This window comes from Micromonospora sp. NPDC048986, assembly GCF_040649335.1.
Lineage (GTDB): Bacteria > Actinomycetota > Actinomycetes > Mycobacteriales > Micromonosporaceae > Micromonospora > Micromonospora alfalfae.
This window is the reverse complement of sequence record NZ_JBEZFJ010000017.1, coordinates 1-55760: the sequence shown is the minus strand read 5'-3', so window position 1 is coordinate 55760 and position 55760 is coordinate 1. Positions and strand designations below refer to the sequence as shown.

General features: G+C 71.9%; 55 protein-coding genes (1 of these 55 running past the window's edge). 27 read left to right on the top strand and 28 right to left on the bottom strand.

Annotated features, from left to right (window positions below):
* Window positions 1–1117, bottom strand: partial view of an MFS transporter gene (locus AB0B94_RS28605; protein WP_357287331.1) — the 5' portion only. 191 nt of this gene lie to the left of the window's left edge; 1117 of the gene's 1308 nt are visible here — the first part of the coding sequence; the start codon lies at window positions 1115–1117; the stop codon falls past the left edge of the window.
* Between the two features lie 158 nt (window positions 1118–1275).
* Between AB0B94_RS28605 and AB0B94_RS28600 the strand changes: the two genes are divergently transcribed.
* Entirely contained in the window at window positions 1276–1485 is a 210-nt protein-coding gene (locus tag AB0B94_RS28600) for a hypothetical protein (protein WP_238669921.1), read from the top strand.
* Here AB0B94_RS28600 and AB0B94_RS28595 read toward each other — a convergent pair.
* Window positions 1482–1931 (bottom strand): hypothetical protein, encoded by a 450-nt coding sequence (locus AB0B94_RS28595; RefSeq protein WP_357287326.1) that lies wholly within the window; start codon window positions 1929–1931, stop codon window positions 1482–1484. The two genes, AB0B94_RS28600 and AB0B94_RS28595, sit on opposite strands and share 4 nt — an antisense overlap.
* 162 nt (window positions 1932–2093) lie before the next feature.
* Here AB0B94_RS28595 and AB0B94_RS28590 point away from each other — a divergent pair, with 162 nt between their 5' ends.
* Window positions 2094–2447 carry a DUF6401 family natural product biosynthesis protein gene (locus AB0B94_RS28590; RefSeq protein ID WP_238669919.1) on the top strand — a complete coding sequence of 118 codons (354 nt, stop codon included), beginning with the start codon at window positions 2094–2096 and terminating at the stop codon, window positions 2445–2447.
* A gap of 70 nt (window positions 2448–2517) precedes the next feature.
* Here the strand turns inward: AB0B94_RS28590 and AB0B94_RS28585 are convergent, their stop codons facing one another.
* Window positions 2518–3327: a hypothetical protein gene (locus AB0B94_RS28585; RefSeq protein ID WP_051708712.1), complete on the bottom strand. Its 810-nt coding sequence runs from the start codon at window positions 3325–3327 to the stop codon at window positions 2518–2520.
* A 198-nt stretch (window positions 3328–3525) separates the two neighbouring features.
* Here AB0B94_RS28585 and AB0B94_RS28580 point away from each other — a divergent pair, with 198 nt between their 5' ends.
* From AB0B94_RS28580 to AB0B94_RS28570, 3 genes are all read left to right on the top strand, one after another.
* Window positions 3526–5664, top strand: a complete 2139-nt coding sequence (locus tag AB0B94_RS28580; protein WP_357287321.1) for a SpoIIE family protein phosphatase — start codon at window positions 3526–3528, stop codon at window positions 5662–5664.
* A gap of 25 nt (window positions 5665–5689) precedes the next feature.
* Window positions 5690–6367 carry an HAD family hydrolase gene (locus tag AB0B94_RS28575; RefSeq protein WP_357287318.1) on the top strand — a complete coding sequence of 226 codons (678 nt, stop codon included), beginning with the start codon at window positions 5690–5692 and terminating at the stop codon, window positions 6365–6367.
* Window positions 6368–6474: 107 nt separating this feature from the next.
* Window positions 6475–7770, top strand: coding sequence for a cation:proton antiporter (locus AB0B94_RS28570; protein ID WP_357287315.1), 1296 nt, complete (start codon window positions 6475–6477; stop codon window positions 7768–7770).
* A gap of 9 nt (window positions 7771–7779) precedes the next feature.
* Here AB0B94_RS28570 and AB0B94_RS28565 read toward each other — a convergent pair whose 3' ends face one another.
* Window positions 7780–8739, bottom strand: coding sequence for an FAD-dependent oxidoreductase (locus tag AB0B94_RS28565; protein ID WP_357287312.1), 960 nt, complete (start codon window positions 8737–8739; stop codon window positions 7780–7782).
* A gap of 83 nt (window positions 8740–8822) precedes the next feature.
* Here AB0B94_RS28565 and AB0B94_RS28560 point away from each other — a divergent pair, with 83 nt between their 5' ends.
* The gene (locus AB0B94_RS28560; RefSeq protein ID WP_091402204.1) at window positions 8823–9041 is read left to right on the top strand and encodes a DUF3072 domain-containing protein; all 219 of its coding nucleotides are present in this window, start codon (window positions 8823–8825) and stop codon (window positions 9039–9041) included.
* Between the two features lie 108 nt (window positions 9042–9149).
* Here the strand turns inward: AB0B94_RS28560 and AB0B94_RS28555 are convergent, their stop codons facing one another.
* The 3 genes from AB0B94_RS28555 to AB0B94_RS28545 form a co-directional block, all read right to left on the bottom strand.
* Window positions 9150–9650, bottom strand: a complete 501-nt coding sequence (locus tag AB0B94_RS28555; protein WP_357287309.1) for a metallophosphoesterase — start codon at window positions 9648–9650, stop codon at window positions 9150–9152.
* A gap of 131 nt (window positions 9651–9781) precedes the next feature.
* The gene (locus AB0B94_RS28550; protein ID WP_357287305.1) at window positions 9782–12658 is read right to left on the bottom strand and encodes a ricin-type beta-trefoil lectin domain protein; all 2877 of its coding nucleotides are present in this window, start codon (window positions 12656–12658) and stop codon (window positions 9782–9784) included.
* Between the two features lie 152 nt (window positions 12659–12810).
* A complete protein-coding gene (locus tag AB0B94_RS28545; RefSeq protein ID WP_357287301.1) occupies window positions 12811–14640 on the bottom strand; it encodes a glycoside hydrolase family 15 protein in 1830 nt (609 codons plus the stop codon).
* A 111-nt stretch (window positions 14641–14751) separates the two neighbouring features.
* On the opposite strand from AB0B94_RS28545, the gene AB0B94_RS28540 reads away from it, so the two are divergent.
* On the top strand, window positions 14752–15339 hold the full coding sequence (locus tag AB0B94_RS28540; protein WP_357287298.1) for a general stress protein: 588 nt from the start codon (window positions 14752–14754) through the stop codon (window positions 15337–15339).
* A gap of 47 nt (window positions 15340–15386) precedes the next feature.
* Here the strand turns inward: AB0B94_RS28540 and AB0B94_RS28535 are convergent, their stop codons facing one another.
* Together AB0B94_RS28535 and AB0B94_RS28530 are read right to left on the bottom strand one after the other, a co-directional pair.
* Window positions 15387–15974 carry a DUF1684 domain-containing protein gene (locus tag AB0B94_RS28535; protein WP_357287295.1) on the bottom strand — a complete coding sequence of 196 codons (588 nt, stop codon included), beginning with the start codon at window positions 15972–15974 and terminating at the stop codon, window positions 15387–15389.
* A gap of 33 nt (window positions 15975–16007) precedes the next feature.
* Entirely contained in the window at window positions 16008–16577 is a 570-nt protein-coding gene (locus AB0B94_RS28530) for a WHG domain-containing protein (RefSeq protein ID WP_357287292.1), read from the bottom strand.
* Window positions 16578–16637: 60 nt separating this feature from the next.
* Between AB0B94_RS28530 and AB0B94_RS28525 the strand changes: the two genes are divergently transcribed.
* Window positions 16638–17126, top strand: coding sequence for an FBP domain-containing protein (locus tag AB0B94_RS28525; RefSeq protein WP_357287289.1), 489 nt, complete (start codon window positions 16638–16640; stop codon window positions 17124–17126).
* Between the two features lie 61 nt (window positions 17127–17187).
* Here AB0B94_RS28525 and AB0B94_RS28520 read toward each other — a convergent pair whose 3' ends face one another.
* Complete coding sequence (locus AB0B94_RS28520; RefSeq protein WP_357287286.1) at window positions 17188–17721, bottom strand: GNAT family protein; 534 nt, start codon at window positions 17719–17721, stop codon at window positions 17188–17190.
* 158 nt (window positions 17722–17879) lie between these two features.
* Here AB0B94_RS28520 and AB0B94_RS28515 point away from each other — a divergent pair, with 158 nt between their 5' ends.
* Complete coding sequence (locus AB0B94_RS28515; protein WP_238669905.1) at window positions 17880–18362, top strand: MarR family transcriptional regulator; 483 nt, start codon at window positions 17880–17882, stop codon at window positions 18360–18362.
* 10 nt (window positions 18363–18372) lie between these two features.
* Window positions 18373–19359 (top strand): pirin family protein, encoded by a 987-nt coding sequence (locus AB0B94_RS28510; protein ID WP_357287281.1) that lies wholly within the window; start codon window positions 18373–18375, stop codon window positions 19357–19359.
* A 65-nt stretch (window positions 19360–19424) separates the two neighbouring features.
* Here the strand turns inward: AB0B94_RS28510 and AB0B94_RS28505 are convergent, their stop codons facing one another.
* Window positions 19425–19553 carry a hypothetical protein gene (locus tag AB0B94_RS28505; RefSeq protein WP_256441970.1) on the bottom strand — a complete coding sequence of 43 codons (129 nt, stop codon included), beginning with the start codon at window positions 19551–19553 and terminating at the stop codon, window positions 19425–19427.
* A gap of 134 nt (window positions 19554–19687) precedes the next feature.
* Between AB0B94_RS28505 and AB0B94_RS28500 the strand changes: the two genes are divergently transcribed.
* Window positions 19688–21277, top strand: coding sequence for a phospholipase D-like domain-containing protein (locus tag AB0B94_RS28500; RefSeq protein WP_357287278.1), 1590 nt, complete (start codon window positions 19688–19690; stop codon window positions 21275–21277).
* On the opposite strand, the gene AB0B94_RS28495 is transcribed toward AB0B94_RS28500, so the two are convergent.
* Window positions 21226–21975, bottom strand: a complete 750-nt coding sequence (locus AB0B94_RS28495; protein ID WP_357287275.1) for a hypothetical protein — start codon at window positions 21973–21975, stop codon at window positions 21226–21228. The genes AB0B94_RS28500 and AB0B94_RS28495 overlap by 52 nt on opposite strands.
* A 379-nt stretch (window positions 21976–22354) precedes the next feature.
* Between AB0B94_RS28495 and AB0B94_RS28490 the strand changes: the two genes are divergently transcribed.
* Complete coding sequence (locus AB0B94_RS28490) at window positions 22355–23179, top strand: SigB/SigF/SigG family RNA polymerase sigma factor (RefSeq protein ID WP_357287272.1); 825 nt, start codon at window positions 22355–22357, stop codon at window positions 23177–23179.
* 107 nt (window positions 23180–23286) lie between these two features.
* On the opposite strand, the gene AB0B94_RS28485 is transcribed toward AB0B94_RS28490, so the two are convergent.
* The 3 genes from AB0B94_RS28485 to AB0B94_RS28475 are packed head-to-tail and all read right to left on the bottom strand — an operon-like array spanning window position 23287 to window position 26060.
* Window positions 23287–23877, bottom strand: coding sequence for a GNAT family N-acetyltransferase (locus tag AB0B94_RS28485; protein ID WP_357287269.1), 591 nt, complete (start codon window positions 23875–23877; stop codon window positions 23287–23289).
* Window positions 23874–25385, bottom strand: coding sequence for an APC family permease (locus AB0B94_RS28480; protein ID WP_238669899.1), 1512 nt, complete (start codon window positions 25383–25385; stop codon window positions 23874–23876). The genes AB0B94_RS28485 and AB0B94_RS28480 overlap by 4 nt, the downstream gene beginning before the upstream one ends.
* A gap of 48 nt (window positions 25386–25433) precedes the next feature.
* Window positions 25434–26060 carry a GPP34 family phosphoprotein gene (locus AB0B94_RS28475; protein ID WP_357287265.1) on the bottom strand — a complete coding sequence of 209 codons (627 nt, stop codon included), beginning with the start codon at window positions 26058–26060 and terminating at the stop codon, window positions 25434–25436.
* Window positions 26061–26201: 141 nt separating this feature from the next.
* On the opposite strand from AB0B94_RS28475, the gene AB0B94_RS28470 reads away from it, so the two are divergent.
* Genes AB0B94_RS28470 through hrpB form a run of 3 tightly spaced genes read left to right on the top strand, consistent with a single transcriptional unit; the run spans window position 26202 to window position 29861 of the window.
* Complete coding sequence (locus tag AB0B94_RS28470) at window positions 26202–27068, top strand: helix-turn-helix transcriptional regulator (protein ID WP_357287262.1); 867 nt, start codon at window positions 26202–26204, stop codon at window positions 27066–27068.
* Window positions 27069–27109: 41 nt separating this feature from the next.
* Window positions 27110–27310, top strand: a complete 201-nt coding sequence (locus tag AB0B94_RS28465) for a DUF397 domain-containing protein (RefSeq protein ID WP_357287259.1) — start codon at window positions 27110–27112, stop codon at window positions 27308–27310.
* A gap of 28 nt (window positions 27311–27338) precedes the next feature.
* Window positions 27339–29861 carry an ATP-dependent helicase HrpB gene (hrpB, locus tag AB0B94_RS28460; protein WP_357287256.1) on the top strand — a complete coding sequence of 841 codons (2523 nt, stop codon included), beginning with the start codon at window positions 27339–27341 and terminating at the stop codon, window positions 29859–29861.
* 8 nt (window positions 29862–29869) lie between these two features.
* Here hrpB and AB0B94_RS28455 read toward each other — a convergent pair whose 3' ends face one another.
* Window positions 29870–30595, bottom strand: a complete 726-nt coding sequence (locus AB0B94_RS28455; protein WP_112583436.1) for a protein phosphatase 2C domain-containing protein — start codon at window positions 30593–30595, stop codon at window positions 29870–29872.
* A gap of 274 nt (window positions 30596–30869) precedes the next feature.
* Between AB0B94_RS28455 and AB0B94_RS28450 the strand changes: the two genes are divergently transcribed.
* Window positions 30870–33479 carry a glycoside hydrolase family 9 protein gene (locus tag AB0B94_RS28450; RefSeq protein WP_357287251.1) on the top strand — a complete coding sequence of 870 codons (2610 nt, stop codon included), beginning with the start codon at window positions 30870–30872 and terminating at the stop codon, window positions 33477–33479.
* A gap of 66 nt (window positions 33480–33545) precedes the next feature.
* On the opposite strand, the gene AB0B94_RS28445 is transcribed toward AB0B94_RS28450, so the two are convergent.
* Complete coding sequence (locus AB0B94_RS28445; RefSeq protein ID WP_357287248.1) at window positions 33546–34202, bottom strand: HAD family hydrolase; 657 nt, start codon at window positions 34200–34202, stop codon at window positions 33546–33548.
* A 250-nt stretch (window positions 34203–34452) separates the two neighbouring features.
* On the opposite strand from AB0B94_RS28445, the gene AB0B94_RS28440 reads away from it, so the two are divergent.
* Window positions 34453–35082 carry a hypothetical protein gene (locus tag AB0B94_RS28440; RefSeq protein ID WP_357287245.1) on the top strand — a complete coding sequence of 210 codons (630 nt, stop codon included), beginning with the start codon at window positions 34453–34455 and terminating at the stop codon, window positions 35080–35082.
* Between the two features lie 207 nt (window positions 35083–35289).
* Complete coding sequence (locus tag AB0B94_RS28435; protein WP_357287242.1) at window positions 35290–36543, top strand: MFS transporter; 1254 nt, start codon at window positions 35290–35292, stop codon at window positions 36541–36543.
* Window positions 36544–36546: 3 nt separating this feature from the next.
* Here AB0B94_RS28435 and AB0B94_RS28430 read toward each other — a convergent pair whose 3' ends face one another.
* Genes AB0B94_RS28430 through AB0B94_RS28410 form a run of 5 tightly spaced genes read right to left on the bottom strand, consistent with a single transcriptional unit; the run spans window position 36547 to window position 41119 of the window.
* Window positions 36547–36804: a UBP-type zinc finger domain-containing protein gene (locus AB0B94_RS28430; protein ID WP_357287239.1), complete on the bottom strand. Its 258-nt coding sequence runs from the start codon at window positions 36802–36804 to the stop codon at window positions 36547–36549.
* Window positions 36801–38372: a Na+/H+ antiporter gene (locus AB0B94_RS28425; protein ID WP_357287235.1), complete on the bottom strand. Its 1572-nt coding sequence runs from the start codon at window positions 38370–38372 to the stop codon at window positions 36801–36803. The genes AB0B94_RS28430 and AB0B94_RS28425 overlap by 4 nt, the downstream gene beginning before the upstream one ends.
* A 37-nt stretch (window positions 38373–38409) precedes the next feature.
* Complete coding sequence (locus AB0B94_RS28420) at window positions 38410–39375, bottom strand: TIGR03885 family FMN-dependent LLM class oxidoreductase (RefSeq protein ID WP_357287232.1); 966 nt, start codon at window positions 39373–39375, stop codon at window positions 38410–38412.
* Between the two features lie 52 nt (window positions 39376–39427).
* A complete protein-coding gene (locus tag AB0B94_RS28415; RefSeq protein ID WP_357287229.1) occupies window positions 39428–40843 on the bottom strand; it encodes an NADP-dependent succinic semialdehyde dehydrogenase in 1416 nt (471 codons plus the stop codon).
* 12 nt (window positions 40844–40855) lie between these two features.
* Window positions 40856–41119, bottom strand: a complete 264-nt coding sequence (locus AB0B94_RS28410; RefSeq protein WP_130400182.1) for a DUF6343 family protein — start codon at window positions 41117–41119, stop codon at window positions 40856–40858.
* Between the two features lie 122 nt (window positions 41120–41241).
* Here AB0B94_RS28410 and AB0B94_RS28405 point away from each other — a divergent pair, with 122 nt between their 5' ends.
* Window positions 41242–41835 carry an antibiotic biosynthesis monooxygenase gene (locus AB0B94_RS28405; RefSeq protein ID WP_357287224.1) on the top strand — a complete coding sequence of 198 codons (594 nt, stop codon included), beginning with the start codon at window positions 41242–41244 and terminating at the stop codon, window positions 41833–41835.
* Between the two features lie 120 nt (window positions 41836–41955).
* Window positions 41956–42807 (top strand): GDSL-type esterase/lipase family protein, encoded by an 852-nt coding sequence (locus tag AB0B94_RS28400; RefSeq protein WP_357287221.1) that lies wholly within the window; start codon window positions 41956–41958, stop codon window positions 42805–42807.
* Between the two features lie 19 nt (window positions 42808–42826).
* Here the strand turns inward: AB0B94_RS28400 and AB0B94_RS28395 are convergent, their stop codons facing one another.
* The 3 genes from AB0B94_RS28395 to AB0B94_RS28385 form a co-directional block, all read right to left on the bottom strand.
* Window positions 42827–43582 (bottom strand): EcsC family protein, encoded by a 756-nt coding sequence (locus tag AB0B94_RS28395; RefSeq protein ID WP_357287218.1) that lies wholly within the window; start codon window positions 43580–43582, stop codon window positions 42827–42829.
* Between the two features lie 49 nt (window positions 43583–43631).
* A complete protein-coding gene (locus AB0B94_RS28390; protein ID WP_167457721.1) occupies window positions 43632–43778 on the bottom strand; it encodes a hypothetical protein in 147 nt (48 codons plus the stop codon).
* A gap of 106 nt (window positions 43779–43884) precedes the next feature.
* On the bottom strand, window positions 43885–44742 hold the full coding sequence (locus AB0B94_RS28385; protein ID WP_357287212.1) for a peptidase M23: 858 nt from the start codon (window positions 44740–44742) through the stop codon (window positions 43885–43887).
* Between the two features lie 420 nt (window positions 44743–45162).
* Here AB0B94_RS28385 and AB0B94_RS28380 point away from each other — a divergent pair, with 420 nt between their 5' ends.
* The 4 genes from AB0B94_RS28380 to AB0B94_RS28365 all read left to right on the top strand — a co-directional run bounded on the left by AB0B94_RS28380 (window position 45163) and on the right by AB0B94_RS28365 (window position 48390).
* Window positions 45163–46083 (top strand): PAC2 family protein, encoded by a 921-nt coding sequence (locus AB0B94_RS28380; RefSeq protein WP_091401570.1) that lies wholly within the window; start codon window positions 45163–45165, stop codon window positions 46081–46083.
* A 37-nt stretch (window positions 46084–46120) separates the two neighbouring features.
* Window positions 46121–46918: an exodeoxyribonuclease III gene (locus AB0B94_RS28375; RefSeq protein ID WP_357287207.1), complete on the top strand. Its 798-nt coding sequence runs from the start codon at window positions 46121–46123 to the stop codon at window positions 46916–46918.
* A gap of 17 nt (window positions 46919–46935) precedes the next feature.
* Complete coding sequence (locus AB0B94_RS28370; protein ID WP_145784112.1) at window positions 46936–47253, top strand: antibiotic biosynthesis monooxygenase; 318 nt, start codon at window positions 46936–46938, stop codon at window positions 47251–47253.
* 261 nt (window positions 47254–47514) lie between these two features.
* Window positions 47515–48390: an alpha/beta hydrolase gene (locus AB0B94_RS28365; protein ID WP_357287202.1), complete on the top strand. Its 876-nt coding sequence runs from the start codon at window positions 47515–47517 to the stop codon at window positions 48388–48390.
* A gap of 60 nt (window positions 48391–48450) precedes the next feature.
* Here AB0B94_RS28365 and AB0B94_RS28360 read toward each other — a convergent pair whose 3' ends face one another.
* Together AB0B94_RS28360 and AB0B94_RS28355 are read right to left on the bottom strand one after the other, a co-directional pair.
* Complete coding sequence (locus AB0B94_RS28360) at window positions 48451–49116, bottom strand: class F sortase (protein ID WP_357287199.1); 666 nt, start codon at window positions 49114–49116, stop codon at window positions 48451–48453.
* 250 nt (window positions 49117–49366) lie between these two features.
* Window positions 49367–50011, bottom strand: coding sequence for a hypothetical protein (locus AB0B94_RS28355; RefSeq protein WP_357287585.1), 645 nt, complete (start codon window positions 50009–50011; stop codon window positions 49367–49369).
* Between the two features lie 208 nt (window positions 50012–50219).
* On the opposite strand from AB0B94_RS28355, the gene trmB reads away from it, so the two are divergent.
* Window positions 50220–50849 carry a tRNA (guanosine(46)-N7)-methyltransferase TrmB gene (gene trmB / locus AB0B94_RS28350; protein WP_357287582.1) on the top strand — a complete coding sequence of 210 codons (630 nt, stop codon included), beginning with the start codon at window positions 50220–50222 and terminating at the stop codon, window positions 50847–50849.
* Window positions 50850–50961: 112 nt separating this feature from the next.
* Window positions 50962–53475, top strand: coding sequence for a DUF3516 domain-containing protein (locus AB0B94_RS28345; protein WP_357287196.1), 2514 nt, complete (start codon window positions 50962–50964; stop codon window positions 53473–53475).
* Here AB0B94_RS28345 and AB0B94_RS28340 read toward each other — a convergent pair.
* A complete protein-coding gene (locus AB0B94_RS28340; protein WP_357287192.1) occupies window positions 53453–54541 on the bottom strand; it encodes an acyltransferase family protein in 1089 nt (362 codons plus the stop codon). The two genes, AB0B94_RS28345 and AB0B94_RS28340, sit on opposite strands and share 23 nt — an antisense overlap.
* 390 nt (window positions 54542–54931) lie before the next feature.
* On the opposite strand from AB0B94_RS28340, the gene AB0B94_RS28335 reads away from it, so the two are divergent.
* The gene (locus AB0B94_RS28335; RefSeq protein ID WP_357287189.1) at window positions 54932–55576 is read left to right on the top strand and encodes a hypothetical protein; all 645 of its coding nucleotides are present in this window, start codon (window positions 54932–54934) and stop codon (window positions 55574–55576) included.
* Window positions 55577–55760 lie beyond the last annotated feature (184 nt).

Sequence of the window (55760 nt, the reverse complement as noted above, 5' to 3'; positions counted from 1 at the left end):
CGCCCAGCCCGGCCGGGACGAGCGCCGCGCCGATGCCAGCGGCGCCGATCTGGAGGCCGATGGCCCGGTCCGCGTGCGCCGCGCCGACCCGTTCGGCGGTGGTGAGGGTGAGCAGCGGAAACACCGGCGCGGCGGCGAAACCGACAACGACCAGGCCGAGGACCGCCAGGACGGCCGGCCCGGGAACGGCGATCAGCGCCGCGCCGGCGGCCATTCCGGCCAGGCTGACCCGCAACACCAACCCCGACCCCAGGCGCTCGGCCACCAGACCCTGCACGACCCGACCGACGAAGAGGCTTCCCCAGTACGCGGAGACGCAGCCACCGGCCAGCGCCGCGCTGAGCCCGCGCCCCTCGGTCAGCAGCAGGAACGCCCACAGCCCAGCGGACACCTCGATCGCCACGTACAGCACGAAGGCGAGCGTCCCCGACCAGACCGCTGGCAGCCGCAGCGTGTCCCGGACCGGAACCTGGACTGTCGACGCCGGCCCGGCACCCGTGGCGGCGGGCTCACCCTGGACGGCCGCGCCCGCCTCGGTTCCGGCTGGGGCGCCGCGCTGCCAGGCCCGCACGGTGAGCGCGAACGCGGCGGCGAGGACGAGTTGGGCGGCGGCCACGATGCCGTACCCCCAGCGCCAGGCGAGCCCGGCGCTCAGCACCGCGGTCATGATCAATGGACCGATGGCCACGCCGAGGCCGAAGAAGGCGTGCAACCAGTTCATGTGGCGGGGCCCGAAGGCCCCGGCGGCGTACGCGTTGAGCCCGGAGTCGACGGCGCCGGAGCCGAGCCCGAGCAGCAGCGCACAACCCACCAGCACCGCCAGCGCGGGGCTGACCGAGTAACCGGTCAGCGCCAGGCTGGCCAGCAGGGTGCTGCCGGCGAGCAGGGCGCCCACGCCGACCCTTGCCAGCGTGAAGCCGGCCAGCACGCTGGAGGTGAGATAACCGACGGTGCCGGCGGTGAGCACCCATCCGACCGCCTCGGTCGGTACGTCGAAGTCGCCCCGGATCGAGGGCCAGCTGACGCCGAGCAGGCCGTCGGGCAGGCCGAGGCTGACGAACGCGAGGTAGGACAGCAGGAGCAGTGCGGCGCGTGGACGCGCGGGCGGGGTGGACACGAGGCACCATCCTGCCGCAGGGGCACCCTAGCGCTGTCGACGCCCAATCGCCTTCGGCGCAAAGAAGTCGTGTCCGTACGGTCGAGAAAACGGACAGCTCATCCAGAATCGGCCGATCGGAGGACGGCAAGCCGGCCGGTTCGCGTAAGAATTTCGGGATGCATCAAGGCTCCGGAATCCTCTCCACGCGTCAGCGCCGGCTCGCCTGGCTCGGCTTCATGCTCGCCGCGCTCCAGGCGCCCGTGTCCGCCTGGCTCGTCGACGACGAGTCGTGGCTGTTCAGCCTCTGCGTCGCGCTGATGGTGGCCACCGTGATCATCGCTGACGACGCGGCACGGCGTCGCCCGGCCGACGCGACAAGCGACTAGCCTCCGCCGCCGGGCCGGGCCTCGTGGCCCGGCCGGCCCGGGCTACGGCGGCGTTCCTTCATCTCCGCCTCGTAGAGGTGGCGCCGCCCACCCACCAACTCGTCGCGAGCCTGCTGGTCCAACTCACGAAACAGCGCGTGGTAACCGCCGTCGAAGTCCTCGACGATCTGAAACGTCCACCGTCCGGCGATGACGTTGCGGCCACGCAGCTCCGTGGCGATCCGCTCGGCGAGGTGCGGATGCCCGGCGGCGCGGAACTGCTCCACCGCGTCGTCGAGCATCAGGTCGGCATGGCCGATCAGCTGGTGCATCGAGTAGAGGTGCCCGCGGGCCCGCTCCACACACTCCAGCGCCTCGCTGAGCTTGCCGAGCGCGGCGACAGTCGCGTCGCTGACGCCGTCCGGCCGCCGGTGCCGCTCGTCGGGTCCGTGCGCCTGCTGTGCCATCCGTGCCTCCGTGCCGGGTGCCGTCATCAGTGGGTGTTCTCCTGCTGCCCCGTCTGTGCCGGATCAATCCCCCAGGTCAGCGGCGACCGCCCCAGTGGCGCAGCCGACATCCACCGGGCGGACGAGGTCGACACGGTCACTGGTCGGTTAGCCTCGGTCACCATGCGTGTGCCGTTCAACCGGGTCGCCTCCCGTACCGCCGTCGACTCGGCGCGGTCCACCCTGGCCGCCCTCACCGTCTCCGTGGGCACTGTCGGGCTCGCCGCCGCCGCCGCGCGACCGGGGCTGCTGGCCCTCGTCGACCAGCATGCGGCGGCCGTCCGGGACAGCCTCGACGGCGACCGCACGCCGCTGACCTCCGCGGCGCTCGCCGGCTACGCCGAGGGGGTGCGCGCCGCCGCCCTTGAGCACGGGTGGACGCCACCCAGCGGGTCGGTGGACTGGAGTCAGCCGGAGTGGCTGCTCACCCGCCTGGTCGCGGTCTGCGCGCTGGCTCGCGCGCTCGAGCGGCACTGACACGCGAGGGGAGGGCGCCCCGCGTGGTACGCGGAACACCCTCCCGACCCGTGCTGCCGTCCGCGTCCCGCTACGAGCGGTACTGCTGGGCTTCGTCCACCCGAGGCATGGCCTGGGTGCGGTCACCCCCGCGGTCGGCCATCTGCCGCTCCACGTCGCTACGCCCGGCCGACGCGGCCTGACGTTGCTGCTGCACCGCCCGAGCCTCCTGGGCCGCCCGGTGCAGCCAGCCGTCCCAGCGGTTCTGCATCGGCTTCACCAGACCACCGCCGACGCCGACGATCAGGATGCCGGCCACCGTGGCGAGCACCGCGATCAGCACCGGAGTGGTCACCGTGGTGGCGATACCCACCTGGTTCAGGGCGGCGATCACACCGAGCGCGATGATGAAGATCGCCGTCAGGTCGGCCAGGACCTTGCCGTACGAGAGCCCTCCCAGCGCCCCGGTGACCAGATCCCGGACAGCGTTGGCGATCGCGGCCGCCACCACCACGATGACGATCGCGATGAACGCGCGCGGCAGCCAGGCCACCACGCCGCTGATCAGGTCACTGATCGCGTTGGGCCCCCAGACTCCGAAGGCGAACTGCAGCGTGAACAGCAGTACGGCGTAGTACGCCAGTCTGGCCAGAATGTCGCTGGCGTCGTACTTCGTTCTCTCCAGGGCCCGTTTGATGCCACCGCGTTCGACCGCCTGGTCGAAACGCACCCGTTCCAGCACCGTATCCACGATCTTGAGGACGGCTCTGGCGATGAGCCAGCCGACCACGAGGATGACGATGAAGGCCACTGCCTTCGGGATGAAGAGCAGCACCGACCTCCAGGTGTCGGCGATGGCATCGCCGATGTCGGCCTGCCGGACCGCGAGGGTTTTCAGCATGATGTCCCTCCTGTCGCATGGACTGCGCCGGGCGCATACCCGGCAACCGGTCCGGCACTCCGCGCAGCGCGCGGCGTTTTTCCCGACAGACCTCCGGACAGGGGGCTTGAACTGCCCGAACGGCCACCGCGACGGACTCGGCGACGGCCCGCCGCCGCGGTCGGATGCCTTTTCCGGTCGGCCGACTAGGCTGCGAACATGCCAGGAACGGTCGGGCGGGTCCCCACGCCAGCAACTCCGGGCCCGGGCGCACCCATCGGGTCCGGCCCGGCCGTCGGCGTGCTCGCCCACGACTGGGCCAACACCCCGCTGGGCCCAGCCGACGACTGGGACGTTGCAGTGCGCGCCGTGGTGGAGCTGGTCCTCGCCTCGCCGATGCCGATGGCCCTGGCCTACGGCGACGATCTCGTCCTGCTCTACAACGCCGGCTACGCCGAACTGCTGGGCACCAAGCATCCCAGCGCCCTCGGTCGTCCGGCCGCCGAGGTCTTCGCGGAGATCTGGGCGCTGCCCGGCGTCGGCGCGGTGATCGAGCGCTGCTACCGGCAGGGCGAGCCCTTCCTGGAGAAGGAGTCCACCCTGCCGCTGGTCCGTGGGCACTCGGCGACGGTGGAGCAGGCGGTCTTCACCAGGGGCTACTCGCCGGTGCGCGACAGCGCCGGGCAGATCGTCGGCGTGTTGACGGTCGCGGCCGAGACCACCCACGTCACCGAGCAGTTGCAGAGCCTCAGCGAGGTGGCCGCGGCGCTCGCCGGCACCCTCACCCTCGACGACGTGGCCCGGGTGGCGCTGCGGTACGCGATCACCACGTTCGACCCCGACCAGGCCTCGTTCGCTGTCGACGAGGGCGGCGGCGGTTGGCGCATGGTGCGTCGGGTCCGTGGCGAGTTGTTGGACGAGGCCGACGAGCGGCTTCCCCCGCTCTGGCGGCGCGCGCCGACGGACTGGTCGGCCCCGGTGGTGCAGGCGGCCCGCTCCGGCGCCCCGTCCTTCACCCGCGACGGGCAGCCGCTGCGGGAAACCGCCGTGGACCGCCACGACCAGAAGGTCCGCGCGATGGCGGCCCTGCCGCTGGGCACCTCGGTGGTTCGCGGTGGGCTGGCGGTCGGCTACCAGGTTCCGCACACCTGGTCCCCCGCCGAGCGGGCGCTGCTGGCCGCCTCGGCCGAGCTGATCGGCCAGGCCGCCGAACGGGCCCGCCGGTTCGAGACCCAACACGGCACCGCCCAACTGTTGCAGCGCAGCATGTTGCCGGAGCACCTGCCGGACCTGCCCCGGTTGCGGATCGCGGCCCGCTATGACCCGGGCGTGGACGGCAACGCGGCCGGCGGTGACTTCTACGACGCGTTCCTGCTGCCCAACGGCTCGCTCGGCGTGGTGCTCGGCGACGTCGCCGGGCACGACGTGCAGGCCGCCGCGCGGATGGGACAGGTCCGGGCCGCGCTGCGCGCCCTGGCCCTGGCCGACCCGATGCCCGACGCGGTCCTGGCCGGTCTCGACCGACTGGTGACCAGCCTCGGCGCGGAGGCCGGCACCCACGAGCTGTTCGTCACTGTGGCGTTCGGGGTGATCGACGCCGAGCGGCGGGAGCTGACCCTGTCCAGCGCCGGTCACCCCGCGCCGTTGATCCGCCGCGGCGACCCGGATGGTCGGTTCCACGCCGAGTACGTCGACGTCCCGGCCGGGCCGCCGCTGGGGTTGGGCGGCCGTCCGGGCACCACCACCGTCCCGTTCCGCCCCGGTGACACGGTGCTGCTGTTCAGCGACGGGGTGGTGGAGCGTCGCCGGCAGAGCCTCAGCGCCGGGCTGGCCACCCTGAGCGACGCCATCGCCAAGGCCGGCAGCGGCGACCCCCGCGCGCTCTGCGCGGTGGCCACCGCGGCGGTCCCCGGCGGTACGGAGGACGACGTGGCAGTGCTGGCGGTCGAGCACGCGCTCAAACCGAGTCGATCGGCGAGCATGGAGGTGCCCGCCGAGCCGACCGCGCCCAGCCGGGTCCGGCACTGGCTGACCGGCCAGCTCACCGACTGGCAGGTGCCCGAGTCGGTGATCGGGGCGGCGGTGCTGTGCACCAGCGAGCTGACCACCAACGCGTTGCTGCACGCCGGCACGGCCGCCCGGGTGGAGATCGACCTCAGCGCCGAACGGCTGCTCGTCTCGGTGGCGGATTCCGGCACCCGGGGCACCGTGACCCGGGCCCGTACCGACACGTTGAGCAGTCGCGGGCGCGGCCTCGGGCTGATCGAGGAGCTCAGCGACGCCTGGGGCACCGACCCGTCGGTCCGGGGCTCCACGGTCTGGTTCGAGATCCTCACGCCGCCGGCCGCGCATCAGTGAGCCGCCCGAGGGTAGGAGGACGCCAATGGCTACCGACCGGCCCGCCGGGGTCCTCTTCGATGTCGACGGCACCCTGGTCGACACCACCTACCTGCACACGGTGAGCTGGTGGGAGGCGTTGCGCCAGACCGACCAGCCGGTGCCGATGGCGGTGGTGCACCGTTCGATCGGGATGGGGTCGGACAAACTCCTGGACCATCTCCTCGGCCCGGAGCGGGACCGCGACGCCGACTCGAAGCTGCGCGACGCGCACGACACCCTCTACGCCGAGTACTGGGAACGGCTCACGCCGCTACCCCGGGCCGCCGACCTGCTGCGGGCCTGCGCCGAGCGGGGGTTGCGGGTCGTGCTGGCCACCTCCGCCTCGGAACCCGAGGTGGGCGCGCTGCGCCGGGCGCTCGCCGCCGATGACGTGATCGACACTGTCACCTCCTCCGCGGACGCCCAGCAGAGCAAGCCGGCCCCGGACATCCTGGTCGCCGCGTTGGAGCAGTCCGGGTTGGCCGCCGAGCGGGTGGTCTTCGTCGGCGACTCGGTGTGGGACGTCGTCGCAGCCGGGAAACTGAGCATTCCGTGTGTGGGCCTGACCTGTGGTGGCACCAGCCGCGGCGAGCTCGCCGGCGCGGGTGCCGTCGCGGTGTACGACGACCCGGCCGCGCTGTTGCACGAGTTGGCGGACTCGCCGCTCACCCGGCCGCGCTGAGGATCACTCGGGTCCACCGGCGCGGACGCGCATAGCCGGAGCCCTTGCGGGGCACTGACTGTCACCACCTGCCCGCGCCTCGCGGGTGCGGGCGGAAGGGTGGTGCCGTGGAGCCGGTTGATGTGGCGTTCGCGCTGGTGGGCCTGGGCGCTCTGCTCGCGGGCATCCTGCCGCGGGTGCTGGAGCGACGCCCGCTGTCCATGCCCATCGCCTTCCTCGCCCTCGGCATGTTGGTGTTCCTGCTGCCGGTCGGCTTGCCGTCACCGGACCCCCTGGCCCACCCGGAGCTGACCACCCACCTCACCGAGATCGGGGTGATCGTCGCGCTGATGGGGGCCGGGCTGAAGATCGACCGGCCGTTGAGTTGGCGGCGGTGGTCGTCCACCTGGCGACTGCTGGCGATCGCGATGCCCCTGTGCATCGCGGCGGTGGCGGTGCTCGGCTGGTGGTGGGCGGGGCTGGTGCCGGCCGCCGCGCTGTTGTTGGGCGCCGCGCTGGCGCCCACCGACCCGGTGCTCGCCGCCGACGTGCAGGTCGGCGAGCCGACCGACGTGGAGGATTCCGAGGACGAGGTCCGCTTCGCGTTGACCTCCGAGGCCGGCCTGAACGACGGGCTGGCGTTCCCGTTCGTCTACGCGGCCGTCGCCATCGCCTCGACCAGCCTCGCCCCGAGCGACTGGTTGGCCGAGTGGTTCACGGTGGACGTGCTCTGGAAGATCAGCGTCGGCGTCGGCGGTGGCCTGCTCATCGGCTGGCTGCTCGGCAAGCTGTTCTTCCGCGCTCCCAGTGAGCTGCGGTTGGCCCGGCACGCCGAGGGCTTCCTGGCGCTGGCCGCCACGTTCCTGGCATACGGGTTGGTGGAGGTGGCCGGCGGGTACGGCTTCCTGGCGGTGTTCGTGGCCGCCCGCGCCATTCGGGCCGCCGAGCGGACCCACGAGTTCCACTCGGTGCTGCACGACTTCGCCGAGCAGGTCGAACGGCTGCTCACCCTGGTGCTGTTGCTGCTGCTCGGCGGCGCGATAGTGGGTGGTCTGCTGGGTCCGCTGACCTGGCCGGCGGCCGCCGTCGGGCTGGCGCTGGTGTTCCTGGTGCGACCGCTGATCGGCTGGTTGTCGTTGCGCGGCGCTCCCGGACGACCGGCCGAGCACTGGGTCATCTCGTTGTTCGGCATCCGCGGCGTCGGCTCGTTCTACTACCTCGCGTACGCCACCACCAAGGCCGACTTCCCGCAGGCCGAGCTGCTCTGGGCGACCGTCGGGCTGGTGGTGCTCGTCTCCGTCGTGGTGCACGGCATCACGGCGACCCCGGTCATGCAACTGCTGGACCGGGAGGGAGAGCGGACCTCCGACCCGGCCGAGCGGGACGCCGACGCTCGACCCGTCGCGGCAGCCGGGCACGCCTGAGCGGGTGGCTCAGGCCAGGCGGGCGGCCAGGGCACGGCCGAGGTCGCGGCCGGAGCGCCAGGCGCTCTGCACCCGGGGTTTGCCGAACGCGTCGCCGGCCAGGCCGATTCCGTCGGCGTCGAGGTGGTGGGTGGCACCGCCGGCGTCGCTGGTCGGCTTCGCGTACGTCCAGCGGTGCACGTGCACGTCGACGGCCTGCTCGGGCAGTCCGAGCAGGTCCCGGACGGCCTGCTCGATCGCCGGGCCGGCCCCGGTGGGTTGGGCGAGGTGCCCGGCCGCGAACTCCGGCACCGTGTGCGCGACCAGCACCGGCGCGCCGTCACCGCGCCGGTCACCGTCGTCGCAGACGAGGTTGAGGACCGGATGCTCATTGACGAATGCGCCCCGGAAGTCCGGCCAGCGCCGGGTCGGGAAGCGCAGCACCGCGGCCAGCGACGGCGACCAGCGTTGCGCCTGTACGACCCGGGTGGCGTCGGCGAGGGCCGGGTCGAGCAGGAGAGCGGCCTGCGGGCCGGGCATGGCCAGTGCGACCGCCGCACACGGCTGCCCGTCGACGACCGGGCCGGGTTCCACTGTGAGCACCAGCCGGTCGACTGTCACCGGTACCGCGTCGGCCAGGTGCTCGACCAGCGAGCGCAGCCCACGGGGGGCGGCGTAACGCATCGGCCCCGACACCTCGTGGTTTCCACTCCGGTCGTACGCCTGGAAGGTGTCGGTCCACTCGCGGACCAGCCCGGCGGCGCGCCACTGTTCGACCAGTGCGGCGAAGTCCGGGTCGGTGGCGGTGAAGTAGGCGGCGCCGATGTCCGCGGGCCGGCCCTGGAAGCGTTTGCTGGCCATCCGGCCACCGCGGACGTGCCCCCGCTCCCGGACGTGCACCGGCACCCCGGCCCGGGCCAACTCGACAGCACAGGCCACTCCGGCGATGCCCGCCCCGACCACCATCACGCTCGACAGGTCCTCGGTCATCAGATGATCGTAGGTCGCGGCGTTGGGGCATGAACCCCCGACGATCGGGGTACTGGCACACCTGTTCGAAGGAAAGGGTGATGATGATGACGGACCGCCGCACCGAGCAGGCCGACCAGAATGCCGCGATCAAGGACCCGGACGAGTGGGTCACCGGGGACGAGCCGCCGACCGCCGCGCAGGAGTCCTACCTGAGCACGCTGGCCCGGGAGGCCCATGCCGACCTCCCGGACGACCTGACCAAGGCCGAGGCGTCCAAGCGCATCGACGAGCTGCAAGCCGAAACGGGCCGAGGCCAGTAACCCCCCGCCCCCGCCACGCGATCTTGCGCTTGCTGTCGCGACAAAGGCCACGCAGGGCGCAAATCGTCGACAGCAAGTGCGAGATCGCGGGTGAGAGGCGGGGCGGGGTCAGGGGCGGGGCAGGCGGTGCAGGTGGACCTCGGTGAGGGCGCCGGCGTGCACCTCAACGGTGAGGTAGGTGGCGTGGGGTTGGGAGCGGCGGTCGGTGGGTGAGCCGGGGTTGAGCAGCCGCAGCCCACCGGGTGCCGCGGTGTCCCAGGGGATGTGCGAATGCCCGAACACCAGCAGGTCGACGTCGGGAAAGCGGGCCGCGCACCGCTTCTCCCGGCCGGTCCGGGGCCCGGTCTCGTGCACCACGGCGACCCGCAGGCCGTCCAGTTCGACCCGGGCCACCTCGGGCAGTCGGGCGCGCAGCGCCGGGCCGTCGTTGTTGCCGTACACACCGACCAGTCGGCGCGATCGCGCGGTCATGGCGTCGAGCAGGTCCTCGTTCACCCAGTCGCCGGCGTGCACCACCACGTCGGCCGCCTCGATGGCCGCCCAGAGGGGCCCGGGTAGGTCCCGGGCCCGCTTCGGTACGTGGGTGTCCGCCGTGAGCACCAGCCGCATACCCGGCATTGTCCCCCGAGACCCGGCCGCCCACCCGGGGGACGTGGGTGGACGGCCGGGCTCCGCCTCCGCCGCCCGGCCCCGTGCGTCATCGACGCTCGGGTACGGGTGCCGAGCCGGTCAGGGGGCGGTCAGGGCAGCGACCAGCGTTGCGCCCCGGTGCCGTTGCAGGTCCAGATACGCAGTTGCCGACCGTCGGTGAGGTCCGAGTTGGGGATGTCCAGGCAACGCCCGGACTGGGGGTTGCGCAGGCTTCCGTCCGACTGGGCGGCCCACTGCTGGGCCCCGCTGCCGTTGCAGTCGTAGAGCTGCACGAGGGTGCCGTCGGTGGTGCCGCTCGCCTTCACGTCCAGGCACTTGGCGAGCCCTCGCACCGTACCGTCGCCGGGCAGGGTCCAGCGCTGGGCGGCGGTGCCGTTGCAGGTCCAGGTCTGCACCCTGGTGCCGTTCGCGGTCTGGCTGGAGGCGATGTCCGCGCACTTGCCGAGGGCCTTGACCTCACCGGTGCGCGCCCCGCCGGTGCCGACACCCGGGCCGGTGAAGGTGTAGCTGTCCACGTCCAGCAACGCCCCGCTGCCGCCGGTGACGACCAGGTACAGGTCGTGGGTGCCGTCGTCGGGCTTGGTCACGGTGGCGCTCAGCTCGGTGTAGTTGTCCCAGCCGCCGGTGTTCGGCACCGCGATCCGGGCGACCTCGGTGCCGGTCGGTGAGTCGTACCGGAAGGAGAGGGTGCCGCCGGGGCCGCCGGAGGAGACCCGGGCCCGCACGCCGGTGATTCCCTTGAGGCTCACCGCATGGTGCCGGACGCTCTCGCCGCTCTGGACGTCACCCAGCCGCTTGCCACCCTCGGCCGCCGCCTGGTCGATCACCTTGGGGCCGTTGAGCTGGACGAAGTGCTCGGCCTGCCACTGTTTCGGGTAGAGGCTGAACTCCTGCTCACCGGTGAGCGCGGCCGAGCCGGTCGCGCCGCGATCGGTGTAGCTGCCCCGCAGGACGAAGAACAGCACCGAGTCGGGGCCGGCGTGCACCGGGCCGGTGTTGAAGGTCGCGCCGCAGCCGGTCCCCTCCCCCTCCTCGTGGGCGTGCTCCTGGTGGCCCAGCGCGGCCCGGACGACCACCGTCGAGCAGGCCGGCGTGCCATCCTGCGGGTCACTGGCGGTGGCGCCGACCGTCAGGTCCTGCCCCCAGTCGAAGAGCCCGCCGGCGGGCAGGCCGGTCAACGTGACCGTCGGCCGGTTGTTGCCGACCACCACCGCCACCACCGTGGTGGCGCTGCGGCCGGTGCCGTCGTTGACGGTGAGCCGGGCGCTGTAGCTGCCGTTGGCGGAGTACGTGAAGGACGGGTTCGCGGCTGTCGAGTCGGTGCTGCCGTTGTTGGTGAAGTCCCACGCGTACGTCAACGGGTCGCCGTCCGGGTCCGAGCTGCCGGCGCTGGAGAAGCTCACCGAGAGCGGGGCCAGGCCGTTGTCCCGGTTGATGGTGGCCTTGGCTTCCGGCGACCGGCCACCCTGGACATAGTTGATTTTGTAGAGTCCGGCGTCGACCGCGCCGGAGAAGTATCCGCTGCCGTACTCCAGCAGGTAGAGCGAACCGTCCGGGCCGAACTGCCAGTCGATCGGGTGGACGAGTTTCATGCCGGCGAGCACCGGCTCGATGACTGTAGGCGTGCCGGTGGACGGGTTGCCGTTGTCGAACTGGACCTCCTTGATCCAGTTGCGGCAGTACTCGGAGATCAACCACTTGTTGTCGTAGTACGCCGGCCACTTCACGTCCGAGACGAGGTTCGGGTCGTAGTGGTAGACCTCGACGTGGTTGGGCGACCCGCACCCACCCGGGTTGTCCAGCGCCGGCCAGTCCGCACTGCCGCCGTGCTGCTCCCAGACCAGTGCCGGTTTCGTCGGCGGAAGCTGCTGGACGCCGGTGTTGCGGGGTGAGTTGTTGACCGGGCCGGTCGAGCCGCCGCAGGGGAACCAGCCACGCGGTGTGGCGGTGGCGAAGTCCCAGTCGTTGTAGGCGACGTTGGGGCCACCGCAGTACGGCCATCCGTAGTTGCCGGGCCCGTTGGCCCGGTTGAACTCGTCGTAGGCCGCCGGGCCACGGTTGGCGAGGTCGGTGCCGGCATCCGGGCCGACCTCGCCCCAGTAGAGGGTGTTGTTGGCCTTGCGGTCCACCCAGATCCGGTACGGGTTGCGCACGCCCATCACGTAGATCTCCGGGCGCGTTCCGGCGGTGCCGGCGGCGAAGAGGTTGCCCGCGGGGACGGTGTAGCTGCCGTCGTTCTCCGGGTGGATCCGGTTGATCTTTCCGCGCAGGTCGTTGGTGTTGCCGGAGGTGCGCTGGGCGTCGTACTGGGCGTTGCGGTTCGTCCGCTCGTCGATCGGGGCCATCCCGGCGGAGTCGCCGCCGGAGTTGGTGTTGTCGCCGACGGCGAAGTACAGGTTGCCGGCGGTGTCCCAGCTCATCGAGCCGGCCGAGTGGCAGCAGAGGTCACGTTCGGTGGGCCACTCGATCAGCACGTCCTCGCTGCCCGGGTCGAGCTGCAGCGTGGACGGGTTGAAGGTGAACCGACTGATCCGGTTGACCAGCGGGGTGACCTTCGGCGAGTAGAAGAGGTAGACCCAGCGGTTGCTCGCGAAGCTCGGGTGCAGTGTGATGCCGATCAGGCCGTCCTCGAAGCGGGCGTCCAGCGCCAGGGTCAGGGCCACAGTGGTGGACCTGGTCGCCGGGTTGTAGAGGCGCACCTGACCACCGGCGCTGCTGGTGCCCCGGTTGATGTAGAAGACCCTGCCGTCGGGCGCGACGGCCAGTTCGATCGGTTCGCCCATGGAGAGGCCACCGTCGAGGGCGACCTTCTCGAAGCCGCTGGTGGCGGGCGGGGCGAGGGCAACGGCCTGGGCCGGGGACGCGGCGGCCGGGCGAACGCTCGCCTGGGGGACGAAACTGAGGGCGATCAGGACGGTGAGCAGTGTGGTGGCGCTGACGAGACGTCGGCGCGGTGTGCGGGACACGAGACCTCCAGCGGTCCGGGGGATCTCGGTGCCGCTCCCGCCGACTGGAGGAGCACCGCAGGGTGCCCCGGACATTAACGTCTTTCACTGGAAAGCGATAGAACTTCGCGTCACCAGATAGAAAGTTGTCACGATCTCCACGAAAGTCTGGCTCACTGGCGCACCGGAGAGAAGTACGCCGGGGGCATTCCGCACTGACGCAGCGTCGGGTCCCGCTCGACGTCGGTCAGCACACCGGCGGCGTTGATCAGGCCGATGTGGGAGAACGCCTGGGGGAAATTGCCCAGCTGCTCCCCGGTCAGCGGGTCGATCTGCTCGGCGAACAGGCCGAGGTCGTTGACCCGCTGCGCCAACCCCCGGAACAACTCGTGCGCCCGGTCCCGCTCACCGGCCAGCGCCAGGCAGCACACCAACCAGAACGAGCAGATGAGAAACCCCGCCGGGTCGCCGTCCCAACGCCGCAGCAGGCCGTCGTGGGAGAGCCGCTGCTCCACCGCCCGGATCGTCGAGCGCATCCGCGGGTCGTCGGCCCGCAGGAAGCCGACCAGCGGCATCACCAACACCGAGGCGTCCAGGTCGTCGGATTCGAAACTCCCGGTGTACGACCGGAGCCGCTCGTTCCAGCCCCGCCGCAGCACCTCCGCGCGCACCGCGTCACGGGCGGCCGCCCAGCGGGCCACGTCCGGCGGCTCGCCGAGCTTGTCGCCGAAGCGCACCGCCCGATCCAGGGCGACCCAGCACTGCACCTTCGAGGAGACGTGGTGGTGCTGGGTGCCGCGTTCCTCCCACATGCCCGCGTCCGGCAACGCCCAGTCCCGCTCGGCCTGGTCGGCGAGCACCCGGAGCACGTGCTGCACCTCAGGGCCCAGCGGCTCCAGCTTGTCGCGCATCAACCAGGCGGCGTCCATCGCCTCGCCGAAGATGTCGGTCTGCCGCTGCTGCCACGCGTCGTTGCCGATCACCACTGGCGGGCTGTCGCGGTAGCCGCCGAGCTGTTCCAGGCGGTGTTCGGTGAGGTCCCGCTCCCCCAGCACCCCGTACATGATGGGCACCGGGCGGTCGTCGACACGGCCCATCGCCCGACCCAACCAGGCGAACTGGCGCTGCACCTCGTCCAGGCACGCCGTCCGCCACAGCGCCCGCAGGGTCAGGCTGAAGTCGCGCACCCAGACGTAGCGGTAGTCGTAGTTGCGGTCCCCGCCGAGTTCCTCCGGCAGCGAGGTGGTCACCGAGGCCACCACCGCTCCACTCGGTCGGTACGTCATGCCCTGCACCACCAGCCGGCTGCGCCGCACCTCGTCGGCGTAGAGCCCGTCGTACGGGTGCTCGGCCGTCCAGGAACGCCAGCCGGCGACGGTGTCGGCGATGGTCTGGTCGGCGTCCGGCACCTCGGGCAGCGGGGCGTCGTAGGTCGGGGCGTACCCGAGGGTGAAGTTGTGTTTCGTGCCGGCGCGGGCGGTGAACGTCCCGGTGGCCTCGCCGTCCCCGGCGGTCAACCGCTCGCTGCCACGCAGGGTGAGTCGGGCGGCTCCCGCGATGGCCTCCAGCATGTCCTCCCGCTCGATCAGGTACGCGATGGTGCGGCCGTACTCGAAGCGCGGCCGGTAGTGCACCCGCATCGACACCGATCCGGACAGCCCCTCCACCGAACGGACCAGCACCTGCGGGGAGTGCAGGCCGATGTCGTGTCCGCGCGAGCCGGGCTCGAAGGCGAGCGCGTCGGTCAGCGCGACAGCTCCCTGGGCGGTGCGGAAGACCGTCCGCAGCACCAGGGTGTCCTCGACGTAGCAGCGTTCGACGCGGAAGTCGCCCTCGGGCCGGATCGACCAGTGCCCGGCGCCGTCGTCGAGCAGCCGCCCGAAAACCGACGGGGCGTCGAACCGGCCAGGGCACCACCAGTTCACCGAGCCGGTGGCGTCCACCAGGGCCGCGCTGCGGCCGTCGGCGAGGAAACCGTAGTCGCTGATCTGTCCGCTCTCCACCTGAGTACCTACCCGGGCAGTCCGCGCCCATTCCCCTCCCGCCCGACGGTCCGGACCGCGTTACCGGTCGGCCTGGACGGGAACCCGGCGAGCTGACGAGGGAGGATGCTCATGACGTCAGCTTCGGGGCCGACCGCCGCCTGGCGGTCCGGCACACAGGGTGGCGACCTGCTTCCATCCGGTCCGGCCGGTCGCCTGTCCACACCGGCCGGGGACGGCCACGGGCCGGAGGCCGGCCCGCCGACAGTGACGATCGGCTCGTACCCGGACTATCCGACCGCGCAGCGGGTCGTCGACTACCTGGCCGACAACCGCTTCCCGGTGGAGCACAGCGCCATCGTCGGCACCAACCTCACCCTGGTGGAGACGGTGCTCGGGCGAATGACCACCGGTCGAGCCGGCCTGCTCGGCGCCGGCACCGGCGCCTGGTTCGGGCTCTTCATCGGCCTGTTGTTCGGCATCTTCACCGTCGGCAACTGGCTGGCGGTGATCCTGGTCGGGCTGGTCATCGGTGCGATCTGGGGTGCCGTGTTCGGCGCTGTCGCGCACGCCATGACGGGCGGGCAGCGCGACTTCACCTCGGCCAGCTCGTTGCGTGCCGGCCAGTACGCGGTGACCGTCGACGCGCAACTCGCCGACCAGGCGCGACAGCTGCTCGGTCGGATGCAGATGCCCAGCTCGGCGGCGAACGCCCGCTGAGCCACGACCGGCCGCCCGTCCCGGCAGCACCCGGGGCGGGCGGCCGTTCAGTGGTGGTAGGCCAGCTCGCCGGCCCGCAGCGGCACGTCGACCCGGTTCTCCGGTGGTGCCAATGGGCAGGCCCAGCGGTCATCGTAGGCACAGCTCGGGTTGTAGAGGTAGTTGGCGTCCAGCCGGACCCGGTCGCCGGGCAGCAGCTCGACGCCCCGGCCGAAGGTGCCCTTCACCGTGTCGGTGAGGTACCGACCTCCGCCGTAGCTCTCCGGCCCGCAGGTGCCGTCGCGCAGCGGAACGAACAGGCCGCCGCCGTACGCCTCGATCCACCAGAGGGTCAGCGGCCCCCACGGCGTCTCGGCCACCGCGACCCGCCGGTACGCGACCACCCCGTCCGGGCCACCGGTGTCGATGCGCAGCTCACCGCTCGCCGAGCGCAGGGGCGCCTCGATCACGGCCTCGGGATTGGGCGGGAAGTAGCGCAGCCCGGCGAAGTGGGGCCGCTCCGCCACCGGGATCGGGCTCTGCGGGTGGGTGGCGAAGAGTTCGTCGCGGCCGGCGCGGAAGCCGGCCAGGTCGACGTCGGACAGGTACAGCCGGGCCACCCGCTCTCGCCAGTCGGCCAAGTCCAGATCATCCACGCCACCGAGCCTATGCCGTGGCGCTGCGGCAGCTCAGCGCGACGGCCAGTTGGTGAGGACGGCGTCGAGGGCGTCCAGGGTGCGCGACCAGGAGTCGTCGGTGGGGCGGGGGGTGTGCCGGAAGCCGCCGGTCTTCTCCAGGCTCACGAACCCGTGGAAGGTGCTGTGCATCATCCGCACCGCGTCGGTCTGGTCGGGCTCGGAGAGCCGGTAGCCGCGCAGAATCGCCCGGGTCATCTCGGCGTGCCGGACGCCCGCGCTCGCGGCGGCGGTCTGCGGGTCGAGGTCGATCTGCATTGCCGCGTAGCGGCCCGGGTGCTCTCGGGCGTAGTCGCGGTACGCGTTGGCGAAGGCCACCAGGGCGTCCTTGCCGGCCCGACCGGCTAGCGCGGCGGCGACCCGGTCGGCCAGCTCCGCCAGCGCCAGCAGGGCGATCCTGACCCGCAGTTCGTGTGCGTTCTTCAGGTGGAAGTACAGGCTGGCGTCCTTCACCCCGAACTGGCGGGCGAGCGCGGCAACAGTGACGTTCTGCACGCCCACCTCGTCGGCCAGCTCGGCCGCGGCCAGCGTCAGGCGCTCGACGGTCACCCCTGCGCGTGCCATCCACCACACTCCAAACCTATCTTTGTTAATGGTTTGCCTAGGGTGGCTAGGCTACTACCTATGTTGGCCCTGACCGAATCCGTCATCCGCGCCTCCTTCGTCAATTGCAGCCGAGGCGAGGCGAAACGGCTGACCGTTCCAAACGATCTTGAAATGCGCCAGTGGGACGACCTCGACTTTCTCGGCTGGCGGGATCCCTCCGCGCCGCAGCGGGCCTACCTGGTCGCCGAGACCGACGGCAAGCCGGCCGCAGTGGTGCTGCGGGCGGCGACCCACCAGACGGGGCGCGTGCGGCACAGCATGTGCTCGTTCTGCCTGACCACCCACCTCGGCGGTGGCGTCACGTTGATGACCGCCCCGAAGGCCGGACCGAGCGGACGCCAGGGCGACTCCGTGGGCACGTACCTGTGCTCCGACCTGGCCTGCTCGCTGTACCTGCGGGGAAAGAAGCACGCGGGGCCCCCCGCGCCCGAGCCGCTGCCCCTGCCGGAGCGGATCGACCGCGTCAGGACCGCCCTCGCGACGTTCCTCCGCAAGGTCACCGAGTGACGGTTCGCGACGACCCGCGCGGCCGGGGCCCGAGCGTGTGCGGGCCCCGGTCCGCCTCCGGCTAGCGGTCGGTGGCCAGGCGGGCGTGCAGGTGCTCGTCGTAGCGGCGGCCGTCGCCGTACCGGTAGGACTCGCGCAGCGTGCCCTCGGCCGGGTAGCCAGCGCGGTCGGCGACCCGGCAGGACGCCGGGTTGGCCACCGCGTGACACAACTCCACCCGGTGCAGTCCGAGATCCGCGAACGCCCACTCGGTGAGCCGGACGACGGCGCGGACCGCCACCTGACGCCCCCGCGCCGCGGGAACCGTCCAGTAGCCGATGGACGCGTCGCCGTCGTGGATGCGGTGCAGCGACACCGAGCCGAGCAGTTCGCCGTCGGCCGCCGCGGTGACCGCCATCGAGGCATGACCGCCCGTGGACCAGTCGGCCCGGCGACGCACCCAGAGCAGCGCGACCTCGTCGTCGATCGGGTCGCCACCCTGCGGGTTCCACTGGGCGATCGCCGGGTCCCGGAGGGCGTCGCGCACCGCCGGGGCGTCCTCATCCCGCCAGGGGCGCAGCAGCAGGTCGGCGGCGGAGAGTTCCACGTGTTCCACGAGGCCGGAGTCTGACACAACCTGCGGCCTGCGCGCCGCCGGATTGATGCCGGCTTCCTTCAAAGCTGCACGATCTCATTGGCGAGGGCGTGACAAAGTGACCCAGGCAACGCTCAACGACGTTACTTAAATTTTGAAGAAGCGCTACCGTCTTGGGCATGACCGAAAGCCTGGACAGCACCCGAGAGGCCGCCTGGCGCGCCTACATCGAGGCCAGCCAGCGTCTCTACACCCAGTTGGAGGAGGATCTGCGGGTCGACAGCGACCTCAGCTTCCCCGACTACCACGTGCTGGTCCTGCTCTCCGAGGCACCCGGGCAGCGGCTACGGATGGGCGAGCTGGCCAGTCGGTTGATCTTCTCGCCCAGCCGCCTCACCTACCAGGTCTCCTCCATGCAACGTCGTGGCCTGGTCAGCAAGGAGCCCTGCCCGGACGACCGGCGCGGCAGCGAGGCGGTGCTCACCGCCGCCGGGCTGCTCGCCCTGCGGGAAGCCGCACCCCACCATCTGGCGTCGGTGCGTACCCATCTCATGGACGACCTCGACGATGCCGAGGTCGCCTGCCTCACCCGGGTCTTCGACCGGCTCGGCGAGCGCCTGCGGGCATCGCGGGCCAGCTCGACCACCCCCGCCTCACGCTAGGAGCCTCGACATGCCCGCGATCACCGTCGACAACGTTCTCGTCCTGCCCCGCCTGCCCCAGCTCGACGAGGCCACCACGATCCGCCCGGTCCGCACGGTGACCACGGCGCCCAGCGGCTTCGAGGGTGAGGGCTTCCCGGTCCGTCGCGCCTTCGCCGGGGTGTCGACCACCGACCTGGACCCGTTCATCCACCTCGACCAGATGGGCGAGGTCGACTACGCGCCGGGCGAGCCGAAGGGAACTCCCTGGCACCCGCACCGCGGCTTCGAGACCGTCACGTACATCATCGACGGCGTCTTCGACCACCAGGACTCCAACGGCGGGGGCGGCACCATCACCGACGGTGACACCCAGTGGATGACGGCGGGCAGCGGCCTGCTGCACATCGAGGCGCCGCCGGAGCACCTGGTGATGAGCGGCGGGCTCTTCCACGGCACCCAGTTGTGGGTCAACCTGCCCCGCTCGGCCAAGATGAACCCGCCCCGCTACCAGGACATCCGGGGTCGGGAGTCGGCGCTGCTCACCACGCCCGACGGCGGCGCGCTGATCCGGGTCATCGCCGGCGAGGTCGCCGGGCACCGCGGCCCGGGTTCGACCTTCACCCCGATCACCATCACGCACGTCACTGTGCAACCGGGCGCGCAGGTCGACCTGCCCTGGCGGCCCGACTTCAACGCCCTGGTGTACGTGCTGGGCGGTCGCGGCACGGTCGGCGCCGACCGGCGGCCGGTGCGTACCGGCCAGCTCGCGGTGCACGGCCCGGGTGACGCGCTGCGGTTCAGCGCCGACACCGCGCAGGACAGCAACACCCCGGCACTGGACCTCTACATCATGGGTGGTCAGCCGATCAGGGAGCCGGTGGCACAGTACGGCCCGTTCGTGATGAACACCCGGGACGAGCTGCTCAAGGCGTTCGAGGACTTCCAGGCCGGCCGGCTCGGTGTGATCCCCACCGAGCGGCTCCCGCACACCGGCGGCCAGGGCGCCCGGCCCTGACCACCGTCGGCAGCTGAGTTCGGCGCCGACGCCTCCGGTTCACCCCCGGTGACGTCGGCGCCGCCTCAGGAGACCGCAAAAATCCCGGCGACGCCCAGAATCACCATCACCAACACCGCTACCAGCGCACCCCGTTCGCTCTCCACCGCCGGCTCGCGGTTCTCGGTCACGGGATTCGTCGTGTCGCGGGGCATGGTGTGGCCTCCTCGGCTGTTGTCGCGTCGCTTCCGTCTGCGTTGACCAGGTCACCGGTCCGGGGGCCTGGCGTGCGGACCCGCGTCGGGGGTCCTACCGTGAGGACGTTGCCGACCTCCAGGGGGGCTGGACGGTGCCGTTGCAGGACTGGTTTCTCACCGCTGAGGAACGCGCCAACCCGGTCTCTGGCATACCCGTATGGACCACGGGAAACCTCGCCGAGCCGTTGATTCACGGTGCCGCGTACTTCGACCGACTGGTCGACGAGGTCGAGGCCCTGGGCCCCGGCGACCACCTGTTCTTCACCGACTGGCGGGGTGACCCGGACCAGCGACTACGCCCGGACGGTCCGACAGTTGCCCAACTCTTCGCCCAGGCCGCGCAGCGCGGTGTGGTGGTGAAGGGGTTGATCTGGCGCTCGCACCTCGACGTCCTGGCGTACAGCGAGGCGGAGAACCGCGACCTCAGCGAGACGATCTCGGCCGCCGGTGGCGAGGTGCTGCTTGACCAACGCGTCCGGCGCGGCGGCTCGCACCATCAGAAGCTCGTGGTGCTGCGACACCTGGGCGCGCCTGAGCGGGACGTCGCCTTCGCCGGCGGGATCGACCTGTGCCACAGCCGCCGTGACGACGCCGCGCACCACGGTGACCCGCAACCGGTGCAGATGTCCCCCCGGTACGGACCCAACCCGCCCTGGCACGACGTGCAGCTCGCGGTGCGCGGTCCGGTGGTCGGCGCGTTGGACACGGTGTTCCGGGAACGCTGGACCGACCCGATGCCGCTGGACTCGGAGAACCCGGTGGCCTACCTGCGGGACCGGCTGCGCGGCTCGGACCTGCGCCCCGACCCGCTGCCCGAACAGCCGGCCGATCCGCCGCCCTGCGGTCCGCACCAGATCCAGGTGCTGCGCACCTATCCCGCCGTCCGCCCGCGCTACTCGTTCGCACCGGACGGAGAGCGGACAGTGGCCCGGGGTTACACGAAGGCGGTGCGCCGCGCCCGCCAACTGATCTACCTGGAGGACCAGTACCTCTGGTCGTCCGAGGTCGCGGACCTGTTCGCGCACGCGCTGCGGGACAACCCGGAGCTGCACCTGATCGCCGTCGTCCCCCGCCACCCGGACGTGGACGGCAAGCTGGCACTGCCGCCGAACATGGTCGGGCGCGAGCAGGCGCTGTCACTGTGCGAGCGGGCCGCACCGGAGCGGGTGCACGTGTTCGACGTGGAGAACCACGCCGGCGACCCGGTCTACGTGCACGCGAAGGTCTGTGTCGTCGACGACGTGTGGGCCAGCGTGGGCAGCGACAACTTCAACCGGCGGTCCTGGACTCACGACAGCGAGTTGTCCTGCGCCGTGCTCGACGAGACCCTGGACCAGCGGGAGCCCGCCGACCCCGCCGGGCGGGGCGACGGCGCGCGCAGCTTCGCCCGGGACCTGCGACTGCGGCTGTGGCGCGAGCACCTGGACCGCGACCCGGACGGCGCTGACGACGCCGACCTGCTGGACCCGGCGGACGCCGTCGCGGCCGTCACGGCCGCCGCCGACGCGCTACAGCGGTGGTACGACGACGGCCAGGTGGGGCAACGGCCGCCGGGGCGGCTGCGCCCGCACCGCCCCGAACGGCTTCCGTGGTACACGCGGGCCTGGGCGCTGCCGGTGTACCGGCTGGTCTACGACCCGGACGGCAGGCCGCTGCGGGCGAGGCTGGCCGGCACCTGGTGAAGCGGTCGGGCCGGCTCCGGCGCGGCGACCGCGTGCACGTTCAGCCCGCCGGGGTAGGCGAACGACGAGCGCGGCGAGTAGTAGCCGAAGCCGATGGTCAGCGGGTTGGCCGGGCGCAGCGCGTACATCGGGTGGCCGCGCTGGAGGAACTCCACCGACTCGATCTCGAACGGGGCGACCGGCTCGGCGACGAACGGGTAGGCCGAGCTGAGCAACTGGCCGTCGCGTCGGGTGAAGTAGCGGTGGTGCCCACTGCTGATCACGTGCCCGGTCTCCCCCACCCGACACCGGGCTCGGATCAACGGCGTGCCGTCGATCTCCGTCTCGGAGAGCAGGTCCTCGCCGTTCACGTCGATCCGGGTACGCCCGGCGAGCACCGGGGCGCCGCGGGCGAGGGCGTACTCGCGGACCCGCCGGGTGGAGGCCACGTAGTGGGTCCACCAGCCACCGGGGTTGAGGCCGCCCGGCGCATCGACGCCCAGCAGCGAGACGCCGAGGTAGGTCAGCGAGTACGCGCCGAAGCCGGAGGTCTGTGTCTCGTCGTCGACCATGTACTGGTTGAGGAAGACCTGCCGGTCGGGGCGGGGGCAGAGCCCGGGTGGGACGAGCGCGGCGACCGCGTCGGGATCCGCCGGCAGCCAGCTGAAGTAGAGGGTGCGGCTGTTCACGACAAGCTGGGGAGCGGCTGGATCGAGCACGGTGCCTCCGAACCGGGTGTGTACACGCGACGCTACGGCCGGTCCCACCAGCGGGACAAGGACGGATAGTCGACACTGCTGCCGACTTGTCGGATTTCATGTTGACCAGTCGACGCGACCGGTGGACCGATCGGCCGGACCGGCCGGACCGACCGGGCAGCGGACCCGCAGCGGGAACAACGGGTAAGGATCCTCACAACCATCCGAACTTCCGCCCTACTTGCCCTTTTTGTTGCTCAACACACCTTAAGTACATCAACCTTTCGGCTAGATTTCTGGGAGACGATCAGGTTAAGGTGACTCCCGAACGGCCTATTGGAAGCTAAACCAAAGCGTCACGTCTTTTTTGTCAGCGGACGAGGTGCAGGGAGGACCACCCATGACCGCGCCAACGATCACCGAGCAGCCGAGCGCCCCCGTCAAGGCCACCACCAAGCTTGACCCGCGCGCCCTCACCGACAGCGCCGCCGACCTGCTCAACGCGATGGCGGCGCTGCCCGCCAACCACCCCTCGCGCGCCGCCCTGCGGGACCGGGCGATCGAGGCCTGGCTGCCGCTCGCCAACCACCTGGCCCACCGCTACAGCGGGCGGGGCGAGCCGAACGACGACCTGGCGCAGACCGCCGCGATCGGCCTGATCAAGGCCATCGACAAGTTCGACCCCGAGCGCGGTGTCGACTTCGCCGGTTACGCGATCCCCACCATCATCGGCGAGCTCAAGCGGCACTTCCGGGACCGCACCTGGGACATCCGGGTGCCCCGCCGGCTTCAGGAGCTGCGGCTGGCCATCTCCGACGCCAACAGCTCGCTGCTGCAGACCCTCGGCCGCTCGCCGACGGTCGCCGACATCGCCGCACACCTCAAGCTCACCGAGGAAGAGGTGCTGGAGGGCCTGGAAGGCGCCCGCGCGTACAACGCGGTGTCGCTGTCCACCCCGACCGGCGACGGCGAGCGCGCCACCGAGCTGGGCGACATGCTCGGCGGCGAGGACGGCGAGTTCGAGCTGGCTGAGCTGCGCGTGGCCCTCGGCCCGGCGCTGGCCACCCTCGACGAGCGCGAGCAGAAGATCCTCACGCTGCGCTTCTACGGCAACCTGACCCAGTCGCAGATCGCCGACCAGATCGGTGTCTCGCAGATGCACGTCTCGCGGCTGCTGACCCGGGCGCTGACCAAGCTGCGCGGCCAGCTCGACGGCACGTACTGACAGTTCGACGAGCGGAGGGCCGGGTCCGTTGACCCGGCCCTCCTTTCTGCCCACCCCTGTCACGTGTGTGTGACAGTTCGACCGCGGGGGGTAGCGGCGGATTCCAGTCAGGGCGTGACGGGCTCGCGCCACATCGGCCAGAACGGCGTGCCGTCAGGCACCCGGAACGGCTCGCCGGCCAGGTAGCCGTGCTTGGCGTACAGGTCCCGGCTGCGCGGGCTGCTCGCCTCCAGGTACGCCGGCATTCCGTTGGCGTCCAGCCAGGCGTGGTGGTGGCGCATCAGCGCGCTTCCCAACCCCTGCCCCTGCCGGTCGGGCCGGGTCGCCAGGAACGCGAGGTGGTGGTGATCCGGATGCGGGTGGTGCGCCGCGAACAGCTCGTCGAGGTGCTGGAACCGGTCGGTCCACTCACCGCAGGCGGCGGCCAGCCGGGCGTCGTAGTCCGCCGGCGGCGGCGCCGGCTCACCGACCGACGGAAACCACACCGCGACCGAGGCCCGGTCCGCTGTGGCGTGGACGATGCCGTGCCGCATCGCGTGCCCGACCAGGATCTCGAAGTCGCCGGCCAGTACCGCCTCCCGCTTGCTCGGGTCGGGCACCAGCCAGTAGGTCACCTCGAGGACGGTGAACGCCTCGGCGATCCGACCCGCCACGAGGGTGGTCTCCTCCGGCCCGAGTTGCTCGATGACCACGCTCATCGGGTCACCTCCACGGCGGCCGGCGCGTCCGGCTTGACGGCAGCCGTGGCGCTGGCCGCCCCCAGACCGATCCGGGCGTACGTGTCCGGGCGGTTGCTGCGCAGCAGCAGTGCCCAGCCGATGCCCAGCAGGGCCGCCACCGGGTACGCGGCGGGCAGCGCCCAGCGCAGCGTCGAGTCCGGCGCGACGCCGAGCAGGTTGGCGAAGTTCGACACGGCCAACCAGATGATCACGAAGAGCGCGATGGTGGCCAGGCCGGGCGCGATGGCCCGTCGCCAGAGGTTCTCGCCCCCGGCGGAGCGGGCGAAGTAGGCGATCACCGCCACCGAGGTGGTGGCGATCAGCAGCAGGACACCGAAGCCGCCGGTGGTGCCGACCCAGAAGAAGAGCTGGACCACCGGATCCCAGCCGTTGATCGCGTACAGCAGGATGACCAGCAGTCCGAGGACGCTCTGCGCCACCGAGGCGGCCCGCGGCGCTCCGGTACGGGCCGAGGTCTGCCCGAACACCGCCGGCAGCACCCGTTCCCGACCGAGCGCGAAGGTGTAGCGGGCCGTGGTGTTGTGGAACGAGATCATCGCGGCGAGCACCGAGGTCAGGAAGAGCACCTGCCCGATGGTGACAGCGGTGTCACCGAGGTGCGCGGCGGCCAGGTTGAAGATGAGCCCGACGCTCTGCTCGCCGGCCTCGGCGACGATCTGGTCCTGCCCGACCGCGACGGTCATGGTCCAGGACGACAGCGCGTACAGCCCGGCGATGATCGCCACCGAGAGGTAGGTGGCCAGCGGCACCGTGCGCTTCGGGTCCTTGCTCTCCTCGCTGAAGACCACCGCCGATTCGAAGCCGACGAAGCCGAGGACGGCGAGCACCAGCACCGCGCCGACACCCGGCACGAAGAGGTTGTCCGGTGAGAACGGGGCGAAGCTGACCCCACCCTCGGCCGGGTTGCCGAGCTGTCCCAGGTCGAAGACGAGGACCACCACGATCTCGGCGACCAGCAGCGCGGCCAGGACCATGCCGTTGAGATCGACCCGGAGCAGGCCGAGCAGGCCGACCAACGCCCACGCCACCAGGGCCACGACGCTCCAGTGCGGGTGCCCGCCGAAGAGCCGGTCGAGCACCGGCTCGGCCGCCACGCCGATGGTGCCGTACAGCCCGACCTGCAACGCGTTGTACGCGATCAGCGCGACCCAGGCGGCGCCCACGCCGGCCGGTCGGCCGAGACCGCGAGAGACGTAGGCGTAGAAGGCTCCGGCGTTCTCCACCCGACGGGACATCGCCACGTAACCCACCGAGAAGAGCGCGAGCACCGCGGCGATCAGCAGGAACGCCAGCGGGATGCCGGTCACCCCGATGACGCCGTAGCCGGTGGTGACGACGCCGGCCACCACTGTCAGCGGCGCGGCGGCGGAGAGGACGAAGAAGATCACCGAGGGGATGCCGAGGCGGCCTCGGGCCAGGGCTTCGGAGACGTTGCTGGGTCGGTCGACTGTCGATGTCGGGGGCATGCGACTACTCCGATTGTCGAGGGGAGGGTTGGGGGTTACCGGAGGGGATCAGGGGATGCCGCGCAGAACGGCGGCGCCGACGGCGGCCTCGGTGTGCCCGACGAGTTCCTTGAGTGGCGCCGGCAGCGCGGGGATGAGGACGTTCAACCTGTGGTGCGCGCGGGGGCCGGCGCTCCACAGCACCTCGCGGGTCAGCCCCGCGGCCACTACCAGGCCGAGCAGCAGGGCGTCCGGCACCCCCGGCGGGTCCGGCCGGTCCAGCAGGGCCCGTAGCCGGGTGGCCGGCCAGGCCACCGCGTTGAGGTCGATCGGCAGGTAACTGACCGTGGTACGCAGCAGCCGGCGACTCTCCTGGCGGCGCAGCACCCCGGCGCGGGCCAACCGCTCCCCCACCGAGGTCGTGGCGCTCTGCGCCAGGAAGCTCAGCCAGGTGCGCAGCTCCCGGTGCTGGGACTCGCCGACCAACTGGTCCAGCACTGTGTGCGCCAGGGCATCGGCCGGGGGACGCCGGTCGATGACGGTGATCTGCCCGGCCGTGACGGTGATGTGTCCGTAGAGGAGCAGCTCGCCGAGGAGCCCACCGGCCAACCCGAGCCCGGTCGCCGCCGGGTGCAGTTTGGCCTTGCCACGACTGTCGTTGTGTGCGATCAGGAAGAACTCGTCGGCGATGAGCAACGGTCCTCCCGCACAGGTGTGTCCACAGTGATCGCGACCGGGAAAGGATGCACCGACAGCTACTGCAACGCAACTCCCAGATTCGAAAGTTGCACTCCGTGCATCTGCGACCTGCGGATCTTGTCGTGGCAGACTCGGACGGTGACCGCCACTCCCGCCATCCGACCCGCCGCCAGCCCGACCGTACGGCGACGCCGCATCGCCCGGGAACTCCGCCAACTTCGGGAACGCGCGGGCATGACCCTCGATGTGGCGGCCCGTCAGCTCGACATGTCGAAGAGCAACCTCTCCCGGATCGAGACCGCGCAGATCGGCATCAAACCGCGCGACGTCCGGGCCGCTCTCGCGCTGTACCAGGTGACCGGTTCGGATGCCGAGGCGCTCATCGAGATCGCCAGGGGGGCACAGCAGCGCGGCTGGTGGCAGAACTACAGCGACGTGCTCCCCGAGTGGTTCGAGTTCTACGTCGGGCTGGAGGCGGAGGCGGCGGCGCTGCGCACGTACGAGGCCGAGTCGGTGCCCGGACTGCTGCAGACCGAGGCGTACGCCCGGGAGATCTTCCGGCGCACCGCCGGCGAGGACGGTCTGGAGCGCAAGGTCGCCGCCCGGCTGCGCCGGCAGGAGGTGCTGCGCCGCGAGGACCCTGTCGACCTGTCGGTGATCCTCAACGAGGCGGTGCTCCTGCGCCCGGTCGGCGGGGCCGCGGTGATGGCCGAACAACTCGTCCACATGAGCCGGATCGCTAAACTACCCAACGTGACAATCCAGGTACTTCCCTTCACCGCTGGCGGCCATCCCGCGATGAGCACCCCGTACGTGATCCTCAACTTCGCCGATGCCGCCGACGCGTCAGTGGTTTACCTGGATAACCTCACGATGGGGCTGGCTCTGGAGGAAGGCGATCATGTGCTCGGGTATAGCCTTCTGCACGAGGAGCTGTGCCGGATGGCGCTCGATCCGACGGCGTCGTTGACCCGTCTTGAGCATGCTTCTCGTAACTTTGCGTGACCGCCTCTGCGGCACGCCGACGCAGACGAGAGGTACCGCGGATGACGGCGTACGACCTGACCCGAGCGGACTGGCGCACCAGCACGCGCAGCAGCGGCAACGGCAACTGCGTGGAGGTCGCGACAGTCGACGGTCAGGTCGCCGTCCGGGACAGCAAGGACCGCTGCGGCCCGGTGCTCGCCTTCGGCGCGACGGCCTGGCGGGCCTTCGTGCTCGGCGTCGGCGAGGTCCGTCGCTCCTGACGCACCCGTCCCGGTGCGAGACTGGGCCGTGCTCTCCGACGTAACAGTTGACCTGCCGGTCCGTCCGGTGCTGCCGGCGCTGGTCGCGGCACTCGACGCGGCCGGCGCCGGTGTGCTGGTGGCCCCGCCGGGCACCGGCAAGACCACCCTCGCGCCGCTGGCGGTGGCCGACCGGGTGACCGGTCGGGTGGTGATCGCCCAACCCCGCCGGGTGGCGGCCCGTGCGGCTGCCCGGCGCATGGCCGAGCTGCTCGGTGAGCGGGTCGGTGAACGGGTCGGCTACGCGGTACGCGGCGAGCGCCGGGTCGGCCCGGCCACCCGGATCGAGGTGGTCACCACCGGCCTGCTGGTCCGCCGGCTGCACCACGACCCGGAGCTTCCCGGCACGGGTGCGGTGCTGCTCGACGAGTGCCACGAACGCCAACTCGACGCCGACCTCGCGCTGGCCTTCACAGTGGAGGCGCGGGCCACCCTCCGGCCGGACCTGTGGCTGCTGGCGATGTCGGCGACCCCGGACACCGACCGGTTCGCCGCGCTACTGGGCGGGCCGGACCCGGCCCCGGTGGTACGGGCCGACTCGGCGTTGCACCCGGTGCAGCGGATCTGGGTGCCCCCGGCGCGCCCGATCGCCCCGCCCGGGGCCGGACCGGTGGACCGGGCAGTGCTCGACCACGTGGCCGCCACCGTCCGGCGTGCGCTGCGTGAGCACGACGGCGACGTGCTCGTCTTCCTGCCGGGGGCCGGCGAGATCGCGGCGGTCACCGGCCGGCTGGCCGACCTGCGGGACGCGGTCGCGCTGCTGCCGCTGCACGGCCGTCAACGCGGCGCCGAGCAGGACGCCGCGCTGCGTCGCGCGGACCGGCGGCGGGTGGTGCTGGCCACCGCGCTGGCCGAGACCAGTCTGACCGTCCCGGGTGTGCGGATCGTGGTGGACGCCGGGCTGTCCCGGGTGCCCCGGATCGACCTGGCCCGTGGGCTGGGCGCGCTGGTCACCGTGCCGGTCTCCCGCGCCGCCGCCACCCAGCGGGCCGGCCGGGCCGGCCGGGAGGCCCCCGGGTACGTCTACCGCTGCTGGTCGGCGGCCACCCATGAGCGGTTGCCCGCCCGTGCCGAGCCGGAGATCGCCACCGCCGACCTGACCGGCTTCGCGTTGGAGCTGGCCGCCTGGGGCCGACCGGACGGCGTCGGGCTCGCGTTGCCCGACGCTCCGCCGGCCGCCGCGATGGCAGTGGCCCGGGACACCCTGCAGACCCTGGGCGCCGTCGACGCCGACGGTCGGATCACGGCGCGGGGGCGGTCGATCGCCGCCGCCGGGGCGCACCCACGGCTGGCTCGGGCGCTGCTCGACGGCGCCGGCCGGGTCGGCGCCGACCGGGCCGCCGAGGTGGTCGCCCTGCTCGCCGAGGAGAGCGCGGCCGGCCCCGGTGACGATCTGGTCGCCGGTTGGCGTCGGCTGCGCACCGGCGTGGACGCGGGCGCGACCGCCCGCTGGCGCACCGAGGTACGCCGGCTGCGGGCCGCGCTGCCTGCCGGCGCCCCGTGGAAGGGCCGCGCCGGCTCGGGTGGGCTGAGCGACGATCTCGCCGCCGGCCTGCTCGTCGGTCTGGCGTACCCGGAACGGTTGGCCCGGGTGCGGCGGCCGGGCGGTTCGGCGTACCTGATGACCGGCGGGACCGCCGCGGAGCTGGCGGCCGGCTCGGGGCTGGCCGGGTCCGACTGGCTGGCGGTGGCTGTCGCGGACCGCACCCCCGGCGCGCCGTCGGCCCGCATCCGCCGGGCCTGTCCGGTGGACGAGGCGACGGCCCGGGAGGCGGCCGGTCCGTTGCTGCGCGCCGGCCGCGAGGTCGGCTGGTCCGACGGGGACGTGGTGGCCCGGGAGGTGACCCGGCTGGGCGCGATCGAGCTGGTCCAGCGGCGGCTGGACCGGCCGGACCGGGCGGAGGTGGCCGCCGCGCTGCTGACCGGACTACGCCAGGACGGGCTGGGCCTGTTGCAGTGGACGCCAGCGGCTCGGGCGCTGCGCGAGCGGCTCGCGTTCCTGCGGCACCACCTGGGCGAGCCGTGGCCGGAGGTCGGCGACGACTCGTTGCTGGACACCGCGCCGACGTGGCTGGGCCCGGAGCTGGCCGCGGCGCGACGCCGGGCCGACCTGGCGCGAGTGGACGTGTCGTCGGCGCTGCGTCGGCTGCTGCCCTGGGCGCAGGCCGCCCGCCTCGACGAGCTGGCCCCGGAGCGGATCGAGGTGCCGAGTGGCTCTCGGATCCGGCTGGACTACGGCGATCCGGCCGCGCCGGTGCTCGCCGTGAAGCTTCAGGAGACGTTCGGCTGGCCAGCGGCCCCCCGCATCGCCGAGGGTCGGGTGCCGGTGCTGCTGCACCTGCTCTCCCCCGCCGGCCGGCCGGTGGCGGTCACCGCCGACCTGGCGTCGTTCTGGCGTACCGGCTATCCGCAGGTCCGCTCCGAGCTGCGCGGGCGCTATCCCCGGCACCCGTGGCCGGAGGATCCGGGAACGGCGACACCCACCCGGCACGCCACGCCACGTCGGCGCTGAGCGCCGGCCTACTCCTCGACGACGTCGGCCACCACTACCGTGACGTTGTCCGGTGCGCCGGCGTGCAGGGCCAGGTCGATCAGCTTGGCGGCGCAGGCGTCCCGGTCCGGATAGCCGCTGAGCACCTCGGTGAGGGTGTCCGGGCGAACCACGTTGGAGAGGCCGTCGCTGCACAGCAGCCACCGGTCGCCGGCCCGGGGCACCATTGTGGCGTACGACGGGGAGACCTCGTCACCCTGCAACGCCTGGGTGACCACGGCCCGGCGCGGGTGGCTGCTGGCCTGGTCCGCGGTGATCACGCCCTGATCCACCAGCATCTGGACGAACGTGTCGTCCCGGGTGACCTGCTTGAGCACCCCCTCGCGGAACAGGTAGGCCCGGGAGTCGCCGACGTGCGCGAGCGCGAGGCAGCTGCCGGTACGGGCGAAGAGCAGGGCGGTCAGCGTGGTGCCCATGCCCTGGCGCTCGGGATCCTCGGCGACCGCCTGTCGGATCCGGGAGGTGGCCAGCGCGATGCCGCCTTCGAGCGCGGCCACCAGGGCGTCCTCGGGTGTCTCCACGTCCAGCGGGGCGACCGCGTCGATGGTGAGGGCGCTGGCCAGGTCGCCGGCGGCCATTCCGCCCATGCCGTCGGCGACGGCGACGAGCCAGGTGCCGGCGTGCAGGGCGTCCTGGTTTCCGCTGCGGATCAGCCCACGGTCGCTCGTTCCCACGGAACGCAGCTTCAGGGTCATGGGAGGCAGCCTGCCAGGCGAAGGGCGCAGTTGTCTCTAGGAGATCAGGACGACGGCGCGTGGCGCGGCCAATCTCACGTCCGGGTGGCGGCGCGTCGGAGGGTGCCGCCCGGACTGAGTGCCCTCGTCGGATGCTGAAACCCATCCAACCAGATCAATTGACATGGCGTACCGGCACTGGAAACATCGAGCCGATACCTGGGAGCGCTCCCAGGTTCCTTCCCAGCACAGTGCCACCACCAACGTCCCACTTTCCGTCCCGGAAGGACTCCCCGTGACGCCATCCCGACGCCGCCTCCTGTTGGCTGCGGCGACCACTCTGGCCCTCACCGGCGCGGGCGCCAGCGCGGCCCACGCCGAACCACCACCGGACGCCCCCGAGCAGATCGACAACGGCGACTTCAGCGCCGGGGTGAGCCCCTGGTTCTCCTTCGGCACCGGCGCGCTGGCGGTCACCGACGGCCAGCTCTGCACCACAGTCGCGGGCGGGCTGGCGAACCCGTGGGACGCCGGCATCGGCCAGGACGGCGTGCCGCTGATCGCCGGGGCCGAATACACTCTCGGCTTCGCTGTCTCCGCCACCCCCGGCGCCGCGGTCAAGGCCGTGTTGCAGCTCGGCAGCGCCCCGTACACCACGTACGCGGCAGTGGACGCCACCGCGACCGGCACCCTCCAGCGGGTCGAGCAGACCTTCACCGTCCCGGACGACAACCCCAACGCCCAACTGATCTTCCAGGTCGGCGGTGCCGCCCAGGCGCAGACCATCTGCCTGGACGACGTCTCGCTGCGCGGCGGTGAGCCGCCCGAGCCGTACGTGCCGGACACCGGGCCACGGGTGCGCGTCAACCAGGTCGGCTACCTTCCCGGCGGCCCGAAGAACGCCACTGTCGTCACCGAGGCCACCACGGCGCTGCCCTGGCAGCTGCGCAGCGCCGCCGGCGCCGTCGTGGCCAGTGGCACCACCACCGCTCGCGGTGTCGACGCCGCCTCCGGGCAGAACGTGCAGACAGTCGACTTCTCCAGCTACCGCACCCCCGGCGCCGGGCTCACGCTCACCGTCGACGGTGAGACCAGCCACCCGTTCGACATCTCCGGCGCCCTCTACGACCAACTGCGCTCCGACTCGTTGCAGTTCTTCTACGCCCAGCGCAGCGGCATCGCCATCGACGGTGACCTGATCGGCGACGAGTACGCCCGCCCCGCCGGCCACCTCGGCGTCGCACCCAACCAGGGCGACACCAACGTGCCCTGCCAGCCGGGTGTCTGCGACTACTCCCTGGACGTGCGCGGCGGCTGGTACGACGCCGGCGACCACGGCAAGTACGTGGTCAACGGCGGCATCGCCACCTACCAGCTGCTCAACACCTTCGAGCGGACCAAGACGGCGGCCACCGCCAACGGCGGCGCGGAACTCGCCGACAGCACGCTGCGGGTGCCCGAGCGCAACAACGGGGTGCCGGACATCCTGGACGAGGCCCGCTGGGAGCTGGAGTTCCTGCTGCGCATGCAGGTGCCCGCCGGCAAGCCGCTCGCCGGCATGGTCCACCACAAGATCCACGATCAGAACTGGACCGGGCTGCCGCTGTCCCCGCAGGACGACCCGCAGCCGCGCGAGCTGCACCCGCCGTCGACTGCGGCCACCCTCAACATGGCCGCCACCGCCGCCCAGTGCGCCCGGCTCTTCGCCCCTTACGACGCGGCGTTCGCGACCCGCTGCGGCACTGCCGCGAAGACCGCCTACGCCGCGGCCAAGGCCCACCCGGCGGTGTACGCCAGCCCGACCGACGGCACCGGCGGCGGCGCGTACGACGACAGCAACGTCACCGACGAGTTCTACTGGGCGGCCGCCGAGCTGTACCTGACCACCGGGGCGCAGAACTACCTGGCCGACCTGACCGCCTCGCCGCACCACACCGGGAACGTGTTCGACGCCCGGGGCTTCGGCTGGCAGAGCGTCGCCGCGCTGGGCCGCCTCGACCTGGCCACCGTGCCGAACGGGCTACCCGCCGCCGACCTGGCCCGGGTTCGCGCCTCGGTCACCGCCGCCGCCGACACGTACCTCGCCGAGCTGCGCCGGCAGGCGTACGGGCTGCCGATGCCCGGTGACGCCAACAGCTACTTCTGGGGCGGCAACAGCAACGTCATCAACAACGCCGTGGTGCTGGCCACCGCGTTCGACCTGACCCGCAACCCCGCCTACCGCGACGGGGCCGTGCAGGCCATGGACTACATCCTCGGCCGCAACGCCCTGAACATCTCCTACGTCACCGGGTGGGGCGAGCACGCCGCGCAGAATCAGCACAGCCGGATCTTCGGCCACCAGCTCGACCCGAACCTGCCCCGACCGCCCGCCGGATCCCTCGCCGGTGGCCCGAACGCCGCCCTTCAGGACCCGTTCGTGGCGCAACTGCTGGCCGGCTGCGAGCCGATGTTCTGCTACGTCGACGACATCAACTCGTACTCGACCAACGAGGTGGCGATCAACTGGAACTCGGCGCTGACCTGGATCGCCTCGTTCCTGGCCGACCAGGGTGACGCCGGCGCGGTGCCGGCCACCACCTGCACGGCTCGCTACACCAACTACGGCGCCTGGCAGGGCGGCACCGGGTTCACCGGGCAGCTGACCATCCAGAACACGGGCGCCACCGCCGTCAACGGCTGGAGCGTGCGGTTCGCGTTCACCGGTGACCAGCGGGTGCGCGAGGCGTGGCTGGCGAAGGTCACCCAGTCCGGCGCGACGGTGACCGCGCGCAACGAGTCGCACAACGCCAAGATCGCCCCAGGCGGCTCAGTGATGTTCGGCTTCAACGCGACTACAGGCGGCGGCGCGAACCCGGGCCCCGGCCTGGTCACCGTCAACGGCGCGGCCTGCTCGCTGACCTGAGCCCCGTCCTGGTGGCCGCCAGGGGAAGGCGGCCACCAGGACCGGCACGAGCACGCGGTCGGCGGGTCAACCGCCGGCCGCGTTGTGCTTCGCCACCAGGCTCGGGAGTTCGTCCAGCGAGTCGATCCGGAACAGGCACCGCTCGGCCACCGTGGAGGCATCGAGGATGTGCCCCCATGGACCGCGTCGGATCAGGCAGGTCTTCATGCCCGCCTCCAGGGCCGGGCGCACGTCGTTGTCGGGCCGGTCGCCGACGTACAGGATCGACGACGCGACACCACCGCAGACGGCGACGACCCGCTCGAAGAACGCCGGTGACGGCTTCGCCACACCCCACCCGTGCGACGTGCCGATCACGTCCACCGGAAGGTCGAGATCGCGCAGGGTCGCCTCGGCGTGCGCCGGCTGGTTACCGGCCAGGCCCACGAACAGGCCCTGGTCCTTCAGGGACGCCAGGCATCCCCGCGCGTCCGGGTAGAGATCCTCCTCGGCGAACGACTCCGGCTGGCCGGCAGCCGCCCGACGCTCCAGCTCGACGGTGAGATCGAAGTCGGGCCGAAAGACCCGGAACGTCTCCTGATAGTCCAGACCCCGGGCGATCACCGCACCGAAGACCGCCGAGAAGGTGTGCCGGGGCACGCCCAGCCAGTCGGCCCAGGCGGCGAACTCGTGGGACTCATCGAGAATGGTCCCACCAACATCGAAGATGACCGTGTCAATCATGTCCGTCCCCCGTTGACGATCGCACTGTCGGTGGAGCATAGACGGGGGTACGCGCGGCCGGCGAGCTTGCATGATCAGTTGATGGTGGCTGGCGGGAACACCGGCGGCGGTGTTGTCGCCGCGCAGGACAGTTCGAGGGCGCGCGGGCGGGATGCCCGCGGTCGGCGCTGTCGAGCTGATGACGTGAACGAATCGCCGGCACGCGGCATAACCGATGGATCGGACGCGCCGACTGAGCCATGGTGACGCAATGGATGGCGGCGATCTGGTCGGTCACAGTCTGGCTGGCGGTGGGTCGGCAGGCGGGGACCTGACCGGCGCGGAGCGTCGAGTGTGGGCGGCGATGCCAGCGGGGTCCCGCAGCGCACTGTCCGGGCTTTCCGGCGCAGACCTACGCAGTCTGCTGTTGAGCGTGGCCCGCGACCGGGCGGCGACCACGCGACCGTCCGCTGTGGTACGACGGTGGCACGAGGACCGCTTCGTCCGCCCGGCTCGCGCCGATCCGCGTGTGCTCGCACAGGTGGAGGCCAGGATGTGGCAGCTACTGCCCGCCGACGTCGCCGGGGTGGAGCTGTCGCCGGTCGTACCGGTCGGCACCTGCTCGGCGGTCGCGCCGGTCAGCCAGAACAGGATCGTCACCACGATGCGCGCCAGCGAGGTGCTGAGCGATCCCACCAACGCCCTCGCCATCGAGGCGGCCGTACGTCGCCGCCGACAGAGCGAGGTGCACCTGGCCGCTGCCCACCGGGTGCTACGGGCGCAGGACTTCGGCGACGGCGGCCTCACCGACTGGACCGCTCGGCCGCGCGGTGACGCGAAGGAACACTGCCTCGTCTCCTGCCTCGCCACCGAACGTCTGGTCGACGGCATCAGCCGCTGAGCCCGGCTCAGTGAACCTGGAGAGCCAGCAGCCGCAGGCCGGCGTGCGCGGCGACCGCGAAGACCGCCTCTGTCCATCCTTGCGAGTGGCCACGCAATCGTCACCGCTGAAAGCAACCGACCGTGGCCGGGGATCCGGAGGCGGGCTGTGACGGATGCCGCACCCGGCGGGGCGTCGGCGAGCATCCGCCGACCCTACGGTCGAGGTGTGGGCACCACGGCGGGGGTCGGCGGACGCTGGCTGTCGCTGTCGCCGCTCCCGCCGCCCGGTCGGCTGCGCACTCTGTCGCTGGCCACCCTCGCCAACACGGTCGGCACCGGGCTGTGGGTGACGGGTGCGGCGCTCTTCCTCACCCGCGTCGTGGGGCTGAACCCGACCGAGGTGGGGCTCGGGCTCACTCTCGCCGGCCTGGTCGGGCTCACTGCCAGCGTCCCGCTCGGCGGGCTCGCCGACCGACGTGACCCCCGCAGCCTCCGGGCCGTCCTGCAACTGGCACAGGCCGCCGTCGCCGCCGCGTACCTGCTGATCGACTCCTTCCCGGTCTTTGTGCTGGTGGCCACACTGGACGCTCTGCTGATCTCCGGCAACCTTGCCGTCCGCGCGGCGCTGGTCGCCGCGGTGGGCGGCCCGCAGGGCCGGGTGCACGCCTTCGCCACCCTGCGCGCGGTGGCCAACCTGGGCGTGGCGCTCGGTGCGGGGCTGGCCGCGTTCGCGCTGCTGGCGGGCACGGGGTGGGCGTACCGACTGCTGGTGCTCGGCAACGTCGCCACCTATCTGGTCTCGGCGGCGCTGATCATGCGACTCCCGGCGTACCCGCCGGCCCGGCGGCCAGTGCGGCAGAGAGCCGGCCGGGCGCTGCGCGACGGGCCCTTCCTCGCGGTCGCCGGAGCCTCGGCGGTGCTCTCCGTGCACCACGTGGCGTTGACGCTGGTGCTGCCGCTGTGGGTGGTGGCGCACACCGATGCGCCTCTGGTGACGACCTCCGCCCTCCTGCTGGTCAACACGCTGCTCACGGTGCTGCTCGCCGTACGGCTCAGTGGGAGCGCCCGGCACGCGGTGCCGGCGGCGGCGACGATGCGCCGGGCCGGGCTGGCGCTCGCGGCCGGGATGCTGCTCTGGGCCGCGACCGCCGTCGTGCCCACCACTGTGGCGGTCGGCCTGCTGCTGGGCGCGACGGTGATCTACACCGTGGGCGACCTGTGGCACGCCGGGGCCGGAGCGGCGCTGGCCTACGACCTCGCCACCCCGGACGCCCTCGGCGCCTACCAGGGGGTCGACGGACTGCTCGCCGGGCTGGTCCGTGCGGCCGGGCCGGCCCTGCTGGCCTGGTTGATCATCGACGGCGGCCCGGTCGGCTGGCTGGTGCTGGCGGGGTTGCTCGCGCTCACCGGCCTCGCCGTGCCGCCACTCACCCGACGCGCACTGGCCCACCGCGTCAACCGGTCAGCGCAGCAGGACTGACCGTCAACCGATCTCCTCGTCGACGAAGCACCAGCGCCAGGCCTCGCCCGGCTGCGCCGAGCGGATCACCGGGTGGCCGGTGGACGCGAAGTGCTTGCTCGCGTGCTGGTTCGGCGACGAGTCGCAGCAGCCGACCTGCCCGCAGCTCAGGCAGGTGCGCAGGTGCACCCAGTAGGTGTCGCCGACGGCGACGCAGTCCGCGCACTCGTCGGGGGTACGCGGCTCGGCGGCACCGGCCTCGGTCAGGTGCTGACAGCTCACTTCTCAACCTCTCGCAGCAACGACTCTTCCAGGTCCAGGTCACGGTAGGCCCGCACCAGCACTTCCTCAGGGATCCGACCGGAGTCTCGGGCCGCCCGGAACACATCCCGCTCGGCGTCGATCATCTCCTGCCGCAGCCGACCGTACGCCTGCGACGGGGTCTCCCGCTCGTCGCCGCCGAGTCGTTCCCACGCCATGTTGGTGCGGTCCTCCACCGCGCGGCGCAGCCGGTCCACCACCGCATCGGGCGCGCCGTCGGCCAACTCGTCGAGGCGGTCCTGGGCGGCCTTGCTGGCCTGCTGCTGCACGGCGGCGGCGGAGAGCGCGTCCTGCACCGGGTCGTCCGGTGGCAGCTTCAACCGGCGGGCGACCAGCGGCAGGGTGGCGCCCTGACCGACAAGGGTGAAAACGATCACGGCGAAGGCCAGCCAGATCAACAACGCCCTGGGGTACGGCTCGTCACCGGCCAGGGTCAGCGGCAGGGCCAGCGCGGCGGCCAGGGTCACCACGCCCCGCATGCCGGCCCACCCGATGATGATCGGGAACTTCGGTGACGGTCGCTCGTCACGGCGGCGGACCCTGGGGACCAACCGGGCCAGGTAGGTGGCCGGGAAGAGCCAGACGAACCGGGTCAGGAAGACGGTGGCGAGCACCGCGAAGGTGATCAGGATGAGCGATCCGATCGGCTCGTCGAGATCGCGCAACACCTCCCGTAGTTGCAACCCGACCAGGAGGAAGACCAGACCCTCCAGCAGGAATCGGACCAGCCGCCAGAACGCGCCGATCTGCAACCGGGACGCCGCCGACAGCAGTTGGGGCAGCTTGTGCCCGAGCACCAGGCCGGTGACGACCACGGCGACCACACCGGAGGCGTGCAGGTGTTCGGCGGTGAACACCACGGCGAACGGGATGATCAGCGACAGCGCGTTGTCCAGCAGCGGGTCGGTGATCCGCCGATGCAGGAAACCGAACACCAGCGCCCCGAGCGCCCCGATCAGGATGCCGCCGCCGGTGGACCGCAGCACCTCGATGGCGATCTTGTCGGCGCCGACGGCCGAGCCGACGGTGGCCATCGTCGCGACCCGCAGCAGCACCAGCGCTGTCGCGTCGTTGACCAGGCTCTCGCCCTCCAGGATGGTGACGACCCGGCGGGGCAGTCCGACCCGACGGGCGACGGCAGTGGCGGCCACGGCGTCCGGTGGGGCCACCACCGCGCCGAGGGCAAGGCAGATGGCGAACGGCAGTTGCGGCAACAGCAGGTGCAGCACCAACCCGACCACGAAGGCGGTGAACAACACCAGGCCCACCGCGAGCAGCAGGATCGGCCGGATGTTGTTCTTGAACGCCGGCACCGAGGTCTCCAGCGCCGCCACGTAGAGCAGCGGCGGCAGGATGCCGACCAGCACCAACTCCGGGTCGAGTTCCACCTGCGGGAAGCCTGGCACGAACGAGAGCGCCAGGCCGAGGACGACCAGCACGATCGGCGCGAGCAGGCCGAGCCGGCGCGCCAACGCGGCACCCAGTGTGGCGATCGCCAGGAAGACGACTACCGGAAACAGGCTTTCCATGGGGTACGAGCCTAGGGGTACGCCCGTTCGGCTTCGATCAGCCGCCCGGGCGCAGCTTCGGCAGCACCTCCGCGCCGAACGCGTCGATGAAGCCGCGCTGCTCCTGCCCGACGTGGTGCAGGGCGATCTGGTCGAAGCCGAGCTCCAGGTACTCCTCCAGCCAGCCGACGTGCCGACCCAGGTCCGCCGACACGTTCACCACCTCGGCGACCCGCTGCGCCGGCACGTCGGCGGAGACCACGTCGAAGTGTTCGACGGTCTCCAGGTCCCAGCAGACCGGCGGGGCGAAGACGTTGCTGCGCCACTGGTCGTACGCGAGCGCCTCGGCCTGAGCCTGCTCCGGCGCCCAGGAGACGTGCACCTGGAGGTGCAGCGGCCCACGTCCGCCCGCGTCCCGGTACGCGTCGATCATCTCGCGCAGGTGCGCCACCGGGGCGTTCACGGTGATCAGCCCGTCCGCCCACTCGGCGCACCAGCGGGCGGTGGCCACGCTGACGGCGGCGCCGACCAGCGCGGGCGGCTGCTCGGGGCGGGTCCACAGCCGGGCCCGATCCACCCGGACCAGGCCGTCGTGGCTGACCTCCTCGCCGGCCAGCAGGGCACGGATCACGTCGACGCACTCGCGCAGCCGGGCGGCGCGCACGTCCTTGCGCGGCCACGGCTCGCCGGTGATGTGCTCGTTGCTGGCTTCGCCGGTGCCCAGGGCCGCCCAGAACCGGCCCGGGTACATCGCGCCGAGGGTGCCGATCGCCTGCGCGATGATCGCCGGGTGGTACCGCTGACCGGGCGCGTTGACCACGCCGAACGGCATGCCGGTGGCCTGCAACGCCGAGCCCAGCCAGGACCAGGCGAAGCCGGACTCGCCCTGCCGGGCGCTCCACGGGGAGAAGTGGTCGGAGCACATGGCGGCGTCGAAGCCGGCCCGCTCGGCGTGGATCACCGCCTCCAACAGGGCGCGTGGACCGATCTGCTCATGCGAGGCGTGGAACCCGAACGACGTCATGGGCACACTTCCTACCCACGACGGCACCGGCTGACGCGTGCCGCGCCCCGAACTACTCGGCGTGCGCGCCGGCGCCGGCCGAGGCGGCGCCCTCGCCCACCCAGACCGTCTTGGTGTTGCAGAACTCCCGCATGCCCAGCGCCGACAACTCCCGTCCGTACCCGGAGTTCTTCACACCGCCGAACGGCAACTCGGGGTACGACGTGGTCATCCCGTTGATGAACACGTTGCCGGCGTCCAGGTCGGTGGCGAAGCGCTCCTGCTCGGCCGGGTCCCGGGTCCAGGCGTTCGAGCCGAGCCCGAAGCTGGTGGCGTTGGCGACAGCGATCGCCTCCTCGTACGAGGAGACCCGGAACAGGCCGGCGACCGGGCCGAAGACCTCCTCGGACCACATCCGCATCTGCGGGGTGAGGTCGGTGACCACTGTCGGCGGGTAGAACCAGCCGTCGCCGCTCGGCAGCTCGCCGCCGCAGAGCACTGTCGCGCCGTTGTCGACAGCGTCGCGGACCTGGGCGTGCACCTCGTCGCGGCCCCGCTCGCTGGCCAGCGGCCCGACGTCGGTGTTCGGGTCCATCGGGTCGCCGACGCGCAGCGCGGCCATGTTGGCGGCGAACTTCTCGGCGAAGGCGTCGAACACGTCGGTGTGCACGATGAACCGTTTCGCGGCGATGCAGGACTGGCCGTTGTTCTGGCAGCGGGCGGTGGTGGCGACCTCGGCGGCCCGGTCCACGTCGGCCGAGGGCATCACCACGAAGGGGTCGCTGCCGCCGAGTTCGAGGACTGTCTTCTTCAGCTCCCGTCCGGCGATCTGCGCGATGGACCGGCCGGCGGGCTCGCTGCCGGTGAGCGTCGCGGCGCGGACCCGGGGATCGCTGAGGATGTGGTCGACGGCCTCCGAATCGACAAGCACTGTGGTGAAGGCCCCCTCGGGGAAGCCGGCCCGCCGGAACACGTCCTCCAATAGCAGCGCGGTCTGCGGCACGTTCGAGGCGTGCTTGAGCAGGCCGGTGTTGCCGGCCATCAGCGCCGGGGCGGCGAAGCGCATCACCTGCCAGAGCGGGAAGTTCCACGGCATCACCGCGAGCACCACGCCGATCGGCTGGTAGCGGATGAACGCCCGGGTGGCCTTCACGGCGTCGGCGTCGGCGGGCTCGTCGGCGAGGAACGCGGGGGCCTTGTCGGCGTAGAAGCGGGCGGCGCTGGCGCACTTGGTCACCTCGGCCTGCGCCGCGACGTACGTCTTGCCCATCTCGGTGGTCATGATCCGGGCGATCTCGTCGCGCTCGGCGTCCAGCAGGTCGGCTGCGGCGTTCATCCACTGGGCGCGCTGGTCGATTGTCGTCGCCCGCAGCTGGTGGAACGCGAGGTCGCTGCGCTCGATGGCGTCGTCGAGTTGCTCGGTGGACATCGCCTCATAGGTCTTGAGCACCTGTCCGGTGGCGGGGTTGGTGGTGGCGATGTGGGGCATTCCGTCCTCCTGTCACTCGAACAACGAGTGTCGTACGCCCGGCTCCTCGCGGCGGCGGGCGGCGCGGCGGCGCTGGATCACGACCAGGTCGACCACGGCGACCACCGCGAAGATCGCGCAGAGTACGCCGAGCCAGGCGATGCCGGCCCAGAACGCCAGCACCGCGAAGATCACCATGATCACCAGCCCGAAACTGGCGAGGGTGAGCCGAAGGTTCAACGCGCTGTTCGCGTGGCCGACCGTGCCACGGGCGCGCCGGGGCTGCGATCTCGTCATACCCACCGACCTACCCCCGATCGGCCGGATTAACCGGTACCGCGCGCCTGCACACCCGCACCCGGCGGTGTGCTCCGGCACATCCGTTCGCGCTGCGGCCTCGTCGACCGCAGGATGGGCGCATGTCAATGACCCTCGCCGTGCCGGTGACCGTCTCCATCGCCCGCCGCGTCGATCCCGACCGGGCCAGCGAGATGGTGGCCTGGATGCGGGCCGGCACCGCGCTGGCCGAGGCGTTCCCCGGGTTCCTCGGCGTCGGCTGGGTGCAGAGCGGCCCCGGTTCGCCGGAGTGGCACATGCTCTACCGCTTCGCCGACGCCGAGACGCTGCACCGGTGGGAGGAGTCGCCGCAGCGGCTCTGGTGGCTCAGCTCGGCGCAGGGCATCGTCGAGCACACCAGGGTCGAGCGGCGCACCGGGATCGAGGGCTGGTTCGACAGGCCGCTGGAGCAGTCGGTGGACCCGGTGGAGCCGGCCCCGCCGGCGTCGCCGCCCCGCTGGAAGCAGGCGGTGACGATCTGGCTGGCGTTCTTCCCGCTGAGCCTGACCGCCACCCTGTTGACGAGCCACTTCCTCGACGCGGTGCCGCTGGCGGCCCGGGTGCTGCTGATGACCCTCTGCCTGACCCCGCTGATGACCTATCTGGTGCTGCCCCGGATCACCAGGGCGTTGCACTGGTGGCTGCACGGTCAGCGGGCGCCGTGGCGGGACGCATAGCACCTCGACGGCTCGCGCGTCGGCACTCTGCCGCATACCCGACAGCAACTTCCCGGCCAACCGCATCCTGCGCATAGAGTTACCGCGCTGTCGCTCTGTGCTGCGGGAACGGGAGACGTCATGCCTCGACGCTGGGTCGCCGCCCTGGCCTGTCTCGCGGCGCTTGTCGCACTGGCCTGCGAGGGCGGCAACTCCGCGGAACCCCGCCCCACCACGAGCGCCAGGCCGTCGAGCGGGCCCGGCGGCATCGCCGCCCTCGGCGACTCGATCAGCACCGGCTTCGCCTCCTGCCTGGTGCTCACCTCCTGCGAACGCAACTCCTGGTCGACCGGGGACGGGCTGCGGGTGCAGAGCCACTACCGGCGGCTGCTCGAACAGAACCCGGCGATCCGCGACCGGACGTACAACCACGCCCGTCCCGGCGCCCGCGCGGACGCTCTCGTTAGTCAGGCCCAGGCTGCGGTACGCGACCACGCCGACTACGTCACAGTGCTGATCGGCGCCAACGACGTCTGTCGGGGCGGGGTGGACGCGATGACGCCGGTGGCGCAGTTCCGGGCCGACGTCGACAGCGGGCTGCGGGTCCTCCGGACCGGCCGGCCGAAGGCCCGGGTGCTGGTGGTGAGCATCCCCGACCTGTACCGGCTCTGGGAGGTCGGGCACGACGACGCCCGGGCGACCCGCGCGTGGCGGCGGGGCATCTGCCCCGCCCTGCTGGCCGAGGCGACCTCGACCGCTCCGGCCGACCGGGCGCGCCGGGCCGCCGTCCGGGACCGGATCGACGCGTACAACGCCGAACTGAAGGCGGCCTGCCGGGCGTACGGATCACGGTGCCGGCACGACGGCGGCGCGTTGCACAAGGTCCGGTTCACCCTGGACCTGCTCAACCCGCTGGACTGGTTCCACCCCAACGCCACCGGTCAGGGCCGCATCGCCGAGGTGACCTGGCGCTCCTCCGGCCTGGCCAGCTGACGAGCCCGGACGGGGTCCGTCAGGGTTGGCGCGGCTCGGGGACGGCGTTGCCGCGGGTGCCGTAGAGGGCCCGGGACCGCTGGGCGAGGTCCTTTGTGGCCGACGAGTTGGCCCAGGTGCCGAGCACGATGGCCGCACCGGGGACGATCTTGGCGACCATCCGTTTCGCGGCCCGGACGCCGGCCATCTGGGCCAGCCGGACGCCGAGTTGCAGCATGACCCGACCGAGCGGACGCTGGCCGCCCAGGCCGAAGAGCGCGTCGGCGCGTTCCCGGCCGGCGGCCACACCCAGCGCCAGCCGGGCGCTCTCGGCGACCTTGTGCACCCGCTGGAGCACCAGCAGGTCGGTGGCGCGGTCACTGTGCAGGGGGTCGATGTCGTACGCGGCGGCGATGTGCAGCACCATCCGCGCCTGGGTCCAGGCCAGCACGCCCACGTCGATCACGGCGCCGGGCAGCCCGGCCGCGCCGGAGACCGCGCCGGACAGTCGGGCCAGGTTGACGAACTTGCGGGCCGCCTGGTCGGCCAGGACGTCGGCGGAAACCCCGGGCTGCTCGGCCCGGGCCCGGGCGGCCCACTGCACGGCTTCCGGCCCGAGGCGGCGCACCGCCTCCAGGGCAAGGTGCTCCGGCGCGTACTGCGGGTCGTCACGCATCCGGTCCCAGAGCCGGGCCGGCGGACCCTCGGGGGCGTCCACCGGCCCGGCCGGCAGGTCGACGGACGGCTGCGGAGTAGGGACGGCGGATTGCCCGCCGACGGGCGGAGTGTCGGTCACCAGGTCTCCCCAGGGGTGGAAACGGTGGACAGGGCGGCCGATGGAGCGGTCAGCGGCGGCGGTTGGACAGTCGAGCCGCCAACCCCTTCAGCTTCTGCTGGTTGCCCGGCTTGGCCATCTCTCGACGACCCCGCTCGACCAACTGCTGCCCCTTCGGCGATCTCAGGAACGTGGTGATCCGCTGCATCAGTGACATGGCGTCCTCCTGTCGATGGTCCCGTAGTCATGTGTACCCCGAACCCGCAACACATGTACCCGGGATGCGACAGCCCCAACCCTGACCGTCCATAGTGGGCGGTAGGTTACCGCCCCGCCGGCACGATCGCGTCAACGACCCGGGCGGCCCGCCACTCGTGCTGCTGGTAGTGCTCGGGGTAGGCGGAGACCTGTACCGCCTGGGCGGCGTCGGTGAGCCGCATCCGCTGCCAGCCGGGCACCTGCTCCAGCGCGCTGAGGAACTGCCGGGTGGCGAACTCGGGGTCCATCAGCCGCCCCACCGGGCCCCAACCGCTGCTGGAACGCTGCTGGAACAACCCGACCGAGTCGTGGTCCCAGCCGACGCCCTGGTGCGGATAGTCCTGCGACTCGGGCAGCACGCCGCTGGCCACGTTGTAGAGATTGCTCTCCTGCATGGCGGTGGCCACCGCGATCACCAGACCTCGGCGTGGCACACCCATCTTGCGGCCGGTACGGACGATCGCCTCGGCGTTCTCCATCTGGTCCTCGTCCAGCCCGGCGACGGGGGCCGGGTCGGTCGGGCGAGCCGGGGCGACGGTGCGGGCCGGGGCGCTGGTGTCCGGGTCGGCGGGGCTCGCCGACGCGGACGGGGCGGCGGAGAGGCTCGGGATAGCCGTGCGGTCGAGGGAACGGGAGGCACGCTGCTGCTCGGCGCGCTGGGCCAACTCGGAGCCGGAGAGCGATCCACTTCGGGTCGCCGCGTCGGCGTCGTCGTTCCGAACCTGGACGACGGCGGTCAGACCGAGGCAGCACACCAGACCGGTGGCCAGCGCCAGCTGTGCCCGGCGTCGACCGCTGAGGTCCCGGGCGTACGCCCGGAGCCGGCTCGCGGTGGTTGTCCGTTCGGTTGAGGTGCCATCCTCCGTATCGGCAGTGGGCCTGCTCGGGGCGTACGGGTCGTCGAGGGTGCCGTCGTCACGCATCAACCGAGGCTAGGCAGGTGCAAACCCTGATCACGCACGGTGATCACGTGGCACTCGACACAGATCGGAGCCGCACTGGTGGACGAGCGGGGCGCGGTGACCCGCCCGGGGAACGGACCTCGCGTACCGGATGAAGCTGGCGCCGCACGCGGACCGGCACGGGCCCGGACAGCATCGACCATTCCACCGCCGAGCCTGACATGATCGACAAACTCGGCCTTTGGGTCGAACCACCCATCGTCCGTTCGGCCAGCAGGCTCGACCTGGAGGCGTAAACAGCCGATTGGTCCGGTCATGCCCACCACCCGGCCAACGGATCGCCCGACGCAGGAATGCGCCAGGATGGCGGGTACGTTGCCCGAACGGGTGCCCTCCGTCGCGACGGCGCCCCGCAGGCACATTTCAGGGAGGTCCGCACCGGTGCTCGACCCACACGAGCTCTACCAGCTCACCGACGATCTGCCCGACCTCGGGCAGCCGGTCCTGATCCAGGCCCTCACCGGGTTCGTGGACGCCGGGAACGCCAGCCGACTGGCGCGTGAGCAGCTACTCACCTCGCTGGAGGGTCGGCCGATCGCCACGTTCGACGTCGACCAGCTCTTCGACTACCGATCGCGACGACCGGTGATGACCTTCGTCGAGGACCACTGGGAGAGCGTCGACGCGCCCAAGCTGGAGCTGCACCTGCTACAGGACGACGACGAGACCCCGTTCCTGCTGCTCACCGGCCCCGAACCGGACCTGCAGTGGGAACGTTTCGTGGCCGCCGTGGCCGGGCTCGCCGCCCGGCTGGACGTCCGACTCACAGTGGGGCTCAACTCGATCCCGATGGCGGTCCCGCACACCCGGCCGACCGGGGTGACAGCGCACGCCACCCGCCCCGAGCTGATCGCCGGCTACGAGCCCTGGTTGCAGCGCGTCCAGGTGCCCGGCAGCGTCGGTCACCTGCTGGAGTTCCGCCTCGGCGAGCAGGGCCGCGACGCGCTGGGCTTCGCCGCCCACGTGCCGCACTACGTGGCGCAGACCGAATACCCGGCGGCCGCCGAGGTGCTGCTCACCTCGGTGTCGCGCAGCACCGGCCTGCTGCTGCCCGGCGACGGGCTGCGCTCGGCCGCCGAGGTGGTCCGGGTGGAGATCGACCGGCAGGTTGCGCAGACCGAGGACGCCGCGGCCCTGGTCCAGGCCCTGGAGGAGCAGTACGACGCGTTCGCCCGAGGTCGGGGCGAGAAGAGCCTGCTCGCCCCGGATGCCGGCCCGCTGCCCACTGCCGACGAACTCGGCGCCGAACTGGAACGGTTCCTGGCCGAACAGACCCGTCCCGGCGACACCCCGGGCAGCTGACGGGGCGGCGCGGCGGCGGATACGGCAGGCTGGGGGCATGCGCCTGGCGACCTGGAACGTCAACTCGGTGAAGGCCCGCCTACCCCGGCTGCTGGAGTGGCTGGCCGACACCGGGCCGGACGTCGTCTGCCTGCAGGAGACGAAATGCCCTGACGGCGCCTTCCCGGCGACCGAGGTCGGTGAGCTGGGCTACACCGTGGCCAGCCACAGCGACGGCCGGTGGAACGGGGTGGCCATCCTGTCCCGGGTCGGGCTGGGCGACGTCCGGGTCGGGTTCGCCGACGAGCCCGGCTTCCCCGAGCCGGAGGCCCGGGCCATCTCCGCCACCTGCGACGGGGTGCGGGTCTGGTCGGTGTACGTGCCCAACGGCCGGACGCCGGACGACCCGCACTACGCCTACAAGTTGGCCTGGTTCGCGGCGCTGCGCGACGCGCTGGACACCGAACTGGCCAGCGAGTTGCCGCTGGCGGTCTGCGGCGACTTCAACGTCGCACCGACCGACGCCGACGTCTGGGACCCGGCGGTCTTCACCCACTCCACGCACGTCACCCCGGCCGAGCGGGCAGCCCTCGCGGCGCTGCGCGACCTGGGCCTCAGCGACGTCGTGCCGACCCCGATGAAGGGCCCGCACCCCTTCACCTACTGGGACTACCGGGCCGGCATGTTCCACCAGAACAAGGGCATGAGAATCGACCTGGTGTACGCGTCCGCGCCGTTCGCCCGCGCCGTCCGCTCCGCGTACGTGGACCGGGAGGCCCGCAAGGGCAAGGGCCCGTCCGACCACGCGCCGATCGTTGTCGACGTGGACCTGGTCCCGGCGGTCGAGGCGTTCTGAGTGGCTAGGGTGGGCAGATGGCAGTCGTGAAGATCAACGCAATCGACGTCCCGCCCGGTGGCGGCGCGGAGTTGGAGAAGCGGTTCGCCGCGCGGGCCGGCGCCGTGGAGAACTCCCCCGGTTTTCTCGGCTTCGAACTGCTCCGCCCGGTGGCCGGCGAGACCCGCTACTTCGTCTACACCAAGTGGGAGAGCGAGGAAGCGTTCCAGGCGTGGGCCGCCGGCCCGTCACGCGCCGCCCACGCCGCCGCCCCCGGCGACAAGCCCCGCCCACCGGTCTCCACCGGCGCCAGCCTGCTGGAGTTCGAGGTGGCGCTGCACGTCCCCCAGCCCTAGGAGCGCCGCCTCAGGGCGCCAACGCGGCTCGATCCACTCGGTGTCGCTGAAGCCGGGGTGTCCGCGTCAGTGGGACACCCGACATCAAGGATCGCGTGTCGATCAACCCCGGGAGCCAGCACCGCAGCCGAATCGCGCCGGACCGGTTGTCGCCGTTGATAGCGTCGAGGCAGACCGAGCGGTAGTCGGCCACCAGTCGCCCTGCCAGCCATTCCACGCCGTTCGTTCAGGGCGCATCCCAAGGCACGGGGGACTCTGATCATGTTCGACGGCTTCGAAGAGTTCGACATCGAGACGCCCGGCGCGACGATCCACGGACGCCGCGGCGGAAGCGGGCCGCCCGTTCTGCTGCTGCACGGCATCCCCGAGACGCACCTCATGTGGCACCATGTCGCGCCACGGCTCGCCGAGCACTACACGGTCGTCGCCACCGACCTGCGGGGCTGGGGTGACAGCGGCAAGCCGCCGAGCACTCCGGATCACGAGCCGTACAGCATGCGCGCCATCGCCCGCGACCAGATCGCTGTGATGCGGAGCCTGGGCCACGAGCAGTTCCGACTCGTCGGCCACGATCGGGGGGCGCGCTGCGCGTACCGACTCGCGCTTGACGAACCGGACGCCGTCACCCGACTGGCCGTGATGGACGTGGTCCCCATCGGCGACGTCTACAACCGCGCCGACAAGACGTTCAGCCTGTCCTACTGGGTCTGGTCCTTCCTGGCGGCACCGGCGCCGGTGCCCGAGCAGTTCATCAAGGCGGCGCCCGCGGTGCTCGTCGACTTCATGCTCGACACCTGGCCCGAGGTGAAGGACGCCTTCCCCGCCGAGGTCCGGGCGGCGTACGTCAAGCAGTTCAGCGATCCCGCCACGGTCCACGCGATCTGCGAGGAGTTCCGCGCCGCCGCGACGCTGGACTACCAGCAGGACGAGGCGGATCGCGGAAACCGGAAGATCGCCTGCCCGGTGCTGTTTCTCTGGAGCCAACGCGGCCAGGTAGCGAAGCTCTACGACGACCCGCTGGCGATCTGGCGCGAGTGGGCCGACGACGTACGCGGCGAGCCGGTCCCGGTCGGGCACTTCATTCCGGAGGAAGCCCCCGACGAGACCACCAGCCAACTCCTGGCGTTCCTGAACTGACGCCGACAGGCCGACGGCCAGGCGAGCGGGACGGCCCTGCGGGCCTGGCCGGGGTCGGCCTCAGGACTTGCGGGAGGACTGGAGGGTGGCAAAGGCGATGACGTTGTCGGCGTAGCCGGTACGGCCCCCGATGAACTGCCCGCCGCAGGTGATCAACCGCAGCCCGGGTGGCCCGTCGTGGCCGTAGATCCGCTCGGCGGGCAACTGGTCCTTCGGGAAGTGCTCCACGGTGTCGACCCGGAACACCACCACCGACTCGTCCGCCCGGGCCACCTCGATCAGGTCGCCGGGGTGCAGCTTGCCCAGGTCGTAGAAGACCGACGGGCCGGTCTTCGTGTCCACGTGCCCGACGATCACCGCAGGGCCAGGCTCACCGGGCGTGGGGCCCCGGTCGTACCAGCCGGTCTCGTTGTGCCGTTCCAACGGCGGCACCGCGATCGAGCCGTCCCGCGCCTGCCCGACGGGCGCCACCGGCGCGCTCACCTTGATCGCCGGCACCGAGAGGCGCACCGGCCGACTGGCCGACAAGCCGACCGACTCACTGCGGGCCGGCCGGTCGCCGCCGGTCGGGGCCAGGTCGAACGGGCCGACCGAACGGCCCAGCCCGGCCCCGGTGGCGAAGACCCCGGCCAACACCAACACCACAGCCAACGGTACGGACCAGGGGCTGCGGCCGGAGGGACGACTACGCCGGGGGGCGACGGCGGTCGGCGGACGCGCGGCCACCGAGGGGCGGTCGGGATCCGGCGGGCGGTGGGGATCCGGCGGGCGGTGGGGATTTGGCGGGCGGTGGGGCCTTGGCGGGCGGTCGCCCGGCCAACCGTCGTCCAAGGGCAGCCGAACGTCATCGGGCGGCGAGGCGGGACGGCCGGCGAACGGCTGACGGGCAGCGTCCGACGGCGAGGCGGGACGACCAGGCGACGGCGGGCGTGAACCGGCCGGCGGCGGCGTGGGGCGGAAGATCGTCATGGCGGCCTCAGCGACGCGCGGCGGCTCGGGGGCGGCGCAGCGCCATCACGGCGACGATCAGACCGGTGATGATCAGTGCCGCGCCGCCGGGCAGCAGCAGCCCACCGGTCATCCCGCCGGTGCTCCCACCGAAGCCGGTCGCCGGACCACGGCTGGGCTGGACGGGGACCTTCTTCACCACCTGGAGCATCGTCGAGGCGGTCTCGCCGTCGCGGCACTCCAGCTTGACCCGGTAGTTGCCGGGGCGGGTGCGCTCGCGGACCATCGGCGCGGCCGTGAGCACCCCGCGCTGCGGCTGCACGCCGACCGCCCCGAAGGCGTCGGAGACCACAGTGGCGCCCACCGAGTTGTCCCGACAACTGGCCCGGATGCCCACCAGGTAACCGGGCTGCACAGTGCTGGGGCTGACCTCGACGAAGATGTCCACCGCCGGCGTCGGTTGGGGCGCTCCGCCGGGCGGCCCTCCGGGCTGCGGCGCAAGCCCGACGGCGACGGCCCGCCCGGGTGCGGCAAGACCGGCGACGGCAGACGGGGACGCAAGAGCGACTGCGCCCGGCGCGGGCGCGGCGAGGACGGGCGTGGAGGTCAGCAGGGGGCCGGCCAGCACGGCCACCAGCGACAGCGTCACAGCGCCGCGGGTCACTGTCACGATGCCCCCTCTCGACGCCGTGCGGCCGGGTCGGGCGGTGGAACACCCGACCTGCCGTACCAGTTGGATCCTCTCATTTCCGGTCGCACATCACATCCGATCCGCCGGCGGCGTCGCGTACGCTCGGGTCGCTGTGACAGCCACCGACCATGACCCCGCCGTCCCGCCCGCGAGCCGGACGATCCGCACGTTCCACCCCCGCCGGGGTCGGATGAGCGACCGGCAGACCGACGCGCTGAGCCGGCTCTGGCCCGTGTACGGCCTGGACGTGCCGGACGGACCTGTGCAGCCCGTCGACCTGGCCGACCTGTTCGGTCGCCGGGCGCCGGTGGTGCTGGAGATCGGCTCGGGCATGGGCGACAGCACCGCTTCGATGGCTGCCGCCGACCCGGATCGAGATTATCTGGCGGTGGAGGTGCACACGCCGGGAATCGCCAACCTGCTCGACCTGGTGGAGCGCGGTGGCCTGCGCAACGTACGGGTGGCGGAGGGCGACGCGTTGTCGCTGGTCAGCGGCTTGCCCGAGGGTGTGCTGGACGCCGTGCACGTCTTCTTCCCGGACCCGTGGCCGAAGTCCCGCCACCACAAGCGGCGGCTCATCCAGCCGGCGCACGTGGCGCTGCTGCGGTCCCGGCTGCGCTCCGGCGGCGTGCTGCACTGCGCCACCGACTGGGCCGAGTACGCCGACGTGATGCGGGAGACCCTGGAGGCGGACCCGGAGCTGGTGGACGCGTACGGCGGCTTCGCGCCACGGCCGGCGCACCGCCCGGTGACGAAGTTCGAGCGGCGGGCGATCACGGCCGGTCGGCCCGTCGCCGACCTGCTGTACCGCCGACGGTGACCGGCGAAACGCCCGAACGGCAACGCGGCGGCGCATTCGGGACGCCGGGACGGGGATCCGGTGCGGGCCGGGTTGGCGTACCGGGGCATGATCCAGGCACCATGGACAGGCTATGACGCTCACCGCCGCGCTGCCGACAAGCGCCGACCCCGACACCCTCTTCGACGCGTTCGCCGGCTGGGCGAAGGAGCGCGGCCTCGACCTCTACCCCCATCAGGAAGAGGCGGTCATCGAGATCGTCTCCGGCGCCAACCTGATCATGAACACGCCCACCGGCTCGGGTAAGAGCCTGGTGGCGATCGCCGCGCACTTCGCGGCCCTCGCCGACAGCCGGACGACCTTCTACACCGCGCCGATCAAGGCATTGGTGTCGGAGAAGTTCTTCGCGCTCTGCGAGGTCTTCGGCGCCGAGAACGTCGGCATGCTCACCGGCGACGCCAGCGTCAACGCCGACGCCCCGATCATCTGCTGCACCGCGGAGATCCTGGCGAACCTGGCGCTGCGCGAGGGCACGAAGGCCGACGTCGGCCAGGTGATCATGGATGAGTTCCACTTCTACGCCGAGCCCGACCGGGGCTGGGCGTGGCAGGTGCCGATCATCGAGCTGCCGCAGGCCCAGTTCATCCTGATGTCCGCCACCCTGGGGGACACCACCCGCTTCGTCGACGACCTGACCCGACGCACCGGGCGGCCGACCGCCGTCGTGCGCACCGCGGAGCGGCCGGTCCCGCTCATCTTCTCGTACGCGATGACGCCGCTGCACGAGACGCTGGAGGAGCTGCTGGAGACCAAGCAGGCCCCGGTGTACGTGGTGCACTTCACCCAGGCCGCCGCGCTGGAACGCGCCCAGGCGCTGACCAGCGTCAACGTCTGCACCCGCGCCGAGAAGGACATGATCGCCGAGGCGATCGGTGGTTTCCGGTTCACCGCCGGCTTCGGCAAGACGCTGTCCCGGCTGGTCCGGCACGGCATCGGCGTGCACCACGCCGGCATGCTGCCCAAGTACCGCCGCCTGGTGGAGACCCTCGCCCAGGCCGGCCTGCTCAAGGTCATCTGCGGCACCGACACCCTCGGCGTCGGCATCAACGTGCCGATCCGCACCGTGCTGTTCACCGGCCTGTCCAAGTACGACGGGGTCCGTACCCGGCTGCTGAAAAACCGGGAGTTCCACCAGATCGCCGGACGGGCCGGGCGGGCCGGCTACGACACCATCGGCCGGGTCGTGGTGCAGGCCCCGGAGCACGTCATCGACAACGAGAAGGCCCTCGCCAAGGCCGGTGACGACCCGAAGAAGCGCCGCAAGGTGGTCCGCAAGAAGCCGCCGGAGGGCTCGATCGGCTGGGGCCAGCCCACCTTCGACCGACTCGTCGACGCCGAGCCGGAACCACTGACCTCCAGCTTCCAGGTCAGCCACTCGATGCTGCTCAACGTCATCGGCCGGCCCGGGGACGCGTTCACCGCGATGCGGCACCTGCTCACCGACAACCACGAGGAGCCGGCCGCGCAGCGTCGGCACATCCGCCGGGCGATCGCCATCTACCGGGCTCTGCGTGCCGGCGGGGTCGTCGAGGAACTGCCCGAGCCGGACGAGACCGGCCGGCGGATCCGGCTCACCGTCGACCTCCAGCTCGACTTCGCCCTCAACCAGCCGCTCTCCCCCCTCGCGCTGGCCACCATCGAGCTGCTCGACGCCGAGTCCCCGTCGTACCCGCTCGACGTGCTGAGCGTCATCGAGTCGATCCTGGACGACCCCCGGCAGATTCTCTCCGCGCAGCAGTTCAAGGCGCGCGGCGAGGCGGTCGCCGCGATGAAGGCAGAGGGCATCGAGTACGAGGCGCGCCTCGAACTGCTCGACGAGGTGACCCACCCCAAGCCCCTGGCCGAGCTGCTGGAGGCCGCGTACGAGATGTACCGGCAGGGCCACCCCTGGGTCGCCGACCACCAACTCTCCCCCAAGGCCGTCGTCCGCGACATGTACGAGCGGGCCATGACCTTCACCGAGTACGTGCAGTTCTACGGGTTGACCCGCTCGGAAGGTCTCGTCCTGCGCTATCTGGCCGACGCGTACAAGACGCTGCGCCAGACAGTGCCCGAGGACGCCAAGACCGAGGAGCTGATCGACCTCATCGAGTGGTTGGGCGAGCTGGTCCGCCAGGTCGACTCCAGCCTCATCGACGAGTGGGAGCGGCTGCGCAACCCGTCCGACGTGGCCGAGGTCGCCCAGGCGCACGCCGCCCTGACCGATCGACCACCGGCGGTGACCCGCAACGCGCGGGCGTTCCGGGTGCTGGTGCGCAACGCGCTGTTCCGGCGCGTCGAGTTGGCCGCGCTGCGCCGCTGGGACCTGCTCGCCGAGTTGGACGCCGAGGACGGCTGGGACTACGACGCGTGGGCCGACGCCCTGGCGCCGTACTTCGAGGCGTACGACTCGATCGGGGTCGGGCCGGACGCCCGCGGTCCGGCGCTGCTCATGATCGAGCAGGGCCGGGAGCGGTGGACCGTACGGCAGATCTTCGACGACCCGGACGGCGACCACGACTGGGGCATCAGCGCCGAGATCGACCTGGTGGCCTCGGACGAGGTCGGCGCGGCGGTCGTGCGGATCACCGACGTCGGCCAGCTCTGACGTGCCTGCCCCGGTGGGCCCAGCGGCTGCCGGCCGACAATGGTCCGAACAGTGCCGGCGTCCGCCGGGCGGCCACGTCCTCGATCCAGCCGAACAGCAGCACCGCCCCGGCGGTCAGTAGGCACACCCCGGTCAGTCGCAGCGCGATCGAGGCCACCGAGTTGTACGGGAGCACCGGCGCGAGCAGCAGGAACATCCCGAGGCTGGCCGGGATGTGCCACAGGTAGATGGTCACCGCGCGGGCGTTGACCACCCGGAGCACGACGCCCAGCGGCACCCGGCCGACGAGCCGGGGCCGCACTCTCAGCAGCACGGCGACGAGCGCCATCGACCACAGCGTGGTGCCACCCGCGATGTGGTTGAGGTCGACGGCCCGGCCGGTCACCATGGCGGCCACCACCCAGGTGCCGCCCACAGCGGCGAGGCCGGCCACCAGGCAGCCGTACCACCGCCACGGGATGCGGTGCAGCAGCCGATCATGGTGCGCGAAGCCCATCAGCCAGCAGGACAGGTAGGCGGCGACGAAGTAGCCGGCGTGCACACCGGCGAGGTGCATCCCGACCGGCAGTGCGGTGGCGACACCGACGCTCGGCCACGGCCAGCGGCGGAACAGCCACAGCAGCAGCGGCGAGAGCAGCACCAACCACAGATAGGTGACGACGTACCAGAGCCCGATGTGGAACACCCAGGCCCAGGACTGCCCACCCACCGGCGGCACCCGCAGGGGTAGCACCCACCAGAGCAGTTCCGCCCAGCCGGCCACGCCACTCGGCAGTGGACGCCATCCGGCGGAGAGCACCACCAGTGCGATCGCGCCGAACGCCCAGTACGGCAGCAGCAACCGGCGAAGCCGTCGGAGCACGGCCGGCGGACCGTGCCGGTCGAGTGACGCCGCCATCAACGAGCCGGCGATGCCGAACATCAGACCCATCGCCGGCACCAGCAGGCTCAGCCAGATCCAACCGGTGACGTGGAAGAGCATGACGCGGGCCAGGGCGACAGTTCGCAGCAGGTCCAGGTAGCGGTCCCGGTCGGCCGCGGGGTCGGCGGACTGGACGGTGCGCACCGCCGTATCCCTGCCAGGGCTGATGACCCTGGATGCCTCACCAATGACCACCACGGCACAATAACGCCACAAGCACGACAAAGTTTGCAGCATGGCGAACGCGAGTCACCGAGCATCCCGCGCTCTGGCAGCTACTCCTCTGATCAGCCAGCTTCCTCAACTGGCAAGCCGCCGAGCGTCAGGACCTCTGGTGACACAGCGCCCCAACAGCCCGCGAGGCCGGGCAGCAGGCACCGACGGCCGCCTACCGGCGGCGGATCGCGACACTCGCCCAACCCGACGATTCGTCCGGTCGCCAGGAGGCCGCGACCCCTCAACTTCGCTGGGCAATGTCAGACCCGTCGATTAGAATGTATGTACTAATCAAGATCCTGACCTGGGAGGACGCCCGTGACCGCGCCCGCCTCCACGCCCCTCACCCCCTACGCGACACTGCTCGGTTTCACCCGCTACGTCGACCGCACCGGCCCCACCAAGGCGACCTTCGTGGGCGGGCTGCGCAAGCAACGCGCCAGCCGGTCCGGCTTCAACCCGCACGGCCAGTTCGTCAAGGCGCTCAAGGCCGACATCGCCTTCCACACCGGCGGCACGCACCTTGCCGGGGTCGCCGACATCGTCAAGCCACGGTGGCGTCCGCTCTACCAGGCGCTCGTCCCCGGCGCCACGACCTGGCTGCGCTCACTCGGCGAGCCGACCGCCGTCGATCTCGCCCAGACCCGCGACGCCCTGGCCATGCTGGGCGACCTGCCCGTCAAGATCAACCCCCATTTCGGGGTACGCCACGCCGACGGTCGCGCCGAAGCGGTCCGCCTGCACTTCGACGAGACCCCACCGAGCGAGGAGTCGGTGCTCGCCACCCTGCACCTGATGGCCCGACACATGGACGCTGTGCTCCCGCACGCCGAGCCGGTCCTGGTCGACGTCCGCCGCGGCCTGGCCCACCGCATGCCCACCGACGCCAAGCCGGACCAGATCGAACGATGGCTCTCCGGTGAAGCCGCCGCCTTCCGCGCCATCTGGTCCACCGCCGCCTAGTCCGCCCCACCCTCCACGCCCCACGCGCCACGCGCACGCCCACGCGCCACGCGCACGCCCACGCCCCACGCGCCACGCCCCACGCCCCACGCCCACGCGCCACGCGCACGCCCACGCCCCACGCCCACGCCCACGCCCACGCCCCACGCCCCACGCCCCACGCCCCACGCCCCACGCCCCACGC

Bases quoted from the DNA above. Each gene is read 5' to 3' on its own strand.
- AB0B94_RS28600 (WP_238669921.1), top strand. From the start codon at position 1,276: ATGCATCAAGGCTCCGGAATCCTCTCCACGCGTCAGCGCCGGCTCGCC.
- AB0B94_RS28595 (WP_357287326.1), bottom strand. From the start codon at position 1,931: ATGGCACAGCAGGCGCACGGACCCGACGAGCGGCACCGGCGGCCGGAC.
- AB0B94_RS28590 (WP_238669919.1), top strand. From the start codon at position 2,094: ATGCGTGTGCCGTTCAACCGGGTCGCCTCCCGTACCGCCGTCGACTCG.
- AB0B94_RS28585 (WP_051708712.1), bottom strand. From the start codon at position 3,327: ATGCTGAAAACCCTCGCGGTCCGGCAGGCCGACATCGGCGATGCCATC.
- AB0B94_RS28580 (WP_357287321.1), top strand. From the start codon at position 3,526: ATGCCAGGAACGGTCGGGCGGGTCCCCACGCCAGCAACTCCGGGCCCG.
- AB0B94_RS28575 (WP_357287318.1), top strand. From the start codon at position 5,690: ATGGCTACCGACCGGCCCGCCGGGGTCCTCTTCGATGTCGACGGCACC.
- AB0B94_RS28565 (WP_357287312.1), bottom strand. From the start codon at position 8,739: ATGACCGAGGACCTGTCGAGCGTGATGGTGGTCGGGGCGGGCATCGCC.
- AB0B94_RS28560 (WP_091402204.1), top strand. From the start codon at position 8,823: ATGATGACGGACCGCCGCACCGAGCAGGCCGACCAGAATGCCGCGATC.
- AB0B94_RS28555 (WP_357287309.1), bottom strand. From the start codon at position 9,650: ATGCGGCTGGTGCTCACGGCGGACACCCACGTACCGAAGCGGGCCCGG.
- AB0B94_RS28540 (WP_357287298.1), top strand. From the start codon at position 14,752: ATGACGTCAGCTTCGGGGCCGACCGCCGCCTGGCGGTCCGGCACACAG.
- AB0B94_RS28530 (WP_357287292.1), bottom strand. From the start codon at position 16,577: ATGGCACGCGCAGGGGTGACCGTCGAGCGCCTGACGCTGGCCGCGGCC.
- AB0B94_RS28525 (WP_357287289.1), top strand. From the start codon at position 16,638: ATGTTGGCCCTGACCGAATCCGTCATCCGCGCCTCCTTCGTCAATTGC.
- AB0B94_RS28515 (WP_238669905.1), top strand. From the start codon at position 17,880: ATGACCGAAAGCCTGGACAGCACCCGAGAGGCCGCCTGGCGCGCCTAC.
- AB0B94_RS28510 (WP_357287281.1), top strand. From the start codon at position 18,373: ATGCCCGCGATCACCGTCGACAACGTTCTCGTCCTGCCCCGCCTGCCC.
- AB0B94_RS28505 (WP_256441970.1), bottom strand. From the start codon at position 19,553: ATGCCCCGCGACACGACGAATCCCGTGACCGAGAACCGCGAGCCGGCG.
- AB0B94_RS28490 (WP_357287272.1), top strand. From the start codon at position 22,355: ATGACCGCGCCAACGATCACCGAGCAGCCGAGCGCCCCCGTCAAGGCC.
- AB0B94_RS28485 (WP_357287269.1), bottom strand. From the start codon at position 23,877: ATGAGCGTGGTCATCGAGCAACTCGGGCCGGAGGAGACCACCCTCGTG.
- AB0B94_RS28480 (WP_238669899.1), bottom strand. From the start codon at position 25,385: ATGCCCCCGACATCGACAGTCGACCGACCCAGCAACGTCTCCGAAGCC.
- AB0B94_RS28465 (WP_357287259.1), top strand. From the start codon at position 27,110: ATGACGGCGTACGACCTGACCCGAGCGGACTGGCGCACCAGCACGCGC.
- AB0B94_RS28455 (WP_112583436.1), bottom strand. From the start codon at position 30,595: ATGACCCTGAAGCTGCGTTCCGTGGGAACGAGCGACCGTGGGCTGATC.
- AB0B94_RS28445 (WP_357287248.1), bottom strand. From the start codon at position 34,202: ATGATTGACACGGTCATCTTCGATGTTGGTGGGACCATTCTCGATGAG.
- AB0B94_RS28440 (WP_357287245.1), top strand. From the start codon at position 34,453: ATGGATGGCGGCGATCTGGTCGGTCACAGTCTGGCTGGCGGTGGGTCG.
- AB0B94_RS28425 (WP_357287235.1), bottom strand. From the start codon at position 38,372: ATGGAAAGCCTGTTTCCGGTAGTCGTCTTCCTGGCGATCGCCACACTG.
- AB0B94_RS28420 (WP_357287232.1), bottom strand. From the start codon at position 39,375: ATGACGTCGTTCGGGTTCCACGCCTCGCATGAGCAGATCGGTCCACGC.
- AB0B94_RS28415 (WP_357287229.1), bottom strand. From the start codon at position 40,843: ATGCCCCACATCGCCACCACCAACCCCGCCACCGGACAGGTGCTCAAG.
- AB0B94_RS28410 (WP_130400182.1), bottom strand. From the start codon at position 41,119: ATGACGAGATCGCAGCCCCGGCGCGCCCGTGGCACGGTCGGCCACGCG.
- AB0B94_RS28405 (WP_357287224.1), top strand. From the start codon at position 41,242: ATGTCAATGACCCTCGCCGTGCCGGTGACCGTCTCCATCGCCCGCCGC.
- AB0B94_RS28400 (WP_357287221.1), top strand. From the start codon at position 41,956: ATGCCTCGACGCTGGGTCGCCGCCCTGGCCTGTCTCGCGGCGCTTGTC.
- AB0B94_RS28390 (WP_167457721.1), bottom strand. From the start codon at position 43,778: ATGTCACTGATGCAGCGGATCACCACGTTCCTGAGATCGCCGAAGGGG.
- AB0B94_RS28385 (WP_357287212.1), bottom strand. From the start codon at position 44,742: ATGCGTGACGACGGCACCCTCGACGACCCGTACGCCCCGAGCAGGCCC.
- AB0B94_RS28375 (WP_357287207.1), top strand. From the start codon at position 46,121: ATGCGCCTGGCGACCTGGAACGTCAACTCGGTGAAGGCCCGCCTACCC.
- AB0B94_RS28370 (WP_145784112.1), top strand. From the start codon at position 46,936: ATGGCAGTCGTGAAGATCAACGCAATCGACGTCCCGCCCGGTGGCGGC.
- AB0B94_RS28365 (WP_357287202.1), top strand. From the start codon at position 47,515: ATGTTCGACGGCTTCGAAGAGTTCGACATCGAGACGCCCGGCGCGACG.
- trmB (WP_357287582.1), top strand. From the start codon at position 50,220: ATGAGCGACCGGCAGACCGACGCGCTGAGCCGGCTCTGGCCCGTGTAC.
- AB0B94_RS28345 (WP_357287196.1), top strand. From the start codon at position 50,962: ATGACGCTCACCGCCGCGCTGCCGACAAGCGCCGACCCCGACACCCTC.